Below are 56,680 nucleotides of genomic sequence, written 5' to 3'. Positions count from 1 at the left end.
ACGGCGGTGACCGCCCTGAAGGAGACCCGAGTGCAGGCCCGCATGCCGCGGCCCAGGGTCTGGCCCGCGGTCTTCGTCCAGTCGGAGACGTTCTCCGCCCACTGGCCGTAGATCCGCAGCACCAGCGGAATGCCCCGGCCCTGCCGGAGGAACAGCAGGGTGCACGCGTACTCGGGAGCGAGCAGCACCGTCGCGACGAGCGCGGACAGCTTCGATCCCGTCCAGTCGGCGGTCCCGCCCGCACGGGGTACGACATGGCGCAGGACGAGCCAGAACACCACGATCGCGGCGAGGATGAACAGGGGGACGCGTATCGGATACACGAACCAGGAGAACGCCTCGGTCCACACGTCCACGAGAAGGTCGAAGATCTCGATCATCGCAGGCGGCCCCCCGTCAGTCGTCTTCATGGCGTGACTGTCCGGCGTCGTCGCCCTTGTCCGGGCCCGGCCCGCGGTCGCGCCGGTCCTCGTACCCACCGTCGTCCTGGCGACGTGCCCGCCGGTCCCGGCGGCGGGATCGGCCCTCGCCGAGCTGGTGGGGTACGTTCGCCGAGGCCGCGGGCGGCAGCTGGGTCGCCGAGCTCGGCAGGGTGTTGCGGATCTGGGTGAGCAACTCGTTGACCGCGTGGGCCCGTTCGTGTTCCTCGCTGGAATCCGACCCGGCCACCGCCTTGACGATCTCCAGATGGGCGAGCATCGCCACCCGCTTGTCCTCCCGGAGGTCGCGGTAGAACTCCATGGCGGCCTCGGGGTCCTTGCTGAGCGCGTCGGCCATCAGGCCCATCTCACCCTCGTTGAGGATCGCGGCCGCGTTGGTGCGCTGCATGCTGCTCAGCGTGCCGGTACGGGTGATGTCCGTGGCCTCGGCGTCGGGTCGCAGGGCGCAGTCGACCTCCAGAACCTCCAGCAGTCCGTCACCGAGATGTCCGGTCCACTGCTCCCGGGCTGCCCATGACTCGAACTCCCCCACCGCGTCCAGTCCGTAGCTCCGTGCGGCGCTGTTCAGGCGCGGCACGATACGGCGCTTGAGGATCTTCGGTACGTCGAAGGGGGCCTGTTCGGCCGCCAGCCGGGCGTCGGCGATGCGCCAGGCCACCTCGACCGAGCCCTGGAATCGCAGCCCCTTGTCCGCGCTCTCGAGTTCCACGTCCAGGGTCGTGCCGAGTTCCCTCAGGTCCACGATCCAGTACTGCCCCTTGGGCCGGAACCAGCCAATGCCGGACGTGGGCACCTCTCCCCTGGGCAGAGGCTGGAGTTGATTGCCGAGCTGGACCACCGCGCACTCACCGGCTCCCGGGCGCCCCTGGTCCTCGATGTCGCGCGGGCGGGTCACCGGGAAGGGTCCGCGCACCGGCCCGTTGGTCATGGCCACACTGGCTCCTGTCGTTCGTGTCGTTGCCGCTCAGCGCAGCGCGTCCAGCTCCACAAGGGCCAGTTGCGCGGTGTAGGACGGGGTGGACGGCCCATGCGCGAGCCGTTGGAGGTGATGGTCGAGCCGACGGAAGTCACTGCCGTCCACGATCAGTTCGTCGATGAGGTCGAGCAGGGCCTCACGGCACTCGCCGTGGCGGTCGGCCTGCCGGATCCAGGACTCCAGTACGTCGAGCGCCTCCCCGGCCGTGGCGCGGTGCGCGAGAGCGGACCGCCAGAGGTCGACGACGTCCTCGTCGATCCCGGCGGCGCCGCGCCGGTCTCCGGGGCGGTCGTGGTCCGTCGCCCCGCTCCGTCCGAACAGCCACAGGACGGTGTGCCAGTTCGCGGCGTCCGGTCTGCCATCCGCGCCACGCAGGAGGCAGACCCGTAGGAACGCGGCGAGAAGCTGACCGCGGGCGGGATCGTCGGCGCCGTCGAGCCAGGTGCCCATCGCCTCCAGGACGAGCGCGGACAGCCCGCTGGTGAACGCGGCGGACAGACCCACCCTCGTCGACCAGGCCACGCCCGCGTCCTTGGTGTCCAGCAGTTCGCCGAGCCCCTGGATGCCGGCGACCGGCTGTACGGGGCTCACCGCGAGGCCCCAGGCGAGCGCGGCGGTCATGCGCCGGTACCGGTTGGAGGCCGCGCCCCAGGACTCCACCAGGCCCAGCGCGTGCCCCGCGACGGCGGGATCGCGCACCGCCACGGAGAGCGCGATCGCCGCGGCCACCCGGTCACGCTGATCGGTCGAGAGGGACCACGGCTGAAGCACCTCCTCCGCGATCTCGACGAAGCTCAGCAGGGACAGCCGGCCCACGCACACCGCCGCGCGCCGCCGGACCGCCGCGTCGGGGTCGTGCACGAGGTCGGAGAGCCAACGCAGCAACTCGAAGCCGTCGTAGTCCAGCCACATGGCGTCGATGAGTGCCGGCGCCAGACCTCGCGCGGAGAAGTCCACGACCTCCGCCGGACTGCTGCCGTAGCGGGTGTACACCGTCCCGGTGGCGGTGACGGCGCGTACCGCTTCCAGCCGTTGCGTGCGGGTGACGGCGAGGAACGGGCGCGGACGGGCCCCGTCGAGTGCCATCGCCTCGTGGACGACGTCGGCCAGCCGGTTCTCCAGGCGGGTGACCGTCGCGTAGGGGAACCCGCCGAAGAAGGCCACGGCGAGCGCCAGTTCCCGGGGCAGCTCCTGGTTCTTGAGCAGGTCCGCCGCGTCCTGCTTGATGCGTACGGCGACCTGCGCCATGCACTCGGCCACGGTCGACGATCCGTCCGCGGTCCGCGCCAGTTCGCGTGCGGTCTGCGCGATCTCCGTCGGCGTCGGCCTGGTCGCGAGCCACTCGGTCACCTCCTCGTGGCCGAGCAGGGTCTCCGTGTGCGAGCGCCGCGGCATGGGCAGCCGGTGGCGCAGGTGGCTGCGCAGCAGACGGACGCCGTCCGGACGTTCGTCCACCGACACCGTCCACGCGGCCGTGTCCGTCGGAGCGGGCGAGGCGTCGTCGACCGTCAGCACCAGGAAGGCGCCCCGGTCGGTGAGGATCTGCGACAGCTTGGACAGCGTGAAGCCGCTCAGGGGGCGGTCCGCCCGCCCCGGCCCGGTCTCCAGTACGTACGCGCAGCCGGCGGCCACGTCCTGCGCCACGAGGGCGTCCGGATCGGTGCCCGGGTGGAGGAGGCGGCACTGTCCGTCGGGCGGCGCGAGGGTGACGGCCACGGCCGTGGCGAGGAAACGCAGGCCGCTGTGGCGGGGACCGCGCAGCACGAGTACATGGTGGCGGCGCAGCGTGCTCTCCGCGTCCTGAGCGCACGGCGGACGCACATAGACCTGCTCCATCTCCATCAGCTCGGCGTCCGTGAGGCGGTACCAACTGGCGCGGCGGGCGGGGCGCCCGCCCATGTTGAGGATGAACTGGTCACCGCCCACGATCGACTCGGCCCGCACCCGGCGTTGGAAGGTCATCGACCCGGCCCCGTCGAAGCGGCCCACGTCGTTGTCCAGGTCGGAGCGCAGCCGGTGCATGTCTCCCGGCTCGAACTGTTCCTCGTCGGCACCGTCCGCGTGGTCGCCGGTCACGCCCGGCCCACGACTCGCGGGATCGTCGTCCTTCGCCTCGGTCCCGTCGGCGGTTTCCGTGGACTCCTGCGAACTCACCGAAGGTTCCACTGCTCGCCGCTGACCACGTTCTTGGCCCGCACCTTCCCGTTGAAGGTGATGCCGGGCCGGGGACGCTCGTCCGGGGAGGCGGAGTCGCCACCGTCGCGGCGAGGCGCCTGGCCGGCCCGCCGCGTCTTCGGAGGCTCGGGGCTCGGTGCGGGCCGCGCGGTGCGTGCGGCCGGAGTCAGCCAGGTGGCCACCCGTACGCCGCCCTTGACGGTCAGCTCCCCGGGTGTGAAGGCGTCCGGGTCGAGCTCGCCGTGCCCGTGTCGGACGGCGCCGTACCAGATGCTCTCCGACACCGCGAGCACGTACGGCGCACCGTTGTCGACCAGCTCGGAACGCAACTGCTCCGCGTCCAGCATCCCGTGCAACAGGTTGACGTCCGCTCCGTCGGCGTCGCCGCCGTCGGGGGTGGGCACGAGGTATCCGCCATGGACGACCAGCCGCAGTACGAGCTGAAGCGCTTCCGACGACTCCTTGTTGTGGCGCCGCAGCAGGCCGGGGAGTCGGCCGGTCACCGCTTCCACCACGGGGACCGGGGAGACATCCGGACGGAAGTCGTACCGCCCGCCGTCGCCGCGGCTGCGGAGCGCGTAGGCGTTGCTGTCGACGCCCTGCTGGCCCAGGGCCTCGGCGATCAGCCTGGTCTGTGCCGCGCGGAGTGTCGGCAGGACGCTGTCGTCACGGGAAGGCCGGGAGGAACCCTGGATGTCGATGCCGAGCATGACGTGATGAACAGGAAAAACACCGGACGTTGTCAAGCTGCTCGTCCCCCAAGGTCAAGCACCCCAGAACGACCCCGCCGTTGATGTGTGAGGCGGCGGATCCGGCACCTCGACGGGGAGAAAGCAGAGATTAACCGTGAGCCGTGCGTTTATCCAATGGATCATCAGATCATGCCCAAAGGGTGACAATCAGTAGTGACAGCAGCGTTCCGCCCGCTACCGTCGCCCACGCCAGAGCGGCCCGGAAGGCGACGAACTTCCGCTGTGCGATGACGGCGAGATCGATGGCGTGCTGCCATGCCTCGGCCCGTGCCCGCCCGTTGTCGCCGTCCGGGTCCGGCCCCGGACTCGGCTCCGGACTCGGCTCCGGGGCGCCGATCCGCCGCGCGAGCGTCGGCCAGCCGTACCGCGTCGGCCGGCTCGTCGTCGACTTCGGGGCCAGTGTGCGGAGGATGAACCACCCCGACACCGCCACCGCCACCATCACCAGATGAGCCAGCACCAGGATCAGCGCTTCCCGGACCGTGTGCGGCGGGGCCATCGTCCGCAGCGGGCCCGCCTGGGTCAGAAGTCCCGCCACGAGGACCCCCAGGCTCGCGGCCAGCAGCCCCGCCTTGGTGTCTGCCGCGGCGATCCACCCGCTCACCTGGTTGATCGCGAGCGTGACGTCCGCCCCGGGCTCGCACGCCTCCTGCATCTGCCCCCGCCCCCTCCCCGCTCCACGTAACAGGGATCACCGCGTACGGGGATCACCCGTCGTGGCCACATTCATGACCACATTAGGGGGAAACGACCATTCCTTACGCCGACTCCCGATAAGCCGCCGCCTCCTCCAGGTCCAGCCTGCGCAGAAGGGTCCGCAGCATCTCGTCGTCTATGTAGCGGGCGTCGCGCAGTTTGACGAAGACCGCGCGCTCGGCGCCGATCATCTCCCGGGACAGGCGCCGGTAGGCCTCGTCGACGGTCTCACCGGTGATCGGGTTCACCTGGCCGAGGCGTTCCCAGACCGCGTTGCGGCGCCGCTCCAGGACCGAGCGCAGACGGTCGGCCAGCGGCCCCGGGAGGGCGTTGCGCTCGTCGGAAAGGAGGTCGTCCAGGCGCCGCTCGGCGGCCCGGGAGGCTTGCGCCTGGGCGTTGGCCTCCGCGAGGGTCTCGGCCTGCGCGTCCCGGCCGGGGAGTTTCAGGAGACGGACCAGCGAGGGCAGGGTGAGGCCCTGGAGGACCAGGGTCCCGATGACCGTGGTGAAGGTCAGGAACAGGATGAGGTTGCGCTCCGGGAAGGGGGCTCCGCCGTGCACGGTCAGCGGGATCGAGAAGGCGATGGCCAGGGAGACCACGCCCCGCATGCCCGCCCAGGCGATGACGAACGGCCCCTTCCAGGTCGGGTCGTTCTCGCGTTCCCGGATCCGCGCCGACAGCCAGCGCGGCAGGAAGGTCGCCGGGTACACCCACACGAAACGGGAGACGACCACCACGAGGAACACGGCGATCGCGTACCAGGCGGCACGACCGCCCTCGTACTCCCCCAGGCCCTTGATGATCAACGGCAGTTGCAGTCCGATCAGGGCGAACACCGCGGACTCCAGGACGAACGCGACCATCTTCCAGACGGCCTCCTCCTGGAGGCGGGTCGCGAAGTCGACCTCCCACGCGCGGTGGCCGAGATAGAGCGCCACGGTCACGACCGCGAGGACGCCAGAGGCGTGCACCTGCTCGGCGGCCGCGTAGGCGACGAACGGGATCAACAGGGAGAGCGTGTTCTGCAGCAGTGCCTCCTTCATGTGGGTGCGCAGCCAGTGGATCGGCACCATGAGCACCAGCCCGAAGCCGACGCCGCCGACCGCCGCGAGCAGGAACTCGCCGATCCCGCCGACCCAGGTGGCGCCCTCGCCTACGGCCGCCGCGAGGGCCACCCGGTAGGCCGTGATCGCGGTGGCGTCGTTCACCAGGGACTCGCCCTGCAGGATCGTGGTGATCCGGGACGGCAGCCCGACCCGGCGCGCGACCGCCGTGGCCGCGACGGCGTCCGGCGGTGCCACCACCGCGCCCAGCACCAGCGCCGCGGTCAGCGGCAGCTCCGGCACGATCAGGTAGGCGGCCCAGCCGACGGCGAAGGTCGCGAAAAGGACGTATCCCACAGACAGCAGCGCCACCGGCCGCATTTGCGCGCGAAGGTCGAGATAGGAGCTGTCGGCGGCCGCCGTGTACAGCAGCGGGGGCAGCACGAGCGGCAGGACGATATGCGGGTCGAGGGTGTACCCGGGGACCCCGGGGACGTAACTGATCGCCAGCCCGGCCGCGACCAGCAGCAGCGGCGCCGGCACCGGGGTGCGCCGTGCCGCCGCCGCGACCACGGCACTGCCCGCCACCAGCAACAGCAGTGGCATCACATCCATGCTTTCCGCCCACCCTCGTCCATCGTCGGGTGCCCGCCAACTTTTTTCCGCACGGCCGTCCGCACACCCGTCGTAACCTGGCAATCATGAAACAGTGCACGCATGCCGACGAGCTGCCGCACCCGGAGCCCGAGCCGCTGAGCGACACCTGTCCGGAGTGCCTGGCCACCGGCACCCATCCGGTACAGCTGCGGCTGTGCCTGACCTGCGGCTACGTCGGCTGCTGTGACTCCTCTCCGGGACGACACGCGACGGAGCACTACAAGGACACAGGACATCCGATCATGCGGACGTTCGAGCCTGGTGAGGCATGGCGGTGGTGCTTCGTCGACCATGTCCTTGTATGACCCTCGACTGACCCCAGATCCGGACGGTTCGACCGTCTGACGTCTGGGTACGTCAACCCGGCGCGCGCTCTTCCCAATTGGGCCCGCAGACCCCCTAGCCACGGAGCGTATCCGTGTGTTTACTATGAGTGACAGCAAGGGGTTGGGGTCCCGGGGACAGGAAAGTTCAGAGCGCGGTAGCGTCACCGCTGAACCATGTACCGCGTTATCCCGGGGGGCGACCCTCGGCCCTGAGAAGCTTGTACCACCTTGGAGGTGAGGGTGTCCCAGATCGCAGGCGAGCCCGCGACCCAGGACTTCGTCGAAGTCCGGCTGCCGGCCGCGGGTGCCTACCTGTCGGTGCTGCGTACGGCCACGGCCGGTCTCGCGGCCCGTTTGGACTTCACCCTCGACGAGATCGAGGACCTGCGCATCGCGGTGGACGAGGCCTGCGCGATCCTGCTTCAGCAGGCCGTGCCCGGCTCGGTCCTCAGCTGTGTGTTCCGCCTAGTCGACGACTCACTCGAGGTCACCGTCTCGGCGCCGACCACGGACGGTCACGCCCCCGCGCGGGACACGTTCGCGTGGACGGTGCTGTCGGCCCTGGCCGGCAAGGTGTCGTCGGCCGTCGACGAGGACAAGACCGTTTCGATCAGCCTCTACAAACAGCGCGGCGCGGGACCCGGGCCGGCGTGAGGAACGGGGACGGGCCGGTGCGGGACGAAGAGCGCGGCACACGGGAGCTGCCGGCCGCCACGGACACGGGCGGTCCTAGCACAGCCCGACGCATGGCGGACGGCATCGACGGCATCCCCGAACAGGCCCGGCCGCACCCGGAGGACGACTCCTCGGAGGCGGGCCTCTCGGGCGACGGGCAGCGTGATCGGGAAGGTGCCGTGCAGAGCGAGCCTCTGGACGGACAGATCGAGGTCACCCCTGTCCGAGCCGAGGCGAGGGCTCGTGGAAGGGCGACGGGCGGAACGATGAGCGAGCACCAGCGAAACTCCGAGGACGACGCGACGGGCGCGCCGCGGGTGCAGCCCACCCGGCACGACCATCAGGACCGCAGCGGGGCGCGCGCCAGGTTCGTCGAACTGCGCGCCCTGAGGGAGGGCAGCCCGGAGTACGCCGAGCTGCGCAACCAGCTGGTCCGCATGCACCTGCCGCTCGTCGAGCACCTCGCGCGCCGCTTCCGCAACCGCGGTGAGCCGCTGGACGACCTCACCCAGGTCGCCACCATCGGCCTGATCAAGTCGGTGGACCGCTTCGACCCGGACCGCGGCGTCGAGTTCTCGACCTACGCGACACCGACGGTCGTCGGGGAGATCAAGCGGCACTTCCGCGACAAGGGCTGGGCGGTGCGGGTCCCGCGCAGACTCCAGGAGCTGCGGCTGGCCCTGACGACAGCCACGGCGGAGCTGTCCCAGCAGCACGGCCGCTCCCCCACGGTGCACGAGCTGGCCGAGAAGCTGGCCATCTCGGAGGAGGAGGTCCTGGAGGGCCTGGAGTCCGCCAACGCGTACTCCACGCTGTCCCTGGACGTCCCCGACACCGACGACGAGTCCCCGGCGGTCGCGGACACCCTGGGCTCGGAGGACGAGGCGCTGGAGGGCGTCGAGTACCGCGAGTCCCTCAAGCCGCTCCTGGAGGACCTGCCCCCGCGCGAGAAGCGGATCCTGCTGCTGCGCTTCTTCGGCAACATGACCCAGTCGCAGATCGCGCAGGAGGTCGGCATCTCGCAGATGCACGTCTCGCGATTGCTGGCCCGCACGCTGGCCCAGCTGCGGGAGAAGCTGCTGGTGGAGGAGTAGTCGGCCGCCGACCGGAACACGACAGCGGCCGGGACGGCCACTCATCGAGGGCGACGAGCTGGTTGCCGCGACTGCGACTCGTCGAGGGCGACGGTTGGTTGCCGGGACGGCCACTCGTCGGGGCGACGGTTGGTTGCCCGGACAGCCACTCGCTGGGGCGGCGGCCATCCGCCCGACCGGCTACTTGCCAGGTTCCTGCGTGCGACCCGGCCCCTTGATCCCGAGGGCCTGGGTCGTCGCCGCGTTCACGAGCAGCACCAGCGCCGCGATCGCGACCACCCCGAGCGCGATCCCCGCCGGAATGGCCACGCTGTCGGCCTGGAGCAGGTTGTAGGCCACCGGCAACGCCATGATCTGCGTGATCACGGCAGGCCCACGGCTCCAGCCGCGCCGGCCGAGCAGCCCGCGCGTGGCGAGCAGCGGCAGCAGCGCGAGCACGATCAAGGTGATGCCCCCGGTGACGGCCGACCGACGGTCGTCCGGGTCCCCGACGAAGCCCTCCACGAGCATCCAGGCACCGCCGACGACCAGAGCGAGCCCCTCCAGCGCGGTCAGCGCCGCCGCGGCGATGAGCCGACCGGGACGGGGCCCCGCCGGACCGGCGGATTCCGCTTCGGGAGTGGGGTTCTGCTCAGCGCTCACCCTTGAAGGGTAGCCCTCGGTCCGTACGGCTCGTGGCGAGGTTCACCTCGGAAGTCTTACTTGATCCCTACCTCGCCCTGTGCCCGGTACCACCAGGTAGGTACGCTGCAACTCATGCGTGCACTTCTCGTTGTCAATCCGGCGGCAACCACCACAAGCGCACGTACGCGCGATGTCCTGATCCACGCGCTTGCGAGCGAGATGAAGCTGGAGGCGGTCACCACCGAGTACCGCGGCCACGCGCGCGACCTGGGCCGGCAGGCCGCGGAGAGCTCGGACGTCGACCTGGTCGTGGCCCTCGGTGGCGACGGCACGGTCAACGAGGTCGTCAACGGCCTCCTCCATGCGGGCCCGGACCCGGAGCGCCTGCCCGGCCTCGCGGTGGTCCCCGGCGGCTCCACGAACGTCTTCGCCCGCGCGCTGGGTCTGCCCAACGACGCCGTGGAGGCCACCGGCGCCCTGCTGGACGCCCTGCGCGACGGCAGCGTACGTACGGTGGGCCTGGGGCTGACCTCGGGCACCCCGGGCACGGAGGACGAGGCCGTACCGGCGCGCTGGTTCACCTTCAACGCGGGTCTCGGCTTCGACGCCGGGGTCGTCGGCCGGGTCGAACAGCAGCGCGAGCGTGGCAGGAAGTCCACCCACGCCCTGTATGTACGTCAGGCTCTGCGCCAGTTCTTCGGCGAGGCACACCGCCGCCAGGGAACGATCACGCTGGAGCGGTCGGACGCTGACCCGGTGACCGATCTGGTGCTTTCCATAGTCTCGAACACCTCTCCGTGGACCTTCCTGGGTAATCACCCGATGTACGCGTCACCTAAGGCCTCGTTCGATAAAGGCCTCGACGTACTCGGTCTCAGCCGTATGACAACACCCGCGGTTGCCCGGTATGGCACCCAGTTGCTCACTTCGTCCCCCGAGCGGGGACCCCATGGCAAGCACGCGGTCTCCCTGCACGACATGGACCAGTTCACCTTGCATTCGAAGGTGCCGCTCCCCCTTCAGATGGACGGCGACCACCTAGGGCTCCGTACGAGCGTGACGTTCACAGGCGTACGCCGTGCACTGCGTGTGATTGTGTGAGCAGAAAGGGCTGAAGTCCTTTCACTCGAACGTTTAGGCCAGGGTCCACCCCATAGAAGTACGGCTGTGACCTAGTCGACACCGAGGAATCAAAAAAAACTTTCCGGTAGGGGTTGTATCCGCCGCTGAGGTTTGCGAGTCTCTACATGGCGATCGGGACGGCCCGCAGGACCAGCCTCCACTGATCACCAGAACCCCTCTTCAATCCACAGGACCACGTCGGCGAACCCGACGACGGCCCTTCACTTGTTGAGGGATTCGTGAAAGCGTTCACATTCACAAGCAACCCGCACGTAATACCAAGGAGAGGTAGCAGCCATGGACTGGCGTCACAACGCCGTTTGCCGCGAGGAAGACCCCGAGCTCTTCTTCCCCATCGGCAACACCGGTCCTGCGCTGCTGCAGATCGAGGAAGCCAAGGCCGTCTGCCGTCGCTGCCCGGTTATGGAGCAGTGTCTGCAGTGGGCGCTCGAGTCCGGCCAGGACTCCGGCGTCTGGGGTGGTCTCAGCGAGGACGAGCGCCGCGCCATGAAGCGCCGCGCCGCCCGCAACCGGGCCCGTCAGGCCTCCGCCTGACAACACCCGCCCCGCTAACAGCCTGAGCTTGGCGGCGCGTACAGCGAGTACGCATCTCCCGCCCCCGAGCCGCAGCGCGCAGTACCCCCGATGCGCAGCAACCGCTGGCAACGAGCATGACGAGCCCCGGACCCCTGAACGGTCCGGGGCTCCTTGCTGTGCTTCCGGGGCCCGGCGCGTCCGTACGGCGCTACTTGCTCGCCCGCACCGGGATGTCCAGGATCACCCGGGTTCCGCGCTCCGGTGCCGGGACCATGTCGAAGGTGCCGCCCAACTCGCCCTCCACCAGCGTCCGTACGATCTGCAGGCCGAGGTTGCCGGCGGTGTGCGGGGCGAAGCCCGCGGGCAGGCCGACACCGTCGTCCTGCACGGTGACCAGCAGGCGGGCCTCGTTGGCGGTGCCGCTGCGGACGGCCGAGACCTCGACGGTGCCGGTCTCCCCCTCGCGGAAGCCGTGTTCGAGGGCGTTCTGGAGGATCTCGGTCAGGACCATCGACAAGGGGGTGGCGACCTCCGCGTCCAGGATGCCGAAGCGGCCGGTACGCCGGCCGGTCACCTTGCCCGGGGAGATCTCCGCCACCATCGCGAGGACCCGGTCGGCGATCTCGTCGAACTCCACGCGCTCGTCCAGGTTCTGGGACAGCGTCTCGTGCACGATCGCGATCGAACCGACCCGACGGACCGCCTCTTCGAGCGCTTCGCGGCCGCGGTCGGACTCGATGCGTCGGGCCTGGAGCCGCAGCAGCGCGGCCACCGTCTGGAGGTTGTTCTTCACCCGGTGATGGATCTCCCGGATGGTCGCGTCCTTGGTGATCAACTCACGCTCGCGGCGGCGCAGTTCGGTGACATCACGGAGCAGGACCAGCGAACCGATGCGCGTGCCCTTGGGCTTGAGAGGGATCGCGCGGAACTGGATCACGCCGTCGTCGGACTCGATCTCGAACTCCCGCGGTGCCCAGCCGCTGGCGACCTTGGCGAGTGCCTCGTCCACCGGCCCGTGGGTCGGGGCGAGTTCGGCGGTGGTCTTGCCGAGGTGGTGACCGACCAGGTCGGAGGCGAGACCGAGGCGGTGGTAGGCGGACAGCGCGTTCGGCGAGGCGTACTGGACGAGGCCGTCCGCGTCGAGGCGGATCAGTCCGTCGCCCACGCGGGGCGAGGCGTCCATGTCGACCAGCTGGTTCGCGAAGGGGAAGGCGCCGGCCGCGATCATCTGCGCGAGGTCCGAGGCGCTCTGGAGATACGTCAGCTCCAGACGGCTCGGGGTGCGCACGGTCAGAAGGTTGGTGTTGCGTGCGATGACCCCGAGGACGCGCCCGTCCCGTCGCACCGGGATGGACTCGATCCGGACGGGGACCTCTTCGCGCCACTCCGGATCGCCCTCGCGGACGATCCTGCCCTCGTCGAGGGCGACGTCCAGCATCGGTCGGCGGCCGCGCGGGACGAGGTGGCCGACCATGTCGTCCTGGTACGAGGTCGGGCCGGTGTTGGGCCGCATCTGGGCGACCGAGACATAGCGCGTGCCGTCGCGGGTGGGGACCCACAGGACCAGATCGGCGAAGGAGAGGTCGGAGAGCAACTGCCACTCCGAGACCAGCAGGTGGAGCCACTCGAGGTCGGAGTCGTCGAGGGCCGTGTGCTGGCGTACGAGTTCGTTCATGGAGGGCACGTGTGCGAGCGTACCTGGCGGTACGGACATGTCCCGAAAGGAGCCGTCACAGGCCCCGGAAACACCCGCGGGCCGCGGCGCCTGGGAGGGACCCTCAACCCTCCCGGCACCGCAGCCCGGAGCAGATCGGCCGTGGGGTGTGCGGTCCCGGTCGGCCGAAGGATGAGGATCCGGGGCAGTCAGGGCAGAGAGCTCCGGTTCCTCGGTCCCGTCCTCCTGTGCGGGGAGGACGGAAGTCTGTTCGTCTTCAGTTATCCCTACGCATTGTGGACTAGACCACTACGTGTGTCCATGCGTTGGAGGCTGTTTGTTGTTGGGACTTTTCCTTGGCGCGTCCCGCCGGTCGTCATTAGTCGGACGTCCTGGCAATCACCACGCAGCCTAACGCGTGTGGGTTCATGTGCGGGGCCAGATGGCCATGGCAATTCCCACCAACGCCTCCAACTCGGCACGGCTCGCGCCGTCGCGCGCCTGCTGGGACATGCCCTGGATCATCGCACCGGCGTGCCGGGCGAGGGCGGCGGCGTCTGTGCCGGCCGGCAGGGTGCCCGCGGCGATGTCGGCCCTGACGCGACTCTCGAACGCGGCGATGTTGGCGTTGCGCCGCTCACGCAGGGACTCCTCCACCTCGCGGGTCGTGCAGTTGGTGGCCGCGTGGATGACGAGGCAGCCGAACGGATGGGCGGGGTCGGTGTACTCGACGGCGGCCTCGCGCAGGGTGCGCTCGACGGCGGCGCGGGCTGTGGGCTCCTCCGCGAGGGCACGGTCACCGAAGGAGCCGTACTTGGCGCCGTACTCCCGGACGACCTCCTCGAACAGCGAGCGCTTGTCGCCGAAGGCCGCGTAGAGGCTCGGGGCGCCGATGTCCATCACGCGGGTGAGGTCGGAGACGGACGTGGCCTCGTAGCCGTGCTCCCAGAAGGCCAGGAGCGCCTTCTCCAGCGCGGTCTCGCGATCGAAGGAGCGGGGGCGACCACGCGGCTTCGATGCCCGTCCGACCTGCGTCTTCGTGCCCTCGCCGCTCACCATGGGGTGAATTGTATAGCGGGTGCTAGAGAAATGCCCGACGAGTGTTGTACGGTTTTTCTGTAGCGACCGCTAGGGAAATGCGAAGGGGGCGCCGACATGGGTGTGCTTGCGGGCAGGACGGCTCTGGTCACCGGGGCGAGCAGGGGTATCGGGCGGGGGATCGCCGAGCGGCTGGGGCGCGAGGGCGCCCGGGTCGCGGTGCACTACGGCAGGAACGAGACGGCGGCGAAGGAGACGGTCGACGCCATCGAGGCGGCGGGCGGCTCGGCCTTCGCACTCGGGGTCGAACTGGGACTGCCGGGTGACTCGCAGGCCCTGTGGGAGGAGTTCGACCGGCACGCGGACGGGCTGGACATTCTGGTGAACAACGCCGGCATCGGGAACACCCGGCCGATCCAGGAGATCGCGGAGGAGGAGTACGACCGGGTCTTCGCGGTCAATGTGAAGGCGCCGTTCTTCCTCGTCAAGCACGGCATGAGCCGCCTGCGCGACGGCGGGCGGGTCATCAATGTCTCGTCGGGCCTGTCCCGGACCGCGGCGATGCCGGACAACATGGCGTACGCGATGACGAAGGGCGCACTGGACGTCCTCTCCCGCGACCTGTCCAAGGTGCTGGGCCCCCGGAACATCACGGTGAACTCGGTGGCGCCGGGGATCATCGCCACCGACAACACGTACGAGTTGCTGCACAGGAGCGAGGACTCCTGGGCGGAGGCGGCGGCGATATCGGCACTGGGCAGAGTGGGCGAGACGGCCGACGTCGCGGAGGTGGTGGCGTTCCTGGCGTCGGACGGCGGTCGATGGGTCACGGGCAGCTGGGTGGATGCGACGGGGGGTTCACTGACCTAGCCCGGCGCGGGGCTTTGCGGGACGCCGCCCTCCTGGTGCGGGGCCTGCGGGCCGCCTCCCATCGCCCTGGGCCGGAGGGACCGACTCTGTTAGATTGGTCTAAACCACACAGGCCCCTCCCGGGTCCCCGTCGAGTCCCCTCTGTTCAGACCGTCTCTTCAGATCGGCAGGCCCAGCGTGGAAGTTGTCATCGTCCCGGACGCCAAGGCGGGCGGCGAGCTCATCGCCGAGGCCATGGCACAGCTGCTTGGGAGCAAGCCCAACGCCCTGCTCGGCGTGGCCACCGGTTCGACACCGCTGCCCATCTACGAGGCGCTGGCGGCGAAGGCCAGGGCCGGCGCCGTGGATGCCTCGCGGGCCCGGATCGCACAGCTCGACGAGTACGTGGGGCTGCCCGCCGAGCATCCGGAGTCGTACCGTTCCGTGCTGCGGCGCGAGGTGCTGGAGCCGCTCGGGATCGGGATGGGCGCGTTCATGGGGCCCGATGGCACCGCGGAGGACGTGCAGGGGGCGTGCGAGGCGTACGACAGGGCGCTGGCCGAGGCCGGAGGGGTGGACCTCCAACTGCTGGGGATCGGGACCGACGGTCACATCGGGTTCAACGAGCCGTGCTCGTCGCTGGCTTCCCGGACCCGGATCAAGACGCTGACCGAGCAGACGCGGGTGGACAACGCGCGCTTCTTCGACGGTGACATAGAGCAGGTGCCGCACCACGTGATCACCCAGGGCATCGGGACGATCCTGGAGGCACGGCACCTGGTGCTCCTCGCGACCGGCGAGGGCAAGGCCGACGCGGTCGCGGCGACCGTGGAGGGGCCGGTCGCGGCGGTGTGCCCCGCCTCGGCACTCCAGCTCCATCCGCACGCCACGGTCGTGGTCGACGACGCCGCCGCGTCCAAGCTGAAGCTGGCGGACTACTTCCGGTACACGTTCGCCAACAAGCCGGACTGGCAGGGAATTTAGGCAGACTCGGAGGTCCGGAACCCGGTCCCGCACGTCACGGGCCTTCGGTTTCGTCGGCTCCCTCGGACTCTCAGCCCGCGGCTCGCTCGGGCCAGGGGTTTCTCAGGCCACGGCCTCCCAGGCCAGGGGCTCTCAGAGCACCGCACGTTCCTCGTCCTCGGTCGGGTCGTTCTGAGCGGTCCGGTCGGCCACCCACAGCGGCATCAGCCAGTGGAAGACCAGGACGGCGATGGAGACGGGCCCCATGTAGGCCCGGGGTGCGTCACCGTCGGCGGCACCCGCCGCGAGGATGCCTGCGACGGGCAGGGCCGGCAGCAGCGCGGTGATCCGGTGGGCCCGGGCCAGAACCCTGCTGCTTTCGGCCGACTGCAACTCCTCCAGAGCACGTTCGCGCAGCTCCAGGAGGCCACGGGTGGCGTTGACCGCTACGTCACGCTGCGTCTCACTGCGTCTCGCCGCATCCCCCTACACCCCTGCGGCGACCTCCGCCGCCGCTCGGCCGCAGACGCGGGCCGCGCCGTGGGTGGCGATGTGGAGGGCGCCTCGGGGGGCGGCCTGAGGCAGGCCCATCTCGACCACGATCGTGTCGGGGCGGGCGGCCAGCAGGGTGTCGAGGGCCGCGGCCATCCAGGGATGACGGTGTTCGTCGCGGACGACGGCCACGATGCGGCGTGCGCCCGCCGCTTCCAGGGCGGCCGGGCCGGCGTGCTCGTCGGTGAAGGTGCCGGTCTCCGTGCCGGGGAACAGGCGGGTCAGCTCCGCGGCCACGCCCCAGGGGGTCTCGTCACCCACGGCGATGTTGGCCACCGGGGTCAGCGCGGCGACGAACGGAGGCTCGGTGAGCGGGATGAAGTTCTCGGCGCCGGTGACGCGCAGGGCGCGGCGGGCGGCGCGGAGACCGACATCGTCGACGGCGTCTACGGCGGCCTTCGCGGAGACCGGAGAAGCCGGAGAGATTTGGGAGGTCGGGGAGCCTTGGGAGGAAGGAGGAGAGGGGAAAGCCAGAGAGGCCGGGGAGGTCCGGAAAGCTTGGGAGGCCGGGGAGACCGGGGAGGGATCCGTCTCGTTCCTCCGTCCGCTCGTCGATGCCGCCCAGCGGGCCAGGGTCCGGACGCGATCCGCCGCGTCCGCCAGGCGTTCCTCGGCGAGTTCGCCGGAGCGGACGGCGGTGACGAGGGCGTCGCGGAGACGGCGTACCGTCTCGTCGTCGGCCAGGCCGCCGCCCACGCAGATGGCGTCGGCACCGGCCGCGAGGGCGAGGACACTGCCGCGTTCGATGCCGTAGGTGCCGGCGATGGCCCGCATCTCCATGCCGTCGGTGACGATCAGGCCGTCGTAGCCGAGTTCGCCGCGCAGCAGGTCGGTGAGGACCCGGCGGGACAAGGTGGCGGGACGTTCCGGGTCCAGGGCGGGGACCAGGATGTGCGCGGTCATCACCGCCCGGGTGCCGGCGGCGATCGCCGCGCGGAACGGGGTGAGTTCACGGTCGTGCAGCACGGCGGCGTCCGCGTCGATGCGGGGCAGCGCGTGATGGGAGTCGATCGCCGTGTCGCCGTGGCCCGGGAAGTGCTTGGTGCAGGCGGCGACTCCGGCTGACTGGAGGCCGGTGACATAGGCGGCGGTGTGCCGGGCGACCAGGTCGGGTGCGGCGCCGAAGGAGCGCACGCCGATCACCGGGTTGCCCGGGTTCGAGTTCACGTCGGCCGAGGGCGCCCAGTTGAAGTTCACGCCGCAGGCCGCGAGGCGGCGGCCGAGTTCGAGAGCCACCTCCCGGGTCAGTTCCACGTCGTCCACCGCGCCCAGCGCGTGGTTGCCGGGGAAGCTGGAGCCCGTGCGCACCTCCAGGCGGGTCACGTCTCCGCCCTCCTCGTCGATCGCGACCAGGACGTCGTCGCGTTCGGCGCGCAACTGCGCGGTGAGAGCTGCCAGTTGATCGAGGGAGGCGATGTTGCGGCCGAACAGGCCGACCGAGGCGAGACCCTCGCCGAGGCGGCGCAGCAGCCAGTCGGGGGCTGTGGTGCCCGTGAAGCCGGGCTGGAGGACGGTGAGGGCGTCTCGCGTCAGGGTGTCGGTACCGGCGAATGTCGTCATCGGGCGTTATCCCTTCACGGCGCCCGCGGTCAGACCCGCGGCCATCTTGCGCTGGACGAGGAGGAAGAGGACCACGATCGGCACGGCCATCATGGTGGATCCGGCCATCATCGGGGCGTATTCGGTGCCGTGCTTGGTGGTGAAGTTGCCGAGCCAGACGGTCGCGGTCTGGTTCTTCTGGCTGAGCAGCATGAGGGCGTACAGGTACTCGTTCCAGGCCTGGATGAAGCCGTAGACCGAGGTGGCGACCATGCCGGGGGCCAGGAGCGGGAAGACCACCCGGACGAACGCGCCGGTGCGGGAGCAGCCGTCGACCATCGCCGCCTCCTCCAGTTCCCGGGGGATGTTGACGATGAAGCCGCGCAGCGTCCACACCGTGAAGGGGAGGATCAAAGTCAGGTAGGTGATGATCAGGCCGGAGAGCTTGTCGTACTGGTCCAGGTCGTTGAGCAGCAGGAACACCGGGATGATCATGGCGACCAGCGGAACCATCTGGACCGCGAGGATGCCCACGATCACGATCTTGCGGCCGCGGAAGGCGAACCGGGAGATGGCGAGGGCGGCCAGCATGCCGACGACCATGCCGATCACGACCACGGCGAGCGACACGATCAGGCTGCGACCGACCGGGCCCCAGAAGTCCGCGATGTCGAGCGCGCGGCTGAAGTTGGACAGGGTCAGCCCCGTCGGCAGCAGGCTCGGGTCCGGGTCGATGGCGTCCTTGGCCGGCTTGAACGCGGTGTTCAGCATCCAGTAGACGGGGAAGCCCGCGGTGGCGAAGACGAGGAGGCCGAGGAGGTTCCAGCCGGCCTTCGACTTCCGGCGCACGGGAGTCGGCCCGGTAGTCGTCAGCGTGCTCATTCGACCTCTCCGATCTTCAGCATCTGGCGCATGTAGACGGCGACGACACCGAGCAGCAACAGCACGGTGAGCAGGGCGATCGCCGAGCCCTGGGCGTAGTCGTTGACCACGAAGGCGCGGTCGTACGAATAGGTGGTGAGGAGTTGGAACTCGGCCTCCGGGTGGCCGTTGCGCATCACGAAGACCTGCGGGAAGACGCCCATGTCCCAGATGACCGACAGGGTCGTGAGCATCACGATGATCGGCTTGAGGATGGGCAGGGTGACATGGCGGAAGACGCCCCAGGCGCCCGCGCCGTCCAGCGAGGCCGCCTCCTCCAGTTCCTTCGGGACCTGGGTGAGACCCGCGCTCAACGTGATCACCACGAAGGGGATGGCCCCCCAGACGACCAGCAGCATGATCACGGCCAGGCCCTGCGGCCCGCTGGCGAACCAGTTGTGGCCGATCATCTCCACTCCGGGGAGCTTGCTGAGCAGCGCGTTGAGGATGCCGTAGTCCGCGTCGAACAGCCATTTGAAAACCGTGGTGGCGACAATGATCGGCATGCCCCAGCTGGCCACGAGCGCGATGTTGACCAGCGTCTTCACCCAGCCGGAGACCCGCTGGAGCAGCAGGGCGATCAGCATGCCGACGACCATGGTGAAGATGACACAGCCGGCCGCGAAGACGACCGTGCGGACGACGACGGCCCAGAACTCGCCGTCCGCCAGCACCTTGCTGAAGTTGTCGAACCCGACCGACTCGGCCGGCTGGAAACCCCACAGCTGGGACTGCCCGAACTTCTGGAAGGAGAGGGTGACCATGCGGACCAGCGGATAGCCGAAGACCAGCGCCAGGATCAGCAGGCAGGGGGCGAGCAGCAGCCAGGGGGTCCCCGCTCCGCCGGTGGTCCGCCCTCTGGGTGGCTTCTTCGCCACGGTCGGCGGTGGCGGTGCCTGCCGCGGCGGCACCTTGGCAGGGGTGGTCGTGTCGGCACTCATCCGTGCGCTCCTCAGCGGTCCCTCAGGTCGTACGAAGGCGAAGTCCCGCACGCTCGCGCGAGGACCGGGCCCGCGGAGCCGTACGAGAGGTGGGGCCCCGCCGGTAGCAACGGGGCCCCACGGTGGTCACTTGGTATTGATGACCTTGTCGATCGCGGCGTCCGCTTCCTTCGCGGCGGCCTCGACCGACTTCTTGCCGGTGCCGATGTTCTGCAGCATGGTCTGCAGGATCTGGGCCTTCTCGACCTGGCCCCAGCCCGGCGCCATCGGGACGAACCAGTTGGACTCGGCCGCGGTGGCCGGAACCGCCGTCGCCGGGTCCTTCTTGAGCGTGGCGAGGTCGGTCTTGTTGTTGGGCAGGTTGCCCTTGGCGATCAGGCCCTTCTGGCCGGCGGGACCGGTGAACGCGTTGATCCACTCGGCGGCGACGGCCTGCGCCTTCGACTTCACCGGGACGGCGAGGTCCGAACCGCCCAGGAAGACGGGGAGGTTCTTGCCGGACGGGCCGGGCATCACGAAGTTCTCGAGGTTGCCCTTGAGCTTGCCGGTCTTGTCGTTCTTCGGGTCCTCGGAGGTCGCGCCCTCCCAGGCCGCGCCGAAGATCATGCCGGACTTGCCCTGGCCGTAGACGATGTAGCGGTCGGACTCGTCCTTGGTCTTGTCGCCGTGCATGTACTTGTCGACGACGTTCTTGAACTCGGTGAGGCCCTTGACGGACTCGGGCGAGGAGAGGTTGGCCTTCCACTGGTCGCCCGACTCGACGGCGATGGAGCCGCCGGCGTCGTAGACGAAGGACATGGCCGCGTACCAGTCACGGGTGGGCTGGTACCAGGCGCTGAACTTGTCGCCCTCCTTCTTCTGGACCTTGTCCAGGGCGGCGGTCAGCTCGTCGTACGTCTTGGGGGCGGACTTGACGCCCGCCGAGGCGAACAGGTCCTTGCGCCAGTTGGCGACGCGGCCGCCGGCGTAGTAGGGAACGCCGTACGTCTTGTCGTCGTAGGTGACCGAGGCCTTGAGGCCGTCCAGCCAGGCTGAGGAGTTGTCGAACTTCGCCGTGTCGAGGGGGGCGAAGGCGCCCCTGACCATGTAGCCGAGCATTTCGGTGTTGCCCATCTCGACGACGTCGGGGGCCTTGTCGGTGGCGAGGACAGCGTCGAGCTTGGTGTTCTTGTCGGGCCAGCCGTAGTACTCGTGGTTGATCTTGATGCCGGGGTGCGCCTTCGTGACCGCGGCGTCGGCGGCCTTGACCAGCTGCGGCCAGTTGTTCTGCGCGTCGACGGTGAGCCAGACGGTCAGCTCCTTGGCGTCCGCGCCGTTCTCGCCCGAGCCCCCGTTGCCGCTGTCGTCCCCGCATGCCGCGATGGAGACCATCATGCCCGCGATACCGATCGCGGCTATCAGCTTGCGCTTCACGCCACCCTCCTCAGGGATGTCACAAACCCCCCTGCTCCCACGTAGCCCATGGGGCCAGGACCTGGACCAGTGGTGTAGACCAGTGGGCAGAGCTTGGCTCAGACCAATAGGGCTGTCAAGGGTGTACGAGTCCGCTCTCACCAGCCGTTATGTGACCTACATATGCAGGAACCTTTAAGTAAGAAGCCCTCGAAAATCGCCGCCCTGAGCGGGCGAATCGGGTAGACCACTTCACGTACCCCGATCCCGCCTGGTGGACTAGACCAGCGGGGTCCGTGACGGTATACAGAAGGGATCACGGAAGGTGCGGAGAACGTGCGCACGCGGCCGTGCCACGATGTGGGCCACCAGGAGCCGGGAAGGCGGAGCATGAGCACCGACGTCAGCAGTGCGGAGAACGAGGGTGGGGCTATCGTCCGTACCGCGCGCGTGCCCAAGTACTACCGCCTGAAGAAGCACCTGCTCGACATGACGGAGACGCAGTCGCCCGGCACGCCCGTGCCGCCCGAGCGCACGCTGGCCGCCGAGTTCGACACCTCGCGCACCACGGTGCGCCAGGCCCTTCAGGAACTGGTCGTCGAGGGGCGCCTGGAGCGCATCCAGGGCAAGGGCACGTTCGTCGCCAAGCCGAAGGTCTCGCAGGCGCTCCAACTCACCTCGTACACCGAGGACATGCGGGCCCAGGGCCTCGAACCCACCTCTCAGCTGCTGGACATCGGCTACATCACCGCCGACGACCGGCTCGCCGGTCTGCTCGACATCACGGCCGGCGGGCGGGTGCTGCGCATCGAGCGCCTGCGTATGGCCAACGGCGAGCCGATGGCCATCGAGACGACCCACCTGAGCGCGAAGCGCTTCCCGGCCCTGCGCAGGTCCCTCGTCAAGTACACGTCCCTCTACACCGCGCTCGCCGAGGTGTACGACGTCCACCTCGCCGAGGCCGAGGAGACCATCGAGACCTCGCTGGCCACCCCGCGCGAGGCCGGCCTGCTCGGCACCGACGTGGGTCTGCCGATGCTGATGCTGTCCCGGCACTCGCTGGACCGGACGGAGCAGCCGGTGGAGTGGGTGCGTTCCGTCTATCGCGGGGACCGCTACAAGTTCGTGGCGCGGCTGAAGCGCCCGCAGGACTGACGCCACGGCAGTACACGCGGTGGAGCGCGACCGCCCCTCGGCGTCAACCGCCCCTCGGCGGCAACCGAACCTCGGCGGGGACCCCTACGGACGACCGCTGTTGACGGTCCACACGGAACCGACACGTACCGGTATGCGGACGAGGGGTTCCGTATCCGCGACACCGTGACCTAGATTGCCTGCGCATTACACAGGTGATCACAGGTGATCAGCGAGGGGACGGAGTCACCCGATGTCGAACGATCCGGAAGTGAGCAGAACGGTGGTGACACCCACTCGGGTCGCCATCGCCGTCTGCCTCGTCGCGCCCTTCGTGGCGATGCTGTGGGTGGGGTCGTACGCCAAGACCGACCCCGCGTTCATCGGCATCCCGTTCTTCTACTGGTACCAGATGGCGTGGGTGCTGGTCTCCACGGTGCTGACGGTGATCGCCTACAAGCTGTGGCAGCGTGACCAGCGCGCCCGCTCGACTCGGCAGGGCGGTGCGTCGAAGTGAACGACGGCGTGAACGGCGTCGCACTCGCCGTCTTCATCTTCTTCTTCCTGGCCGTCACGGTCCTGGGCTTCCTCGCCGCGCGCTGGCGCAGGGCCGACGACGAGCACAGCCTCGACGAGTGGGGCCTGGGCGGACGGTCCTTCGGCACCTGGGTCACCTGGTTCCTGCTCGGCGGTGACCTGTACACGGCGTATACCTTCGTGGCCGTCCCGGCGGCTATCTACGCGGCGGGCGCGGCCGGCTTCTTCGCGGTGCCGTACACGATCCTGGTGTACCCGCTGATCTTCCTCTTCCTGCCCCGTCTGTGGTCGGTGTCCCACAAGCACGGATACGTGACCACGTCGGACTTCGTGCGCGGCCGCTTCGGCTCGAAGGGGCTCTCGCTGGCGGTGGCCGTGACCGGCATCCTCGCCACGATGCCGTACATCGCGCTCCAACTGGTCGGCATCCAGGCGGTGCTGGACGTGATGGGCGTCGGCGGCGGCGAGGACACCAACTGGTTCGTCAAGGACCTGCCGCTGCTGATCGCGTTCGGTGTGCTGGCGGCGTACACCTACTCGTCGGGCCTGCGCGCCCCCGCCCTCATCGCCTTCGTCAAGGACACGCTGATCTACATCGTCATCGCGGTGGCGATCATCTACATCCCGATCAAGCTGGGCGGCTTCGACGACGTCTTCGCCAAGGCCGGTGACGCGTTCGCGCAGGTGAACCCGGCGACGGACAAGCCACGCGGCGCCCTGGTCCCGGCCGAGGCCGGCCAATGGACGTACGCCACGCTCGCGTTGGGCTCCGCGCTGGCGCTCTTCATGTACCCGCACTCGATCACGGCGACGCTGTCCTCGCGCAGCCGTGAGGTGATCCGCCGCAACACCACGATCCTGCCGCTGTACTCGCTGATGCTGGGCCTGCTCGCGCTGCTGGGCTTCATGGCGATCGCGGCCGGGGTCAAGGTCACCAACGCCCAGTTGGCGATCCCGCAGCTCTTCGAGGACATGTTCCCGGACTGGTTCGCGGGCGTGGCCTTCGCGGCGATCGGCATCGGCGCACTGGTCCCGGCGGCGATCATGTCGATCGCGGCGGCGAACCTCTTCACCCGCAACATCTACAAGGACTTCATCAAGCCGGACGCGACACCGAAGGAGGAGACGCGGGTCTCCAAGCTGGTCTCGCTGCTCGTGAAGGTGGGCGCCCTGGCCTTCGTCCTGACCATGGACAAGACGGTCGCGATCAACTTCCAGCTCCTCGGCGGCATCTGGATCCTGCAGACCTTCCCGGCCCTGGTCGGCGGCCTGTTCACCCGCTGGTTCCACCGCTGGGCGCTGCTCGCCGGCTGGGCGGTCGGCATGGTGTACGGCACGGCCGCCGCGTACGGGGTGGCCTCGCCGACGCAGAAGCACTTCGGCGGCTCGGCGAAGGAGATCCCCGGCATCGGGGAGATCGGCTACATCGGTCTGACGGCGTTCGTCCTGAACGTCGTCGTCACGGTGGTCCTCACCTTTGTCCTGAAGGCCCTCAAGGCCCCGGACGGCATCGACGAGACCTCCCCGCAGGACTACACGGCCGACGCCGGCGACCCGGGCGTCGAGACGGAACTGCCGTCGGCCACGGCGGGATCCGCGCACTGACCCCACGCCGGGCGACCAGGGAAAGGGCCGCCGCGGTCCCCGCCGGGGGCTGCGGCGGCCCTTTCCCGTACGGCGGGATCGGTCAGCGCCTCCTGCTGCGCACCAACTGCCAGACGGCACAGAGGGCGCTGGTGGCGGCGGCCAGCGCCTGAACCGGCCGGGGAGTCATCACGGCCGCGACCAGGGTGCCGGCGGTGATCAGCAGGAAGAGGTACGGCAGGGCGTTGCGCCGGCACCGTGGCGGGGTGCGGCCCGAGGGCGGGGTGTCCGAGATCCCGGGGTCCGGGTCGGGGGCGTGGAACATGGCAGGGCTCATTTCGGCCGTCGACACATCGACAAAGAGGGGGCGCTCTCCGGGAGTCCGGGGCGGCATCCTCAACGTAGCGGCGGACCGAGGGCATACGGGGGGTTCGGCGGGGTTGCCGGGTTGCCACTCACGGTCGAGGCACCGGCAACCCGCCCTTGTCACCGGCAGGGGCGTGTGTCGTCGTCCGAGCCGTTCAGCGCGCGCCAGTCGGAGAGGCTTCCGGGGCCTGCGACCGCGCAGATCCGGCGCAGCGCAGGCATCGGGTCGAGGTCCCAACGGCGTAGGGTGCCGTCCTCGTTGGCGCTGAGCACGGCCAGGCCGTCCGGCGTGAACACGGCACCGCGCACCTCGCCCGCCGGGCCGCGCAGAGCGGCGTACGTCTGCCAGGATCCGTCGCCCTCGCGCTCCCAGACCCGTACCGAACCGTCCCGTGAGGCGCTGACCAGACGCCGGCCGTCCGCCGAGAAGGCGACCCTCAGGACGGGGGCGGTGTGGCCGTAGAGCCGGGCGACGGTCTTTCTGGTCCGGGTGTCCCAGATCTCGACGACGTGATCCCGGCCGGACGAGGCGAGCAGCCGACCGGTCGGGTCGAAGGCGACGTCGAAGACGGAGTCGGTGCTGACGCGGGGAGAGTGGCGCAGGACCTTCAGGCCGGGCCAGGTGCGGAGGGTGACGGTGTTGTCCTGGCCGCTGGAGGCGAGGAGGCCGCGGCCTTCGGGGGCGAGGGCGATGCCCCAGGCGTTCTCCGCCGTGCGGGAGTGCACCACGCGCCGGCTGTTCAGGTCCCACACGCGCAGGGTGTCGTCCCAGCCGCCGGTGACGAGGCGGGTGCCGGTGCGGTCGAAGACCGCGGCGAGGACCTCGCGGCCGGACCGGGGCAGCTCGGTGAGCAGCTTGCCGGTGTCCGTGTTCCAGACGGTGGTCGTGTGGTCCATGCTCGTCACGGCGAGGAGGGTGCCGTCCGGGTTGTAGGCGAGGTCGGTGATGTCCCTCTCCGCCGCCCGGAAGGTGAGCCGTGGCCTGCGGGCGCGGTCGTCCCAGACCAGGACGTCGCCGTTGTCGTCGCCGGTGGCGTAGCCGCCGCGGGGCGAGCGGGCCAGGGCGGTCAGCGCCCCGAGTCCGGTGCGTACCGGGCTGTCGGCCAGCCGCCAGACGCGCAGGGCGCGGTCCTCTCCGCCGGTGACCACGGTCGAGCCGTCCGGTGACAGGGCGACCGCGTTGACCGGGCCCGCGTGTCCGGTCAGGGCGAGCGGCACGGCGTCCGGGCGGCTCAGGTCGCGGACCTGCGCGGTGTTGTCCTGCGAACCGCTGACCAGGGTGCCGTCGCGGCCGAGGGTCACATCCATGACGGAGTCGCCGTGTGTCCCGTACTTCTCCACCAGCCGGTCGGTGCGGACGTCCCAGACACGGACGGTGCCGTCGAAACTGCCGCCGACCAGTTTCCGGCCGTCCGGGGTGAAGGCGAGGGCGCGGACGGACCGCGTGGGGTGGTGACGGAGTCGGTCCCTTTCCTCGCCGGTGCGCGTGTCCCAGAGCACGACGCTGCGGAACGACTGGTCGTCACCCGACTTGTCACTACCGCCGCCCATGGCGAGGGTTCGGCCGTCGGGACTGAAGGCGACGGCCCGGATCGGGCCGGGCGCGTCCTGTCCACCTGGCTTCGCCGTCCAGTCGAGGCGTCCCTCGGGCATGCGCCACACCCGGATCGTGCCATCGCCGCCCGCGGCGGCCAGACGGGTACCGGCCGGGTTGAAGGCAACGCTCGTGTCGGAGTCCGCGTCGGCGCGGTTCCCCTTGCCCTTGAGCAGCAACCGTGGCCGTTCCAGTCCCGCGAACAGCCATACAGAGCCGTCGTCGTAGCCGGCCACGTACCGTCGACCGTCCCGGCTGTAGGCAATGGAGTCGACCTGGCCGCTGCTGTCCTCTGGACACGGCCAGGACGCCACATGGGCGCCACCGGGATCCTGTCGGGGGCGCCACCGATAGATCCGTCCGTCGCCTCCACCCCAGGCAACTGTGCCCTTCTCCGCCCAGGTCACGGCGGAGACCGGGGTACGAGCATCAAGAGTCCGGGCGCTCCACAGCGAAGCAGAGCTGCTCAGGAGGGCACTGCGGATGTCGGGCGACTCATCGGCCTGATATGCAGCCGCGGCAAGCCGCCCGGCCGCGACGGTGTCGCTCTGTCCCGTGGACAACGACTGGAGAGCCCATGCCTTGGCGCGAGACGTCCGCTCCTGTGTCTCGACCGTCTGCCACTTCGTGTTCGTGACGATGGCGACGGCGACCAGGACGACCAAGGTGATCCCCAGCACCAGCAACTGAATCACCAACCTCCTCCGCCGCACCCTCCGCCGCTCCCGCTCCCGACTCACCGCGAGGAACTCCCGAGGCAGTGGCCCCAGTTCGTCCTCGTGCTCCTCCGCCCAGCGGACGGCGTCGGCCAGTTGGCCACCCGTCAGCAGGAGAGCGTGGTCGCGCCGGGCGTCCTGCCACTGAACAGCCGCTTCGGACAGTCCGCGGCCGACCTTGCCCATCAGCTGGTCGTGGGTGATCCACAGCCTGACCCGCGGCCAGGACGCGAGCAGCGCCTCGTGAGCGACCTGGACGGTGGCCTCGCCGTCCGGTTCCGCGTCGATGGTCAGCAGGCGTTCCCGTACGAAGGCTTCCAGGACCGCGGCGACTTCGGCCTCGTCGCCCGGCAGGAGGTCGAGCAGCCGGGCGCGGCTGATCCGCCGCCGGGTGATGTCGTGCAGGTCGTCGCGACGGCCGAGGCGTACGAAGGCGTGCTCGGCGATGCGCCGGCCACGGGTGCCGAGCCCCTGGTAGGTGTGGTCGGCGGAGAGGGCGAGGGCCCGGCGGATACCACCGGACTTGCGGTAGGCGGCCGTGGTGAGCCGGTTGCCCTCGCGGTGCATCCAGGTGACCCTCAGCGCGTGGGAGAGCAGGGGCAGTGTGCCCGGAGCGCAGCCCTCCTCGTCGGCCCAGGGGTCGGACAGCGCGCCCAGTTCGTGCAGCAGGACCTCGACCAGGGCGTCGTCGACGACCAGACCCGCCGCCTCGGCCGGTTCGGTGATCGCCTCGCGCAGTTCCGACTCGGTCATGGGTTCGAGAAGAAAGGGGGTCGCGCGCAGGGCGGCGGTGAGCCCGGGGTGGGTCAGGCAGCGGCCGTAGAAGTCGGCGCGCAGGCCGAGCACCACATGGACGACGGGTTCGCCGGCGGTGTCGCACAGCTTGGGCAGGTCGCAGAGCAGGTCGAAGAAGGTGCGCCGCTGCTCGGGGTCCTGGCACTGCGCGAAGGCCTCCTCGAACTGGTCGACGAGGATGAGCGTCCGGTACGGCCGTTCGGCGGGCCGGTCCCCCGGTGGGCCCGCCTCGCCCAGCAGGTCGGCGCAGTCCCGGGCGGACGAGCGTACGGCGTCGAGGGTGCGGTCGGGGTCGGTGCCCAGCCGGGTGGTGATCGCCTGCGCCAGCCGGTCCAGGGGCCGGTCGCCCGGGGTCAGTTCGACGACCGGCCAGTCCTGTGAACCCGGCAGTCGGCCGGCCGAGAGGGCGCCCATGAGTCCGGCCTTCAGCAGCGAGGTCTTGCCGGCACCCGATGGGGCCACGACGACGTAGGGGCCCTGGGCGGGCGCGCGCCGGTCGAGGCCTTCGAGCAGGGCGCCGATCGCGGCACCGCGGCCCCGGTAGAGGTGGGCCCAGGCGGCGGTGTAGGCGGCGAGGCCGCGGAAGGGGCAGTCGCCTTCGGGGCCGCGTGGGGCGGGGAGTCTGCGACCGCTGCGCACGACCTCCCGTTCGTGGAGGGCCAGGAGGCGGCCCTGCGCGGCGAAGAACGTGTCGAGGGCCTGGGCGAGCGTGGCGCTGCCCGGTGCTCTGCCGTTCTCGATTCGGCTGATGTGGGCCTTGTCGTAGCGGACCTTCGCGCTCAGTGCGCCCTGGGTCAGTCCGGCCTGCTCGCGGAGCCGGCGCACTTCGGCGCCATAGCCGACGGAACCGCGGGCCGCGGCGGCTCCGGGGCCGGATTCGGGCCCCGGTTCGGGTCCGGATTCGGGTGCAGGTCCGGGTCCGGATTCGGGTCCGGGTCCGGGTGCAGGTCCGGGTCCGGATTCGGGTCCGGGTCCGGGTGCAGGTCCGGGTCCGGATTCGGGTCCGGATTCGGGTCCGGATTCGGGTGCAGGTCCGGGTCCGGATTCGGGTCCGGGTCCGGGTGTCTCCGTGTCGTCCCCCTCATCGCCCCCGGCGTTCCCGCCTGTTGCCGATTGCCCACCGCTTCGGCAACCGGCAACCCCCTCTTCCGCACCGTCGAACCCTGGCCGCACCTGCTACACCTGTCATCACGCCGTCGCATTCCGGAGTCGACAACTTACCCGGAGTGACGGCGCGTTCAGCGGGCGCGTGTGACGTGCGACGACGCGGGTTGTGCGCCGCTGTTCCGTTTCCCCGTCCACCACCTCACCGGAGGTCTCCGTGCACCGTCATGCCCTGCGCTGCCTGATCGCGGCCGCCCTGCTCGCCGCCCCCGCCCTCGCCGACTCCCCCGCGGCCGCGGCGGCCACAGCCGCTTCGCCCGCCGTGCGGACCGCCGCCGCGCCCAGCCCCGTACGCCAGGCCATCGTGGACCGCGCGAACCGCGCGCTGACCACCGCGCATCTCTACAAGGAGACCCGCAACGGCCCCGTCCGGCTGAGCAAGCCGGGCGACTCTCGCAACGACAACTTCCTCGGCGGCGGGAACTTCAACGAGTACAACGGCTTCAACGGCGACGCGTGGTGCGGGTACTTCGCGAACGCGATGTGGGCCAACTCGGCTGCGGCTCCCGACAATCACAAGTCGTCCCGGGCCTGGGAGACCGGCGTGGGCGGCCGGTTCCACGCCTACCGTCCCGGGCAGCCGCCACAGCGCGGGGACGTGATCGTGTGGCACAACCACGACAGCCGTGCCCCCCGGGGCCATGTCGCGGTCGTCGTGGCGGTCGGCGGCAGTGACGGCCGGTCGGTCACCACCATCGAGGGCAACGCGGGCCGCGGCTCCGACAGCATCACGATGAAGACGTACCGCTGGGTGGGCGCCCAGGGACCGAAGCTGCCGGGCCGCAACAACAGCACGCTGAAGGTACGGGGCTTCGCCTCCCGCAGTTGATCCGCACCCAAGGGCCGCCGGAGGAAATCCGGCGGCCCTTGGCCGCACCCCTGGTGCACACTCCCGGCATGGACCTCGTGATCCGGCAAGCAGCCCCCGACGAATACGACACCCTCGGCGAGATCACCGCCCGGGCCTACCTCCTGGACGACCTCCTCCTCTTCGGCGAGAGCGACTGGTACCTCGGTGAACTGAAGGACGTGGCCAAGCGCGCCGCCGCCGCGGACGTACTGGTGGCCACCCAGGGCGAACAACTCCTCGGCGGCGTCACCTTCGTACCGTCCGGCGGACCCATGGCCGACATCGCCCGCACCGGAGAGGCCGAGATACGGATGCTCGCGGTCGCCCGGGAGGCGCGCGGACGCGGAGCCGGCGAGGCGCTCGTGCGGGCCTGCGTCGACCGGGCGAGGGCCACGGACGGCTGCGTCCGGATCGTCCTGTCGACCCAGCACACGATGGGCTCCGCCCACCGCATCTACGAACGTCTGGGCTTCGTCCGGCTCCCCGAGCGCGACTGGAACCCGATCCCGGACCTCGACGACCTCACGCTGCTCGCTTACGAGTTGACGCTGTGAGTTGACACTCTGCCACGCTCAGAAGTCGGGCGCGACACAACATATGGGGGTGCTGTCGCCACCCGGCACAAGATGTATGCTCGTGCTCGCTGTCGCCGCAGGGGAATCCGGTGCAAATCCGGAACTGTCCCGCAACGGTGTACTCATGCGTGCAAATGCCCGCATGAGAGTCAGTCCGAGGACCTGCCGACAGTGCGCCCGGCCATCAGGCCCGGGTGCCCAAACGTCCGGGCCTCGTGGAATGGGCCGGTGGACGCGACGCCGTGTGCGCTCGTGTGCTGCCCCCTGCCCGCTGTGAGGCCCCCTGCCGAGCGAGGGAGAGCCCCCACGTGACCATCGCGCCAGCCGATCCGGTATCAGCGACAGCTCCGGTGGAATCCGACGGCCCCGGAACCGCGTTGCTACGGATCCTTGCCGAGCTGACCGCCGACCTCCCCGACGCCGAACCCGGCCGGGTCGCCGCCGCCGCGCTGCGTGGCCGGTCCGCGCGGGCGGACGAGTCGGAGCTGCGCGAGCTGGCCACCGAGGCGGCCGCCGGTCTCATCTCCGAGGACCCCGTCTACTCGCGGCTGGCCGCCCGTCTGCTCACGATCAGCATCCGCGCCGAGGCCGCCTCCCAGGGCGTCACGTCCTTCACCGGCTCGGTCGCCGTCGGACACCGGGAAGGCCTGATCGCCGACCGTACGGCCGAGTTCGTACGCCTCCACGCCGACCGCCTCGACACGCTGATCGACACTCAGGCGGACGACCGCTTCGGCTACTTCGGGCTGCGCACCCTGCACAGCCGCTACCTCCTGCGGCACCCGATCACCCGCCGTGTGATCGAGACGCCCCAGCACTTCATGCTGCGGGTGGCGTCCGGCCTCGCCGAGGACGACACCCACCGCTCCGTCGACGAGGTCGCCGCGCTCTACGGGCTCATGAGCCGCCTCGACTACCTCCCGTCCTCCCCCACCCTCTTCAACTCCGGCACCCGGCACCCCCAGATGTCGTCCTGCTACCTCCTCGACTCCCCCAAGGACGAGCTGGACTCCATCTACGACCGCTACCACCAGGTGGCCCGGCTCTCGAAGCACGCGGGCGGCATCGGCATCGCGTACTCCCGCATCCGCTCCCGGGGTTCGCTGATCCGCGGCACGAACGGGCACTCCAACGGCATCGTCCCGTTCCTGAAGACCCTCGACGCGTCGGTCGCCGCCGTGAACCAGGGCGGCCGGCGCAAGGGCGCCGCCGCGGTCTACCTGGAGACCTGGCACTCCGACATCGAGGAGTTCCTGGAGCTGCGCGACAACACCGGCGAGGACGCCCGCCGTACGCACAACCTGAACCTCGCGCACTGGATCCCGGACGAGTTCATGCGGCGTGTGAACGCCGACGCGCGGTGGTCGCTGTTCTCCCCCTCCGACGTTCCCGAGCTGGTCGACCTGTGGGGCGAGGAGTTCGACGCCGCCTACCGCAGGGCGGAGGAGAACGGCCTCGCGAAGAAGACCATCCCCGCCCGTGATCTGTACGGCCGCATGATGCGCACCCTCGCCCAGACCGGCAACGGCTGGATGACCTTCAAGGACGCCGCCAACCGCACCGCCAACCAGACGGCCGAGCCGGGCCAGGTGGTCCACTCCTCCAACCTCTGCACGGAGATCCTGGAGGTCACGGACGACGGGGAGACGGCGGTCTGCAATCTGGGCTCGGTCAATCTCGGCGCCTTCGTCAGGAACGGGGACATCGACTGGGAGCGCCTGGACGAGACCGTCCGCACCGCCGTGACCTTCCTCGACCGGGTCGTCGACATCAACTTCTACCCGACCGAGCAGGCGGGCCGCTCGAACGCCAAGTGGCGTCCGGTGGGCCTCGGTGCGATGGGTCTGCAGGACGTCTTCTTCCGGCTGCGCCTGCCCTTCGACTCGCCCGAGGCCAAGGCGCTCTCCACCCGTATCGCCGAGCGCGTCATGCTCGCCGCGTACGAGGCCTCCGCCGACCTCGCCGAGCGGAGCGGCCCGCTGCCGGCCTGGGAGAAGACCCGTACCGCCAGGGGTGTCCTGCACCCCGACCACTACGACGCCGAGCTCGCCTGGCCGGAGCGCTGGGCGGCCCTGCGCGCCCGGATCGCCGCCACCGGCCTGCGCAACTCCCTGCTGCTCGCCATCGCGCCCACCGCCACCATCGCGTCGATCGCCGGCGTGTACGAGTGCATCGAGCCGCAGGTCTCCAACCTGTTCAAGCGGGAGACCCTGTCGGGTGAGTTCCTCCAGGTCAACTCGTACCTGGTGAACGACCTGAAGCGGCTCGGCGTCTGGGACGCGCGTACCCGGGAGGCGCTGCGCGAGGCGAGCGGCTCGGTGCAGGACTTCACCTGGATCCCCGAGGACGTACGGGCCCTGTACCGCACGGCCTGGGAGATCCCGCAGCGCGGCCTGATCGACATGGCCGCCGCCCGGACCCCGTTCCTGGACCAGTCCCAGTCCCTGAACCTGTTCCTGGAGACGCCGACCATCGGCAAGCTCTCCTCGATGTACGCGTACGCCTGGAAGTCGGGCCTGAAGACGACGTACTACCTGCGCTCGCGCCCGGCGACCCGTATCGCCCGCGCCGCCCGGGCCCAAGCCCCGATTCCCGTCCAGCAGCCGGCCCCTGAAGACGCGGTCGCCTGCTCCCTGGAAAACCCCGAGTCCTGCGAGGCCTGCCAGTAATGAGCCCCACCCGTGACCAGAACCTGCTCGACCCGGGATTCGAGCTGACCCTCCGCCCCATGCGCTACCCCGACTTCTACGAGCGCTACCGGGACGCCATCAAGAACACCTGGACCGTCGAGGAGGTGGACCTCCATTCGGACGTCACCGACCTCGCGAAGATGACGCCGGCCGAGCAGCACCTGATCGGCCGCCTGGTCGCGTTCTTCGCGACGGGCGACTCGATCGTCGCGAACAACCTGGTGCTGACCCTCTACAAGCACATCAACTCCCCCGAGGCGCGCCTGTATCTCTCCCGGCAGCTCTTCGAGGAAGCGGTCCACGTCCAGTTCTATCTGACCCTGCTGGACACCTACCTCCCCGACCCGGAGGACAGGGCCGCCGCCTTCGACGCGGTGGAGAACATCCCGTCCATCCGCGAGAAGGCCGGGTTCTGCTTCAAGTGGATCAACGAGGTCGAGAAGCTGGACCGGCTGGAGACCCAGGCCGACCGCCGCCGCTTCGTCCTCAACCTCATCTGCTTCGCCGCGTGCATCGAGGGCCTGTTCTTCTACGGCGCCTTCGCGTACGTCTACTGGTTCCGCAGCCGGGGTCTGCTGCACGGCCTGGCCACCGGCACCAACTGGGTCTTCCGTGACGAGACGATGCACATGAGCTTCGCCTTCGACGTGGTGGACACCGTCCGCAAGGAGGAGCCGGAGCTGTTCGACGACCGGCTTCAGCAGGAGGTCACCGACATGCTGACGGAGGCCGTCGAGGCCGAGCTGCAGTTCGCGCGCGACCTGTGCGGTGACGGCCTCCCGGGCATGAACACCGACTCGATGCGGCAGTACCTGGAGTGCGTCGCCGACCAGCGCCTGACGCGCCTCGGCTTCGCCCCGGTGTACGGCTCCGAGAACCCCTTCTCCTTCATGGAGCTGCAGGGGGTTCAGGAGTTGACCAACTTCTTCGAGCGGCGCCCGTCGGCGTACCAGGTCGCGGTGGGCGGCACCGTGGACCTGGACGAGGACTTCTGATCCTCGGACGCCTCACGGTCCTTCTGGGCCTCCCTGATCTGGCGGTCGATGCGCCTGTCGCGCAGGATCCCGACCACTGACGGGAGGGCCAGGAGGACGAGGATTCCGAGGGCGGTGAGCATTCCGATCAGTCCTTCTGTCTGTGCGCTAGTCATGACACCACTGTCACGCCGGAGACTCCTTACCAACAGTGGCAGGACTGCCGCACACCATCGATTTACTGCCACTTCCGAGGCATACTGGAAACATGCTGCGCAACGTGGCCGCCGTCCTGCTCGACGGCGTGCACCCCTTCGAACTCGGCGTCGTCTGCGAGGTCTTCGGCATCGACCGGAGCGACGAGGGCCTGCCCACCTACGACTTCGCGGTCGTCTCGGCGGAGGGCCCCTCCCTGGCCACGCACGTCGGCGGCCTCACCGTCTCCACGCCGTACGGCCTCGACCGGCTGGAGGAGGCCGATCTGATCGCCGTGCCGGCCGGGAGCGACTACGTCACCCGGACCTATCCGCCCGAGCTCCTCGACGCCCTGGTGCGGGCCGTGGAGCGGGGCGCCCGGGTGCTCAGCGTCTGCTCGGGCGTGTTCGTGCTGGGCGCCGCCGGGCTGCTGGAGGGACGGCGGTGCAGTGCGCACTGGCGGCAGGCGGCGGAGCTCGCGGCGCGCAATCCGGGGGCGTTCGTCGAACCGGACGTGCTGTACGTCGACGCCGACCCGGTGATCACCTCGGCCGGTACCGCCGCCGGGATCGACGCCTGTCTGCACATCGTGCGCAAGGAGCAGGGCCCCGAGGTCGCCAACAAGATCGCCCGGCGGATGGTCGTACCGCCGCACCGGGAGGGCGGGCAGACCCAGTACATCGAGCGCCCGTTGCCGCGGTCGCAGTGCGACACCGTCGGCGAGGTGCTCGTGTGGATGGAGCGGCACCTCGACGAGGAGGTCACCGTCGAGCAGCTCGCCGAGCGCGCGCACATGTCACCGCGCACCTTCGCCCGTCGCTTCCAGCAGGAGACGGGGACGACCCCCTACCGCTGGATCCTGCGACAACGCGTACTGCTGGCCCAGCGGTTGCTGGAGGGGACGGACGAGACGGTGGACGCGATCGCCGGTCGCACAGGGTTCGGCAACGCGGCCGCGCTGCGCCACCAGTTCGTCCGGGCGGTGGGGACCACTCCGAACGCCTACCGGCGCACGTTCAAAGGCCCGGAGACCGCCACCGAAGCGGGCGCCGAATCCGGTACGGACGCCGCCTGACCCCTCAGCGGGCGCCCCGTCGCCTCTTCCCGTCCCCCGTCTCACCCCGTCACCGCGGCACCGCCTTCAGCAGCAGCCGCTTCGGCCGCAGTGTGATGCCCACCCGGGTCGACTCGTCGGCCTCCGGGAGTCGTTCGAAGCGCCACCGGGGGATCACGGTCGCCAGGATGATGCCGAGTTCGGCCACCGAGAAATGGTCGGCGGGGCATTTGCGGTTGCCCGCGCTGAAGGGACCCATCGCGTACTTCGGCACCTCCTTGGAGTGCCCCGGAAGCCAGCGGTCGGGGTCGAAGTCGAGGTGCTGCTCGTACGAGCGCGGGTCGCGCTGGAGAGCGAGCGGGCTGTACACGATGTCCGCCCCGGCCGGAATGCGATACTCGCCGAGCTGGGTTTCGGCCATGGCCCTCCGCGTCAGAATCCAGACAGCGGGGCGTATGCGCAGCGCCTCGGTGACGACATTGTTCGTGTGGGTGAGCTTCCGGAGATCGCCGAATGTGATCGCGCGGTCGCCCACGACCGTTTTCACCTCTTCGCTCACCCGGTCCGCCTGTTCCGGATGCTCCGCCAGCAACTGCAAGATCCACATCAACTGGGACCCCACGGTTTCGCTGCCCGGGGTGAGTATCGCTATGACCTGATCGTGAACCTCCCGGTAGTTGACCGGTTCACCTTTATCGTCCTTCGCCTCCAGCAAGGCGGTGAGCAAATCGTCGGGCTTCTCGGTGGCGGCCCGGCGTTCCGCGATGACCTCGTCGGCCAGCAGATGTAATTCGGCCAAGGCCCGGTCGAATTCCCGGTGCGAGGGCAGCGGGAGCCGGTAGAAGGGGCCGAAGGAGAGGATCATCCGCCGGTACATACCGCCGAACACGGTGGCGAGGGCGGTGCTCAGCCGCTCGGCCAGCTCGTCGATGTGCTCGATCTGCAGGAAGCACCGGGCCGTCATGCGCACGCCCACCCGGAACGCCTCCGCCGTGACATCGACGGTGTCCCCCGCCTGCCAGCGCGCGGCGAAGGCGAGCGATTCCTCGACCATGACCCGCTCGTACTCGTGGATCACGTCCTTGCGGAACGACGGCTGTATGGTCTGCCGCTGGCGCCGGTGCAGCGACCCGTTGCTGGTCGCGACCCCCTTGCCCAGCAGCACGTCCAGGGTGTCCCAGAGCGGTCCGCCTATCTCGTAGCCGGGGCTCGTCAGCATGTCGCCGACGAGGTGCGGCGCGGTGACGGCGTACACCGTCTTCGGTCCCAGCCGCAGCCGGACCAGGTCGCCGTCGTCGCGCAGCCGGGCGAGGAAGCCCAGTGGGTCGCGGACCAGCTTCAAGCCGTGGCCGAGGCCGAGGACACCTCCGCCCGCGAGGGGTGCCTCACACGGCTCCGGAGCCGAAGTGGCCTCGGGCTCAACGGACTCGACGGTCATAACTCACCTGCCGCTTCGTTGGTGACGTACGGGGGTGTGGACCGGTCGTCCCAGCTGTCGACCCGGTACCGGCCGGACTCGTGGTGGAACCAGTAGACGGTGCTGAACCAGTTCCGCATATTGCTGACACAGGCCTCGACGGCGGCACTCAATTCCTTTCCGTGCACGGTACCGTCGGCCAGTTCGTCGGAGAGAATCAAGGCGTCCCGTTCGGCGACGAGGAATTCCGTTACGCATTCCTCCACGCGCCGCCGAACTTCACCTATCGCTTCTTCCAGGGTCAGCCCCTCGTGCTTTATGAGACTGATCCCGAGATTGTGCACCTCGTCGCCCGCCAATTCCTTGGGCATTGAGCAGAGGTCGTTGTACCAGGCGGCGAATTCCTGGCTCAGAAGTGCCGCCCGCCGATATGCCGGGTGATTTCGGATCCGCGCCGGAAGTTCACGGCCCGCGCTCGGCTCCAGCAGATCGGTCCAGATCCAGTGCGCGAAGGTGAGGCGGCGCAGCTCCAGGTATTCCTCGACCGTCGGGACGATCCCCTCGGTGCGGTTGCGGAATTCCCGGTCGTACGCCTCGATCACCTCGTGGAAGTGGCGGGCGAAGCGGGCGTTCCACGACCGGGGCAGGAACGAGTACAACCGCACCACACTGTCGGCGAACCCGGCGACCAGGGGATCCTCGTGGTGCAGATGGGCCCGGGGGGAGTCGAGGGCCCGGTGCAACCGGAACCTGAGCTGCCGCCAGGCGGCCGTGCGGCCGTGCACGATGTCGCGGTCGTGACGGTCGTCCCAGACGAAGAACCACGCGCTGTAGTCCGCTATCGCCTGGAGGACCTCGTCGGGGGCGCCCAGGTAGTAGCCCGCCATGAGGTCGGTGTAGCACAGGCCGTCGGCATATTCCCTCACCTTGTCCGCCGGCATGAGCCGTTTTTCCATCAGCCAGGTTCGGGTCTTCTCTTGGAGCCTGGGCCAATACGGGTGCAGTTGCCTGGGAAACGCTGCCTCGATCACCGGGAGAGAGAGTGACGGTGGAACCGCGATCGCCGTCGGTGTCGATGTGGTGCTGTGTGGGAAAGCAGGCACGAACAAACCCCTTCCAGCCGCCAGTTGACGCACGCCCCTCCCGCTGTACCGGGCGTGCGCCGTTGCGTATCCCCGCACCTGCCATTCAGCACCACAACTGACCGCTCTGGGAACGGATTTGCTCCATTCACTACCCCACAGTGCTGAGATTCCCCCCTTGCGTGACTGCTTAGGGATCACTAGAGGAGCACCGGCGATCGAACGTGCGACGGACGGACGTACGGCGCCTGTTCGGAAGGAATCCTCTGAACAGGCGCCGTACGGAAGGGAGTTGTGAGGCCCAGGGGGCGTGAAGGCCGCGTCAGTCGTTGGCGACCACGGGGTAGCGGGGCTCGTTCTCGGCCATCTGCCGCAGCGCGTCCTTGCGTTCACGCTTGGAGAGCCGGTCGATGTAGAGGTAGCCGTACAGGTGATCGGTCTCGTGCTGCAAACACCGAGCGAAGTAGCCGGTGCCGCGCACCTTGATCGGGTTGCCCTTCTCGTCCTGACCGGTCACCTCGGCGTAGTCCGGGCGGGCCAGCGGCGCGTACGCGGTCGGCACCGACAGACAGCCCTCGTTGCTGTCGTCCAGCCGGCGCTTGTCGGCGGGCAGGTCGACGACCTTGGGGTTGCACACCACCCCGACATGCCGCTTGCCCTCGTCGTCCACGCAGTCGTACACGAAGACCTTCAGGTCGACACCGATCTGGTTGGCGGCCAGACCCACGCCCTCGGCGGTGCGCTGCGAGGCGAACATGTCCGCGACCAGCTGGTCCAGCTCCGCGCCGAACTCGGTGACGTCCTTGCACTCCTTGTGCAGCACAGGGTTCCCGACCACCGTGATCGGCCGCGAGCCGCCACGCTCACGCCAGGCGCTCTCGCGCTCCTCCGTGTCCTCGGTGTCGTTGACGAAGCCCTCGTCGTCCACGGGGAGCACTCCCGCGTGCTGCTGATCGATGTCCTGCTGCGCCATGACCGACGTATGCCTTCCTGCAAGCCTGGGAAATTCTGCGAGTACAGCCTAAACGCAGCCCCGAAGCGCAGGATCCGATCAGCAGACCTCTTCCAGATCCCGCCAGGCCCTGGAATCGGGACTGTCCGCGACCCACCCGTCCAGCAGTCCCCGAACCAGCGAAGCCGGCGCGGCCACCCCGCACTCCCGCTCCGGCACCCACAGTTGTCCGTCGGTCCGGTGCTGAAGCGGCCCGGGATGCCCCGGCTCACTGTGATCATGCGGGTCGAGATGCTCGCCGTCGCCCTCGTCGGACGGCATCCGTGACTCGGAGCACATCCGGCACAGCAGCCGTACGGATGACGACCAGTCCTCCGCCGCGAACCCCGCGTCCGCGGCCAGCTGCTCCAGCGCGTCCCGGTCGGTCTCGCTCGCGGCCTCCAGCAGCACCACCCAGGTGGGCACCGGCGACGGCGCCCACAGCTCGATCTCGTCGAACACCGGGTAGGCGTGCCCGGCCGTGGTGGTCCGCTCCCCGTGCGGCACCCCGTCGTGCAGGACGACCTCGCCCCAGCGCCGCCCGGACGACGGCAGCGGAATGGACAGCACCTCGATGCGGGCGGGATCCAGCCGCCGCCCCCAGACCACCTCGGCCTCCCCTTCCGGGGACAGGCGTACGGCCGCGCTGCCGAGGTCCATGCCGAGCGGTTCGCCGTTCGCCGTGGCGCCGCCGGGCACCCGCAGCCCGTACGCCTGCCAGGCCCGCCGCGCCAGCGGCCAGTCCTGGAGGGCGGTGGCGGCGATGCCGACGTTCCACCAGTCGGGCGCCCCGGTCTCCCGGTCGAGCAGGGCCACGGCACGCAGTCCCGCCGCCCGGGCCTGCTCCCAGTCGTGCCGGAACTTGTGGAGGAGGGCGAGATTGAACCAGGACTCCGACAGCCAGGGCTCCAGATCGGCGGCCCGCGTCAGCAGTGCGCCCGCGTCCTCGTACCGACCGTCGCCGATCAGCGTGAACGCCCGGTCTGTGGCCTGCCGCCAGGAGGCGGAGGGCCGGTGCCGTCCCTTGCCGAAGATCCTCACGATTCCCGCCTGCCAGTTCCGTTCAGTGGGCTGGCTGTGCCCCCGGACACCCTCTCCATCGCATCCAACCACGTGCGGCTGGAAGGACGCTCATTACCCATGGGTTACCCAGCCTGGGCGGGGGTCAGACAGTCCCTTGTCAGGACTCTGGCCAGCGCCTCGACCACCTCGGGCGCGTACTCCCCGGCACCGCCCAGGCGCAGCTCCTCCAGTGCCGTCAGGGGCCCGCCGGGCCCGGCGTCGCGTGCCTTCTCCTCGTACGCGTTGACGGCTCGCACGATCCGCGCGGCGAGCGGCTGCTCCGCGCAGGGGTCGGCCTGCCGCTCCACGACCGCCGCCACCTGCGCGTTCACCCCGGTCTGCCGGACCACGGCGCCGCCAAGGAGGGCGATGCGCCGCTGTTCCGACTGGGGCAGCGCGGCGGTGGCACCGGCCGGCACGGGGTCGACGAGGCTCAACTGCCCGATGTCGTGCATGAGGGCCGCGTACTCCAGAACGGTGAGTTCGGGCCCGGACAGCCCGAGGTCCCGGCCGACCGCGAGGCTGAGCGCGGCGACCCGGCGGGCATGCCCGGCGGGGGTGTACCCGGCGATCTCGGTGGCCCGGGCGAGGGAGGCGATGGTCTGCCGGTAGATGGCCCGAACGGCGGTGTAGCGCCGCAGGGACAGCTGGGTGAGCAGCAGCGGCAGCGAGAACACGGGCACCGCCCACAGTCCGACGACGGCCACCGCGAGGGCCATCACCGCCCCCGTCGCACAGACGGCGGACCCGATCCCGAGCAGCGCCCGCAACTCGTCCCACAGCAACGGACCGAAGGGCCAGCGGGTGCGGGAGTGGGCCAGCGCGGCGGCGAGCACGGCGTCGCACAGTGCGGTGAGCGAGAGCAGCGCGAGCACCAGCAGGGCGTACCCCGGGCCGCCCCACTTACCGAACGCCCCCCGGCTGTAAAGGGGTTGGAAGCACACGGCGGCGAACCCGACGGTGAGCAGCCGCCGGGCCAGATGGTCCAGGGTCGGACCGTGTCCCCGCGCGATGTGCGGCACGCTGCCGAGGAGGGCCGCGGCGAGCACGACGCTGACGACCTGGAGGGCTCCGTGCCGCGTCGGCTGCCCTGCGTCCGCCCCGAGCAGGGCGTACGCCAACGCCCCCGCGGCCGCCAGCGGGGCGGCCTCCCTGCCCTGGGCACCGGTCCACCGGGTCAGCTCGCCGACGGTGACCAGCACTCCGAAGGCGAGGGCGACACCGCGTTCCTCCAGGCCGGTCCAGAGGGTGACGGCGAGGGAGACGGAGGCGAGGAGGGCGGCGGAGGTGTGGACGAGGGCGAGGAGAAGGGGAGGCCGACGGCAGTTCATCGGGGTGCTCCCGGCAGGCGGGCGGCCGAAGGGCGGGGCCGGGGCGGGTGTGCCGCCTCGTCGGCGGTGACGGCCGGGTACCAGCCTCCCGCGCTCTCGGCCTCGCTCGGGCGGGGGTATCCCCATCGGCCCAGTGCCCGCACGAGGGCCGTCACCATCCGGGGGTCGAACTGGGTTCCGGCACAGCGCTCCAGTTCCTTCAGCGCCGCGCGCAGGGGCCGCGCCCGACGGTAGGACCGGGTGGACGTCATCGCGTCGAACGCGTCCGCGACCGCCACCACTCGTGCGGACTCCGGGATCTGACCGCCCGCCAGTCCGTAGGGGTATCCGCTTCCGTCCAGCCGCTCGTGGTGGTGCAGCACGGCCGCCCGGGCCTCCCCGAGGAAGGAGATCCCCCGCACCATCTCGTGCCCGTACTCGGGATGCAGCTCGATCACCCGCCGCTCCTCGGCGGTCAGCGGGCCGTCCTTGCGCAGCAGCCGCGTGGGCACGCCCAGCTTCCCCACGTCGTGCAGGATCCCGGCGAACCGCAGCACCTCGACGCGCTCTTCGGGCATGCCCAGTTCGCGGGCGATCATCATCGAGGCCTGCCCGACCCGCTCGCTGTGCCCGCGCGTGTAGCCGTCCTTGATGTCGACGGCCTGCACGAGCGCCCGGATCGTCGCCTGGTGGGCGGCCCGCTCCCGGTGGTACTGCGCGAACACCCACCAGGACACGCACATCGGCAGCAGCACCAGCAGCGCGGCGACGGGCCCGTACGGGCTGCGCCACAGCACGGCCATCATCAGCCCGGCGAGCCCGTGCACGGCGAGCGGCGCGAGGGAGCGCAGAAACAGCCCCCGGCAGGCCCGTCGTACCGGAACGCGTTCGGCGAGGACCAGGATTCCCGCGTCCAGCACGCTCAGCGCCAGGCAGAACGCGAGCACCGCGGCGCCGGCCGGGGCGAGCGCGTACGGGAAGTCGGGAGCGTCGACGGCGTCCTGTCCGCCGAGCGCCCCGTGCACCCGCGCGGCCGTCCACACGCCGACGCCGAGCTGGGCCGCCCGCCACACCCGCCGCAGCCATCGCGACCGCTGCTCGACGGAGGACAGCAGTGCCCCCGGCAGCGCGACCAGTGCGGCGGCGGCCGGGGGCAGCAGGAAAGCGCCGGCGAGCAGGACCGGGTGGAACGTTCCGGCGAACCGCCATCGGGCGGCCGCCCGCTCGCAGCCGGCGTACAGCGCGGCGAGCAGGGCGACCGCCCACCAGGGTGTCCGCACGGTCGGCAGCGGGGCCAGACAGATCAGCGCCAGGACGACGACACAGGCGACGTACGCCCGTGCCCGTGCCGGTACCGCGTCCATCGCGCCCCTCCCCGGCCATGCCTGCTCCGGGTCCGGAGCCTAGGACGGCGGGAGGGGGAGGCGTGGGCTCATCACCCGCGGATTAGCACGTTCGGGTGATGACCGGCCGTTCTGCGCGTGTCGCCGACCCGATCGGGCCGCGCGGGCGGGAGTTCAGGACTCCTGCGGGGACGCGGTGACGTCGTGCTCGGGCACGGTCTGCCCGGAGCGGATCAGATCGAGCCGCCCCAGGACCTTGGAGCGCAGGTCGGTCGGCACGTCGTCATGGCCGCAGCACCGCTTGACCAGCTTCTTCACGGCCTCTTCCAGGCCGTACTTCTCCAGGCACGGCGAGCACTCCGTGAAGTGCTGCTTGAACTTGTCGCGGTCGACGTCCGGCATCTCACTGTCGAGGAACTCATAGAGATGATCGAGTACCTCACTGCAGTCCGTCTCGTGCGGCTCTCCGCAGCTCATGAGCCCGAGCCTTTCGCTTCGTTCGACTCTCCGGCACCCGCCGGGACCAGCCCGCGCTCACGGGCGTAGTCCTCCAGCATGCCGCGCAGTTGACGGCGGCCCCGGTGCAGGCGGGACATCACCGTACCGATGGGTGTCCCCATGATGTCCGCGATCTCCTTGTACGCAAAGCCCTCGACGTCCGCGAGATAGACGGCGATGCGGAATTCCTCGGGGATCGTCTGAAGTGCTTCCTTCACGTCCGAGTCGGGCAGATGGTCGAGCGCCTGCGACTCGGCTGAGCGCAGACCTGTCGACATGTGCGACTCGGCGCGGGCAAGCTGCCAGTCCTCGATCTCCTCGGCCGCGGAGCGCTGGGGTTCGCGCTGCTTCTTGCGGTACGAGTTGATGAAGGTGTTGGTGAGGATCCGGTACAGCCAGGCCTTGAGGTTGGTGCCCTCACGGAACTGGTGGAAGGACGCGTACGCCTTGGCATACGTCTCCTGCACCAGGTCCTCGGCGTCTGCCGGGTTGCGCGTCATGCGCAGCGCGGCCGAGTACATCTGGTCGAGGAACTCGAGCGCGTCCCGCTCGAAGCGCGCACTGCGCTCCGCGGCCGACTCCGCGCCCGTGCTGCCCTGGCCCTCGGGCTGCTCCGCCTGGCCGTGATCGGTCCCTGCGTCGGTACCGGTGACCGGACCCACCTCCTCAAGATTCCGGACGCGACCGAGACCGGTCCCGCCAGAATCGGAGGATAGACGACGATCCGGTCCGCCCGCCGCCCGGATAGGGGCGGTCTTCGCCGCATGCAGCACCGTCCAGTCCAGGTCGGCGCGGGCGCTGCGGCTCGGGCAGGTGGTCGAACCCATGCGGCGGACTTCCTCTCCTACGACGTCGGTGCCTGTGCTCAGCACTTCTGTCCGCCACAACGCCGGGCCCGGCCCGCAACATTCCCGAGCCATTACGCCAGTGACGCGGCCCACGAGAGAACACCGTCGGTGATGAGCCTCACTGCCTGCTCCTGGGTGATCTCCGCCCGCTTCGGCACCGCGAAGCCGTGATCGCCGTGCGGAATCTCGACCAGTTCGTACGCCCCTTCGGGGAACTCCGCCGGCTTCCCGAACGGGTCGTTCCCCCCTTGCACTACGAGGGTGGGCACCCCGGCACCGAGCAGTTCCCCGGCGCGGGACTTCTCGGGCTTGCCCGGAGGGTGCAGCGGGAAGCTGAGGGCGAGCACGGCGTGCGCGCCCAGCTCGGTGGCGGTACGGCAGGCGACGCGGGCCCCGGCGCTGCGTCCGCCGGAGATCACCGGCAGTCCGGGCTCGGCGAGTGCGGGCCAGACGCCCTGCCATCCCACGTCCAGCGTCCTGGGCGCGGGCGCCAGCTTCTTCCCGGCCACCCGCCAGGGCTGTTCGACGAGGGCCACGGTCACGCCGTGCTCCGGGAGGGCCTCGGCGAGTGCCCGCAGGTCACGTGTCTCGATGCCGCCTCCGGCGCCGTGGCTGACGGCCAGCACCAGCCGTGCCTTCCTCGCCTGGTGCCAGGTGATGCGGGCGGCACCGGCATCGGTTTCGACGATCTCTGTCACGATCTCTGTCACGTCAGAAGAGTGTGCCCTCTTCGGGCCCCTCCAGCTCCTTCAGCAGCTCCGGTCCGTTGTTGCGGACATTGCTGACCGCGGTGGTCACCGGGTACGCCCGCATCAGCCCCTCGCGCGGCGGCGCGAGCAGCGGGCGCAGGTCGTGAGGGTCCGTGCGGGACGGGTCCAGCCAGGCGTCCCAGCGGTCCGGGGTCAGCATCAGCGGCATCCGGGGGTGGATCTCCGCCAGCGAGTGCGGCCCCGGCTCGGGTGCCACCGCGAGGGGGCTCGTCTCGGCCTCCGTGGTGATCACGGAGCAGGTCACCCACCAGGCCCCCGGGTGGTCGTCGGGCAGCGTCTTGTCCCGCCAGAACTCGTACAGCCCGGCCATCGCGAACACGGACCCGTCGGCGGGGAGCACGAAGTAGGGCTGCTTGCGCGGCCGCTTCTTCTTCCCCTCGACCTCCAGATCCCGCTCCTGCGCTCCGGTGACCCACTCGTAGTAGCCGTCGGCGGGGATGACGCAGCGGCGGGCGGCGAAGGCGCGCCGGTACGACGGCTTCTCGTGGACGGTCTCCGCGCGCGCGTTGATCATCCGGGCCGCGCCCTCGGGGGTCTTGGACCAGCTCGGCACCAGCCCCCACTTCAGCTTCCGCAGCTGCCGAACCGGTCGCGGGTCGTCCGTGTCCTTGAGAGGGCGGTCGAGGACCGCGTAGACCTCTTTGGTCGGGGCCACGTTGTAGTCGGGGGCCAGGGTCTCCTCGGGCTCCCACTTCTCGATCTCGAAGACTCCCGCGAGATCCTCGGGGCCACGACTCGCCGCATACCGTCCGCACATACGTTCCACCTTGATGCTCTTGTGCCCCACTCACCGGGCCACGTCCAAGAGTGGCAGACCCCTGCCGAGCGCGGTCGAGGCGAACCAGTGCCGCGGGCCGTGCGGCGACCACTTCGTCACCCAGGGTCCTCACCACTTTACGTAAGGCGGACGAGCGTGATCGCGGAGTTGATCGCGCGTGGTGATCATGATTGGCTCGGCCGGTGAAGCTTCTGTTGACGGCGAGTGGTCTGCGCAACGAGACGCAGCGCATCGCGCTCCGGTCCATGCTGGGCAGGCCGTTCACATCGGCGAGGCTCGTCTACATCCCCACCGCGTCCGTCGCCGAGCCCGGCGATCACGGATGGGTCGTCGAGGATCTGAGCCGCCTGTACGGTCTCGGCTGGCGGGAGCTCGACATTCTGGAACTCAACGGTCTGCCCCGGGGGATGGTCCTGGACCGGCTCTCGCGCGCCGACGTCATCTACGTCCAGGGCGGCAACCACTACCACCTCGCACGCAGCATCAGCGGCAACGGCTTGGCCGACGCGTTCCTCGACATGCTGCGGGACCGGGTCTACGTGGGCGTGAGCGCCGGGTCGATGATCTTCAGTCGGCATCTCACCGAACACTCCGCCGACGTCATCGGCGACACCGCAGACCTGCACGCGCTCGACGCGACGACGGTTCAGTCGCCGTTCGGCCTCTTCGACTGGTACCTCAAGCCCCACCTGTACTCGCCGAACTTCCCGGAGCGGAACGACGCTTGGGCCGATCGCATCGTCGAGCGGGCCGATTTCCCGATCTACTTCATCGACGACGAGACGGCCGTCCGCGTCCGCGACGGGGAGGTGGATGTCGTCACCGAGGGCCGGTGGCGCTTCCACCCCTGACCCGCCGGGAATACGGCCCGGCGGCCCTCTCCTCGGCGGACCTGCTGGTCCACCAGCGGCGCGGAAGGTACATCCGGCACGAACTGGACGTCACCACTGTGGCCCGCCTGGGCAGCGATTTCCTCGAGAGCATCCTCAGATGACGTCCGCGGTGACACCGGCGGGCAGTCGCCCGTCCCAAGACGGGTTTCGTGAGGCGTTCTCAGGTGACTCCAAGTCAGCACACAGCCGGCACCGGTAGATCAGGAGCCCCGGATCACTCCGGGGCTCCAATGCCGTGACCTGCACATTTACCTGTCAGGAACGATCGCTGTCAGCTCGGCGTCTCAGATACCGCCCGCACATACGTGCCACACTGCCAGGCCCACCCGCCGCCCGCCGCCCGCCCACCACACCGCGACGATCACTCCCCGACGATTGCGCCACGCGCCAACCCCCTGACCGACACCCACGGGAGCCACCGCCGACCATGCACACCACCGCATCCGAATCGCTCGCCTCCCTCTGGGACGAGATCTTCGGCAGCCAGCCCGACCCCGACCTGTGGGTGGTGCTCGCGACCCTGGCCGCCTCGCTCGCCGTGGTCATCCCGCACCCGCTGTGGCGCATAGCGCGCAACGCCATCACCATCGCGCACGAGGGCGGCCACGGCCTGATCGCGCTGCTCACCGGCCGCACCCTCACCGGCATACGTCTGCACTCGGACACCAGCGGGCTGACCGTCAGTCGCGGCAAGCCGCACGGCCTCGGCATGATCCTCACGGCCGCGGCGGGCTACACCGCTCCCCCGCTGCTCGGCCTCGGCGGCGCCGCGCTGCTCGCCAGCGGCCACATCACGGCCCTGCTGTGGCTGGCGACCGCCCTGCTGATCGCGATGCTCGTGATGATCCGCAACGCCTACGGCGCCCTCACCCTGCTCCTCACCGGCGGTACGTTCGTGGTGGTGTCCTGGCTGACCGGTCCCCAGGTACAGGCCGCGTTCGCGTACGCGGTGGTCTGGTTCCTGCTGATCGGCGGGGTGCGCCCGGCCTTCGAACTCCAGGCGAAGCGGGCGCGCGGCGGCGCGGGCGACTCGGACGCGGACCAACTGTCCCGGCTGACGCATGTGCCGGCGGGGTTGTGGCTGTTTCTGTTCCACGCGGTTTCGCTGTGCTCGCTGATGGGTGGGGGGCGCTGGCTGCTGGAGCTGTGACGCGGCCCCGAACGCGGCGCGGCAGGGGCGCGGCAGGCGCGCGGGGCAGCGACCATACGCGGCTCCGTCCCGTGGGTGCGACCAGCCACAACGCTCCCGCACCCGACCGACCGCCTGCTTATAGAGTGGCCCCATGGCCCCGAACCCCGCAGACACCGCCCTCTGGCCCGCCCCACACGCGAGCGGCGCCGTCGATGCCACGGTCCACGTGCCCGGGTCCAAGTCGGTCACCAACCGCGCCCTGGTGCTCGCGGCCATCGCCTCGGAACCGGGCTGGCTGCGCCGTCCCCTCCGTTCCCGCGACACCCTGCTGATGGCCGGCGCGCTGCGCACCATGGGCGTCGGCATCGAGGAGGGCGTGGGTCCCGACGGCACCGGCGAGACCTGGCGGGTGCTCCCGGCCGGCCTGCGCGGCCCGGCCACGGTCGACGTCGGCAACGCCGGCACGGTGATGCGCTTCCTGCCGCCGGTCGCCGCGCTCGCCGACGGCCCCATCCGCTTCGACGGCGACCCGAGGTCGTACGAACGTCCCCTGCACGGCGTGATCGACGCGCTGCGGGTCCTCGGCGCCCGTATCGACGACGAGGGCCGCGGCGCGTTGCCGCTGACCGTGCACGGCGGGGGCGCCCTGGACGGCGGCCCGGTGGAGATCGACGCGTCCTCGTCGTCCCAGTTCGTGAGCGCTCTTCTGCTGTCCGCCCCGCGCTTCAACCAGGGCGTGGAGGTCCGTCACACCGGTTCCACGCTGCCTTCCATGCCGCACATCCGGATGACCGTCGACATGCTGCGCGCGGTCGGCGCCCAGGTGGACACCCCGGAGTCGGGTGGCGAGCCGAACGTCTGGCGGGTCACCCCGGGTGCTCTGCTGGGCCGTGACCTGACCATCGAGCCGGACCTCTCCAATGCCCAGCCGTTCCTGGCGGCGGCCCTGGTGACCGGCGGCAAGGTCGTGATCCCGGACTGGCCGGCCCGCACCACCCAGCCCGGCGACCGGCTGCGCGAGATCTTCACCGAAATGGGCGGTACCTGCGAACTGACCGAGTACGGCCTGGAGTTCACCGGATCGGGTGCGATTCACGGCATCGATGTCGACCTGGGCGAGGTCGGCGAGCTGACCCCGGGCATCGCGGCGGCCGCGGCCCTCGCGGACTCCCCCTCCACCCTCCGGGGCGTGGCCCATCTCCGTCTGCACGAGACGGACCGGCTGGCCGCGCTCACCAAGGAGATCAACGAACTCGGCGGTGACGTCACCGAGACCGCCGACGGTCTGCACATCCGCCCGCGCCGACTGCACGGCGGGATCTTCCACACGTACGAGGACCACCGCATGGCGACGGCCGGCGCGATCATCGGCCTGCTGGTCGAGGGGGTGCAGATCGAGAACGTGGCGACGACGGCGAAGACGCTGCCCGACTTCCCCGACCTGTGGACCGGGATGCTCGGGGCATAGGGGCTTCGCATGCGTCGCTACGGCAAGCACACCGACGAGGACGACATCCGCTCCCGTCCGAACCGCAAGGGCAACCGGCCCCGGACGCATATCCGGCCCAAGCACGAGGACGCCGTCGAGGGCATGGTCCTCACCGTCGACCGCGGCCGGCTGACCTGCCTCGTCGACGGCCGGATCGTTATGGCGATGAAAGCCCGCGAACTGGGCCGCAAGGCCGCAGTGGTCGGCGACCGCGTCGCCATCATCGGTGACCTGACCGGCAAGAAGGACACCCTCGCGCGCATCGTCCGCATCGAGGAGCGCACATCGGTCCTGCGGCGCACGGCCGACGACGACGATCCCTACGAGCGGGTGATCGTCGCCAACGCCGACCAACTGGCGATCGTCACGGCCCTTGCCGACCCGGAGCCCCGCCCGCGCCTCATCGACCGCTGTCTGGTGGCCGCGTTCGACGCCGGTCTCGAGCCGTTGCTGGTGATGACGAAGTCGGACCTGGCGCCGCCCGACAAACTCCTCGAGCTGTACGGCGACCTCGACATCCCCTACGTCGTCACCAGCCGCGGGGAACTGGAGAACGGCGACGCGGCGCGGCGGGTCCGCGAGGAACTCGACGGCAGGATCACGGCGTTCATCGGGCACTCGGGCGTGGGCAAGACGACCCTGGTGAACGCGTTGGTCCCGGAGGACCGGCGCCGCCTCACCGGCCATGTGAACGCGGTGACGGGCCGCGGCCGTCACACCACCACCTCGGCGCTCGCGCTGCCGTTGTCGGACGACGACGGCTGGGTGATCGACACCCCGGGCCTGCGGTCGTTCGGCCTGCACCATGTGGACCCGTCCCGGGTGATCAACGCCTTCCCCGACCTGGAGCCCGGCACCGAGGGCTGCCCGCGCGCGTGCAGTCACGACGAGCCGGACTGCGCTCTGGACCAGTGGGTGGCGGACGGCCACGCGGACCCGGCCCGCCTGTACTCACTGCGCCGGCTGCTGTCCACGAGGGAGCGCACGGAAGGCGACTGACCTGGGCGTTGTTTGTCTTCCCGGGTGTCCGGTAAGGGCATAATCGCACCGAGCCGGATCCAAGCCAGACCAAAGCCAGACGAAGCGGTCCACGAACGCTGGAGAACGTGGACATACGGGAGGACAGCACATGGCGTGGCTGCTGGTCATCGTGGCCGGGTTCCTGGAGACCGGATTCGCCGTCTGTCTGAAGCTGTCGCACGGCTTCACCAGACTCTGGCCGACGGTCGCGTTCTGCGTCTTCGCACTCGGCAGCTTCGGGCTGCTGACCCTGGCCCTGAGAAAGCTCGACGTGGGCCCGGCGTACGCGGTGTGGACGGGCATCGGCGCGGCGGGCACGGCGATCTACGGCATGATCTTCCTCGGCGACCTGGTGTCGACGTTGAAGATCGTCTCGATCAGCCTGGTGATCACGGGCGTGATCGGACTGCAGTTGTCGGGATCGGCGCACTGAGACTGCCGCCGCAGGGCATGTGCCGCCGCAGAGAGACAGACTCCGCACGGAGCCAACCGTCCTACGGAGACAACCGTCGTACGGAGAGACAGCCCCTCCACCCCCGCCGGACCCGGCGCTACGGCGTCAACTGGCGTGGCAGCGCCCTCCGTACGAGATCCGCCACTCCGCCCTCGCCCGGCGGCGCGGCCGCACAGGACAGCGCGAGCCGGACGACGAGTTCGCAGGAGCGGGCCAGATCGGCGGCCTCCGACCTGGGCGTGCCGGGCCCGGCGAGCACGGTGACGGCCCGGTCACGGACGAGGGCCACGAAGTCACCGGGTGACGGCAGCGGGCCGTCCGCCCGGCGCTGCGCCGGTACCGCCGAGGAGGACGGCACGGCCTTCAACGTCGGGGAGGGCAGCCGCTCGCTCCAGCAGCCGGTGAGCATGGCCCGTACGAGCGCGTTCTCCTGGGCGGTGGAGGCCGTCCACTCAGCGGTCACCGTCAGCCGCCGCAGGGCGTCGCCGTGTCCGGTCAGCGCCCGCTCGACTCCGGTGAGATAACCGTCCGCCTCTCGGCGCACGAGCGCGCGAGCCAGGCCCTCCTTGCTGCCGAACTCGTTGTACAGGGTCTGCCGGGACACTCCGGCCGCCGCGGCCACGTCGACCATCCGCACCGCGGACCACGGTCGGCGCGCCAGCGCCTCGTAAGCGGCGTCCAGCAGGGATTCCCGCGCTGCAGGCATCATCGCCTCCCGGGGGCGATCGGCTCTGCGCCCAGATTTGACGCGCACAGAGTCACTGTCAAGGGTTCGCGAGGGCGCGCGGGGGCGCTCGGCCGGCTCGCACAAGCTGCCGTCCCCGGGCGGCCCGGCCACGAAGCCCCCCTGTAGCCGGTACCCACCTCGGCAGATACCGTTCCTACATGCCCGATTACCACGACGACCTCCGTCTCGCCCACGTTCTCGCGGACGCGGCGGACGCGGCCACCATGGAGCGCTTCAAGGCTCTCGACCTCAAGGTCGAGACGAAGCCGGACATGACCCCGGTCAGCGAAGCGGACAAGTCCGCGGAGGAACTCATCCGCGGTCAGCTCCAACGCGCCCGGCCCCGCGACGCGGTCCTCGGCGAGGAGTACGGCATCGAGGGCACCGGCCCACGCCGCTGGGTCATCGATCCGATCGACGGCACGAAGAACTACGTACGGGGAGTGCCCGTCTGGGCCACCCTCATCTCCCTGACGGAGGCGGCGGAGGGCGGTTACCAGCCCGTCGTCGGCCTGGTCTCCGCTCCCGCACTCGGCCGCCGCTGGTGGGCCGCCAAGGGGCACGGGGCCTTCTCCGGGCGCAGCCTCACCGCCGCCTCCCGACTGAGCGTCTCCCGCGTCTCGAAGCTCTCCGACGCCTCCTTCGCGTACTCCTCGCTCACCGGCTGGGAGGACCAGGGCCGCCTGGGCGGCTTCCTGGACCTGACCCGCGAGGTGTGGCGCACACGCGCGTACGGCGACTTCTGGCCCTACATGATGGTCGCCGAGGGCTCGGTGGACCTGTGCGCCGAACCGGAGCTCTCCCTCTGGGACATGGCCGCGAACGCGATCATCGTGACGGAGGCCGGCGGCACCTTCACCGGTCTCGACGGCCGCCCGGGCCCGCACAGCGGCAACGCGGCGGCCTCCAACGGGCTGCTGCACGACGAGTTCCTGGGGTATCTCAACGAGCGCTACTGACCTGCGCCGGGCACCGTCGGCGCGGAGCAACGGGCGCCGCCGACAGGCACAGATGAGCGCGCGCGCCCTCAATTGACCGCACGCGCCCTCTTGTTGACCTCCGCTTTACCTGCCACTCTGAGAGCACCCTCATTTGTGAACTTGTGAACCGCTGAACGAACTCGGCGGTTCTTGGAGGTGACTCGGAACCCATGCTGGTCCGCGACGCCATGAGCACGGTGGTTCTCACCATCGGCCCCGCCCACACCCTCCGCAGAGCGGCCGCCCTGATGTCCGCGCGCCGCGTCGGTGCCGCGATCGTCCTCGACCCCGACGCCGGCGGCATCGGGATCCTGACCGAACGCGACATCCTCAACTCCGTGGGGCTCGGCCAGAGCCCGGACACGGAACACGTCCACGCCCACACCACCGCCGACGTCGTCTTCGCCGCCCCGGCCTGGACCCTGGAGGAGGCGGCCCGCGCCATGGCGCACGGCGGCTTCCGTCACCTGATCGTCCTCGACCGCGACGGGCCTGTCGGCATCGTCTCGGTGCGCGACATCATTCGCTGCTGGGTCCCGGCCCGACAGCACGCACCTGCCTGACCACGCGCACGGGCCGGCCCCTTCCGGAGAGTCCGGCCCGTCCGCTCACGACAAGGGGTCCAGTCTCGATCTCACTGGATCTCACTGGATCTCACTCAATCCCACTCGATCCCACTCGATCCCGTAGTAGACAATGTCTAAGTCGAGTATTTTTCCAAAGTCACACCCATTCGGAACCTGGTCTCCCTAGCTGCTAGGCTGTTCCGTATGAGTGACCTTCTGGAACGACTGCGCGGCCGCGGATGGCGGATGACCGCGCAGCGGCGCGTCGTGGCCGAGGTCCTCGACGGCGAACACGTCCACCTGACGGCCGACGAGGTCCACTCCCGGGCTGTCGTCAAGCTGCCCGAGATCTCCCGGGCGACCGTCTACAACACGCTGGGCGAGCTGGTCTCCCTGGGCGAGGTGCTCGAGGTCGCCACCGACAAGCGCGCCAAGCGGTACGACCCGAACGCGCACCAGCCGCACCACCACCTCGTCTGCGCCCAGTGCGGCGCCATCCGGGACGTCCACCCCACCGGCAACCCGCTGGCCGACCTCCCCGACGCGGAGCGCTTCGGCTTCACGGTCTCGGACGTCGAGGTGACGTACCGGGGCGTATGCCCGAACTGCGCGGCGGCCTAGCCTCTCCGGCGACGCGGCCCTCCCTCTTCGAAAGCCCCGGCACCCATGGGTGCCGGGGCTTTCTGTCGTGTACCCCCTTCAGCACCCTTCCCGTATCTGACGGGTCGTCATATCGTCGTGCGGCACGCCCCCACCCCGTACCGAACTCCGCGAGGAGCAATCGTGGGAGACCCGCACCCAAAACTCCACGCCACCGAACTGACCCGCACCTTCGGCCGCGCACCCCGCGCCGTCGAGGCCCTCGGCCCCCTCGATGTCACCGTCGCCCCCGGCGAGTTCGTCTGCCTGGTCGGCCCCTCCGGCTGCGGGAAGTCCACCCTGCTGCGCATCGCCGCGGGCCTGCTCCGCCCGAGCACCGGCCGCCTGGAGATCCGCACGTCCAGCGCCCGCCCGGCCGCCATGATCTTCCAGGACTACGGCATCTACGACTGGAAGACGGTCCGCGCGAACGTCCGCTTCGGCCTCGACGTCCAGCGCGCCCCGCGCCGCGCGGCGAACGCACGCGCCGACGAGTGGCTGACCCGCATGGGCCTCGCCGACTTCGCGCGCGCCTACCCGGCGACCCTCTCCGGCGGAATGCGTCAGCGCGTGGCGATCGCCCGCGCGCTCGCCGTCGAACCCGAACTCCTCCTCATGGACGAGCCGTTCGCCGCCCTCGACGCCCAACTCCGCATGATCCTCCAGGAGGAGCTGCTGGAGCTCACCCAATCCACCCGCACCACCACCCTCTTCGTCACCCACAGCCTGGAGGAGGCGATCGTCCTCGGCGACCGTGTCCTGGTGATGTCCGCCCGCCCGGGCAGGATCATCGCCGAACACCGCCCGCCCTTCCCGCGCCCGCGCACCGGCGACATCCGCTCCACACCCGGGTTCACGGCCCTCAGGAGCGAGCTGTGGGACCTCCTCCGGAAGGAAGCGGTGCCGACGTGACGACGATCACTCCCCGCCGGGACTCGCTCGTCGTCCGCCGCCCCGGCCCCCGGGAACTCCACCCCGTACGCGCCCACCGTCGCCGCCGTGCCCTGGAACTGTCACTCGCCGCGGCCGTCCCGCTCCTCCTGGTCCTCCTCTGGCAACTGGCCGCCACCCAGGCCTGGATCGACGACCGCGTCTACCCGGCCCCGTCCACGATCCTCGCCGACGGCTGGGACCGGGCGGCGGCCGGTGACCTGTGGCCGGACGTGTGGGCGACACTGAAACGCGTCCTGGCCGGCTACGCGATCGGCACCACGGCGGGATACGCGCTCGGCCTGCTGATGGGCTCCCTCCCCCTGGTCCGAGCCGCCCTGGAACCCCTCCTGGACGCCCTGTACGTCGTACCGAAACTGGCCCTGCTCCCGATCTTCCTGAACATGTTCGGCCTGGGCGAGGGGCCCCAGGTGGCCCTGGTGGCGGCCACGGTCTTCTTCTTCGTGTGGATATCGACGATGTCGGCGGTGATCGCGGTCCCGGCCGGCCACCGCGACGCGGGCCGGGTCTTCGGCGCCTCCCCGTGGCAGATGTTCCGCCACGTACTGCTGCCGGCGTCGTTGCCGCAGGTCCTCGTGGGCGCCCGGATAGCGGCCGGGGTGGCGGTCCTGGTGATCGTCGCCTCGGAACAGATCGCCGCCACGAACGGTCTGGGCCATCTGATCTTCGACTCCCGCGCGCTGTTCCAGAACGACGTGATGTTCGTCGGCATCGTCTGCGTCGCCGCGCTGGGGGTGCTCTTCTCCGAACTGATCCGGCTGGTGGGCAGGTTGCTCACTCCATGGGCACCGAGGGACCGAGGACGGGGGCAGTCATGAGGGAACCCATGAAGCGGCACAAGAGGGGGCGTGTGTACGGTGCCGTGGTCGCCGTCGGCGTACTGCTGGCGTCCTCGGCCTGCTCGTCGCCGTCGGCCGACCGCGCGGAGCCGAAGGCGGACCTGATGACGCGCACGGTCCGCCCGGTGGCCGGCTGCGGCGACACCTCCTGGACGGACCCGGCGGACCGCTCACCGACCCGCGCGCCGGCCCGTTGTCGCCCCGGCGCCCCCGCCCCACAACCACTCCCCGAGCCCCGGAAGCTGACGATCGCGACGGGGACCTTGAGCGCCGAGTACGTGGCACCACTTCAAGTCGCCCTCGACAAGGGCGAGTTCAAGAAGGACGGCCTGGACGTCACGCTGAAGGTCCTGCCGACACCGGACGCGCTCCCGCTGCTGGCCAAGGGGGACATCGACGCGCTGTGGGCGGCCCCGGAGGCGGCGGTCATGAACGGCGTCCGGGGCGGCTTCGACATCAGGTGGGTGGCGGGGAATTTCTCCCCCGACCCGAAGTCGAAGAGCGGCCTGTGGGTGCGCTTGAGGGACGGTGAGAGCGCGGACGCGGTGGCGATGGCGGGACGTCGTATGGGCACGATGATCGGCAAGGGTTCGGTGATCGCGTACCCGATGGAGAAGGCACTGGAGGCTCACGACGGTGGCCTCGACCGCATCCAGTACCAACAGCTGGGCTCGGCCGACGTGCTCACGGCCCTGCGGAACGGAGGCGTCGACTCGGCCTGGCTCCTCGACCCCGTCTGGCGCCGCGTCGACGGTGAACCGGGCTACGCCTTCCTCGGCGGCCAGCCCCTGGGCGAGCCCCTCGGCGGCATGCTCTACGGCCCTAGCCTGCTGAAAGACGACGTGGACGCGGGGGTGGCTCTCCTCCGCGCGTACATCCGCACGGTCAACACGTACTTCGCGGCGGACTACAAGAAGAACGAGACCTTCGTCGCCTACCTGGCCAAGCTCCTGAAATCAGACGAGGAGATCCTCCGCTCCACCCCGCCCCTCCACATGGACTGGGAGATCCGCACCGGCACCACCGACCGCCTCCAGTCGGCGTACCGCGCCCAGGGCGTGACAGAAGGCGACGCACTCCCCGAATCGAAAACCGTGAACAGAGCTCTGTACGAGGAAGCAGTGGGCCACCACCCCTGACGACCCAGACAAAAACCGAGGGCCGGAACCCTTTCGGATTCCGGCCCTCGGCCTTCAGTAGCGGGGACAGGATTTGAACCTGCGACCTCTGGGTTATGAGCCCAGCGAGCTACCGAGCTGCTCCACCCCGCGTCGATGAATGGAACACTACGTCAAGGACACGCACAGAGGCAAATCCATTCCCCCCACCCATCAACGCAGGTCAGCCACCACCCCGACCGGCACCCAACGACGAGACCGCCCAGCCCGAACAGGGGCGCTGGGACGCAGCCCCAGCGGTCACACAGCGGGCCGGACGGGACCAGGGGCACAGCCCCACGGGGAGGCGAGGGCAGGGGACGCAGCCTTCGCCGGGCCCCAGGGACGGCACCCCCGCGAGGAGGCGAGAGCAGGGGACGCAGTCCCCGCCAGGCCCCAGGGACAGCACCCCGGCGAGGGGTGCAAGGGACGCAGTCCCGCCAGGACACAAGGGACGGCGGGTCCGCCAGCGATGCAGGGGGCCGAGCCCCCGCGAGATGTCCAGGGACCGAGCCCCGCGAGGGGTGCAGGGGACGCAGG

General features: G+C 70.1%; 54 protein-coding genes, 1 tRNA gene and 1 riboswitch (1 of these 56 only partly in view). Of the genes, 27 read left to right on the top strand and 28 right to left on the bottom strand.

The genetic code is table 11. The annotated features are described in order from the left end of the window. The 6 genes from AB0H86_RS17430 to AB0H86_RS17405 all read right to left on the bottom strand — a co-directional run. Window positions 1–410: the 5' portion of a hypothetical protein gene (locus AB0H86_RS17430; RefSeq protein WP_362438429.1), read on the bottom strand. 196 nt of this gene lie to the left of the window's left edge; 410 of the gene's 606 nt are visible here — the first part of the coding sequence; the start codon lies at window positions 408–410; its stop codon lies beyond the left edge, outside the window. Next, complete coding sequence (locus AB0H86_RS17425; protein WP_362438426.1) at window positions 397–1,368, bottom strand: hypothetical protein; 972 nt, start codon at window positions 1,366–1,368, stop codon at window positions 397–399. Before AB0H86_RS17425 ends, AB0H86_RS17430 begins: the two co-directional genes overlap by 14 nt. A 36-nt stretch (window positions 1,369–1,404) precedes the next feature. Beyond that, window positions 1,405–3,570: a hypothetical protein gene (locus AB0H86_RS17420; RefSeq protein ID WP_362438423.1), complete on the bottom strand. Its 2,166-nt coding sequence runs from the start codon at window positions 3,568–3,570 to the stop codon at window positions 1,405–1,407. Continuing rightward, window positions 3,567–4,301 (bottom strand): hypothetical protein, encoded by a 735-nt coding sequence (locus AB0H86_RS17415; RefSeq protein WP_362438421.1) that lies wholly within the window; start codon window positions 4,299–4,301, stop codon window positions 3,567–3,569. The genes AB0H86_RS17420 and AB0H86_RS17415 overlap by 4 nt, the downstream gene beginning before the upstream one ends. Window positions 4,302–4,470: 169 nt before the next feature. Beyond that, window positions 4,471–4,998, bottom strand: coding sequence for a hypothetical protein (locus tag AB0H86_RS17410; protein ID WP_362438418.1), 528 nt, complete (start codon window positions 4,996–4,998; stop codon window positions 4,471–4,473). 103 nt (window positions 4,999–5,101) lie between these two features. Next, complete coding sequence (locus tag AB0H86_RS17405; protein ID WP_362438415.1) at window positions 5,102–6,697, bottom strand: Na+/H+ antiporter; 1,596 nt, start codon at window positions 6,695–6,697, stop codon at window positions 5,102–5,104. A gap of 86 nt (window positions 6,698–6,783) precedes the next feature. Here AB0H86_RS17405 and AB0H86_RS17400 point away from each other — a divergent pair, with 86 nt between their 5' ends. From AB0H86_RS17400 to AB0H86_RS17390, 3 genes are all read left to right on the top strand, one after another. Beyond that, window positions 6,784–7,044, top strand: coding sequence for a UBP-type zinc finger domain-containing protein (locus AB0H86_RS17400; protein WP_362438412.1), 261 nt, complete (start codon window positions 6,784–6,786; stop codon window positions 7,042–7,044). Between the two features lie 261 nt (window positions 7,045–7,305). Next, a complete protein-coding gene (locus AB0H86_RS17395) occupies window positions 7,306–7,719 on the top strand; it encodes an anti-sigma regulatory factor (RefSeq protein ID WP_019058277.1) in 414 nt (137 codons plus the stop codon). Window positions 7,720–7,736: 17 nt separating this feature from the next. Beyond that, a complete protein-coding gene (locus tag AB0H86_RS17390) occupies window positions 7,737–8,834 on the top strand; it encodes an RNA polymerase sigma factor SigF (RefSeq protein ID WP_362438409.1) in 1,098 nt (365 codons plus the stop codon). Window positions 8,835–9,014: 180 nt separating this feature from the next. Here AB0H86_RS17390 and AB0H86_RS17385 read toward each other — a convergent pair whose 3' ends face one another. Next, a complete protein-coding gene (locus AB0H86_RS17385) occupies window positions 9,015–9,476 on the bottom strand; it encodes a hypothetical protein (RefSeq protein WP_362438406.1) in 462 nt (153 codons plus the stop codon). A 114-nt stretch (window positions 9,477–9,590) separates the two neighbouring features. Between AB0H86_RS17385 and AB0H86_RS17380 the strand changes: the two genes are divergently transcribed. Together AB0H86_RS17380 and AB0H86_RS17375 are read left to right on the top strand one after the other, a co-directional pair. Then, the gene (locus tag AB0H86_RS17380) at window positions 9,591–10,559 is read left to right on the top strand and encodes a diacylglycerol kinase family protein (RefSeq protein WP_362438403.1); all 969 of its coding nucleotides are present in this window, start codon (window positions 9,591–9,593) and stop codon (window positions 10,557–10,559) included. Window positions 10,560–10,877: 318 nt separating this feature from the next. Beyond that, window positions 10,878–11,135 carry a WhiB family transcriptional regulator gene (locus AB0H86_RS17375; protein ID WP_016639615.1) on the top strand — a complete coding sequence of 86 codons (258 nt, stop codon included), beginning with the start codon at window positions 10,878–10,880 and terminating at the stop codon, window positions 11,133–11,135. Window positions 11,136–11,325: 190 nt separating this feature from the next. Here the strand turns inward: AB0H86_RS17375 and AB0H86_RS17370 are convergent, their stop codons facing one another. After that, on the bottom strand, window positions 11,326–12,792 hold the full coding sequence (locus tag AB0H86_RS17370) for a PAS domain-containing sensor histidine kinase (protein WP_362438587.1): 1,467 nt from the start codon (window positions 12,790–12,792) through the stop codon (window positions 11,326–11,328). Window positions 12,793–13,197: 405 nt separating this feature from the next. Then, entirely contained in the window at window positions 13,198–13,830 is a 633-nt protein-coding gene (locus AB0H86_RS17365) for a TetR/AcrR family transcriptional regulator (RefSeq protein WP_362438400.1), read from the bottom strand. Window positions 13,831–13,926: 96 nt separating this feature from the next. Between AB0H86_RS17365 and AB0H86_RS17360 the strand changes: the two genes are divergently transcribed. Together AB0H86_RS17360 and nagB are read left to right on the top strand one after the other, a co-directional pair. Beyond that, window positions 13,927–14,679 (top strand): SDR family oxidoreductase, encoded by a 753-nt coding sequence (locus tag AB0H86_RS17360; protein ID WP_362438397.1) that lies wholly within the window; start codon window positions 13,927–13,929, stop codon window positions 14,677–14,679. Between the two features lie 177 nt (window positions 14,680–14,856). Next, complete coding sequence (nagB, locus tag AB0H86_RS17355; protein WP_362438394.1) at window positions 14,857–15,642, top strand: glucosamine-6-phosphate deaminase; 786 nt, start codon at window positions 14,857–14,859, stop codon at window positions 15,640–15,642. A 132-nt stretch (window positions 15,643–15,774) separates the two neighbouring features. On the opposite strand, the gene AB0H86_RS17350 is transcribed toward nagB, so the two are convergent. From AB0H86_RS17350 to AB0H86_RS17330, 5 genes are all read right to left on the bottom strand, one after another. Further along, a complete protein-coding gene (locus AB0H86_RS17350; protein WP_362438391.1) occupies window positions 15,775–16,014 on the bottom strand; it encodes a hypothetical protein in 240 nt (79 codons plus the stop codon). A 93-nt stretch (window positions 16,015–16,107) separates the two neighbouring features. Beyond that, window positions 16,108–17,733 (bottom strand): glycoside hydrolase family 3 protein, encoded by a 1,626-nt coding sequence (locus AB0H86_RS17345; RefSeq protein WP_362438388.1) that lies wholly within the window; start codon window positions 17,731–17,733, stop codon window positions 16,108–16,110. 6 nt (window positions 17,734–17,739) lie between these two features. Further along, window positions 17,740–18,594: a carbohydrate ABC transporter permease gene (locus AB0H86_RS17340; RefSeq protein ID WP_362438385.1), complete on the bottom strand. Its 855-nt coding sequence runs from the start codon at window positions 18,592–18,594 to the stop codon at window positions 17,740–17,742. After that, entirely contained in the window at window positions 18,591–19,574 is a 984-nt protein-coding gene (locus AB0H86_RS17335) for a sugar ABC transporter permease (protein ID WP_362438382.1), read from the bottom strand. Before AB0H86_RS17335 ends, AB0H86_RS17340 begins: the two co-directional genes overlap by 4 nt. A 126-nt stretch (window positions 19,575–19,700) precedes the next feature. Continuing rightward, window positions 19,701–20,987 carry an extracellular solute-binding protein gene (locus AB0H86_RS17330; RefSeq protein WP_362438379.1) on the bottom strand — a complete coding sequence of 429 codons (1,287 nt, stop codon included), beginning with the start codon at window positions 20,985–20,987 and terminating at the stop codon, window positions 19,701–19,703. Between the two features lie 369 nt (window positions 20,988–21,356). Here AB0H86_RS17330 and AB0H86_RS17325 point away from each other — a divergent pair, with 369 nt between their 5' ends. From AB0H86_RS17325 to mctP, 3 genes are all read left to right on the top strand, one after another. Continuing rightward, window positions 21,357–22,121: a GntR family transcriptional regulator gene (locus AB0H86_RS17325; protein ID WP_362438376.1), complete on the top strand. Its 765-nt coding sequence runs from the start codon at window positions 21,357–21,359 to the stop codon at window positions 22,119–22,121. 232 nt (window positions 22,122–22,353) lie between these two features. Continuing rightward, window positions 22,354–22,617 (top strand): DUF3311 domain-containing protein, encoded by a 264-nt coding sequence (locus AB0H86_RS17320; RefSeq protein ID WP_362438373.1) that lies wholly within the window; start codon window positions 22,354–22,356, stop codon window positions 22,615–22,617. Beyond that, on the top strand, window positions 22,614–24,242 hold the full coding sequence (gene mctP, locus AB0H86_RS17315) for a monocarboxylate uptake permease MctP (RefSeq protein WP_362438370.1): 1,629 nt from the start codon (window positions 22,614–22,616) through the stop codon (window positions 24,240–24,242). The genes AB0H86_RS17320 and mctP overlap by 4 nt, the downstream gene beginning before the upstream one ends. 82 nt (window positions 24,243–24,324) lie before the next feature. On the opposite strand, the gene AB0H86_RS17310 is transcribed toward mctP, so the two are convergent. Then, complete coding sequence (locus tag AB0H86_RS17310; RefSeq protein ID WP_362438367.1) at window positions 24,325–24,546, bottom strand: hypothetical protein; 222 nt, start codon at window positions 24,544–24,546, stop codon at window positions 24,325–24,327. A gap of 161 nt (window positions 24,547–24,707) precedes the next feature. After that, a complete protein-coding gene (locus AB0H86_RS17305; protein WP_362438364.1) occupies window positions 24,708–28,517 on the bottom strand; it encodes a helix-turn-helix domain-containing protein in 3,810 nt (1,269 codons plus the stop codon). 496 nt (window positions 28,518–29,013) lie between these two features. Here AB0H86_RS17305 and AB0H86_RS17300 point away from each other — a divergent pair, with 496 nt between their 5' ends. The 5 genes from AB0H86_RS17300 to AB0H86_RS17280 all read left to right on the top strand — a co-directional run bounded on the left by AB0H86_RS17300 (window position 29,014) and on the right by AB0H86_RS17280 (window position 35,215). Beyond that, window positions 29,014–29,685, top strand: a complete 672-nt coding sequence (locus AB0H86_RS17300) for a CHAP domain-containing protein (RefSeq protein ID WP_362438362.1) — start codon at window positions 29,014–29,016, stop codon at window positions 29,683–29,685. A gap of 68 nt (window positions 29,686–29,753) precedes the next feature. After that, window positions 29,754–30,260: a GNAT family N-acetyltransferase gene (locus tag AB0H86_RS17295; RefSeq protein ID WP_362438359.1), complete on the top strand. Its 507-nt coding sequence runs from the start codon at window positions 29,754–29,756 to the stop codon at window positions 30,258–30,260. 59 nt (window positions 30,261–30,319) lie between these two features. Continuing rightward, a riboswitch (cobalamin riboswitch) is annotated at window positions 30,320–30,466 on the top strand. Window positions 30,467–30,589: 123 nt separating this feature from the next. Continuing rightward, on the top strand, window positions 30,590–32,950 hold the full coding sequence (locus AB0H86_RS17290; protein WP_362438356.1) for a ribonucleoside-diphosphate reductase subunit alpha: 2,361 nt from the start codon (window positions 30,590–30,592) through the stop codon (window positions 32,948–32,950). Continuing rightward, window positions 32,950–33,966: a ribonucleotide-diphosphate reductase subunit beta gene (locus AB0H86_RS17285; RefSeq protein WP_362438353.1), complete on the top strand. Its 1,017-nt coding sequence runs from the start codon at window positions 32,950–32,952 to the stop codon at window positions 33,964–33,966. The genes AB0H86_RS17290 and AB0H86_RS17285 overlap by 1 nt, the downstream gene beginning before the upstream one ends. Window positions 33,967–34,213: 247 nt before the next feature. Next, the gene (locus AB0H86_RS17280; protein WP_362438350.1) at window positions 34,214–35,215 is read left to right on the top strand and encodes a helix-turn-helix domain-containing protein; all 1,002 of its coding nucleotides are present in this window, start codon (window positions 34,214–34,216) and stop codon (window positions 35,213–35,215) included. 49 nt (window positions 35,216–35,264) lie between these two features. Here AB0H86_RS17280 and AB0H86_RS17275 read toward each other — a convergent pair whose 3' ends face one another. The 10 genes from AB0H86_RS17275 to AB0H86_RS17230 all read right to left on the bottom strand — a co-directional run bounded on the left by AB0H86_RS17275 (window position 35,265) and on the right by AB0H86_RS17230 (window position 45,272). After that, window positions 35,265–36,632, bottom strand: a complete 1,368-nt coding sequence (locus AB0H86_RS17275) for a cytochrome P450 (RefSeq protein ID WP_362438347.1) — start codon at window positions 36,630–36,632, stop codon at window positions 35,265–35,267. Next, on the bottom strand, window positions 36,629–37,714 hold the full coding sequence (gene cyc1 / locus AB0H86_RS17270; protein ID WP_362438584.1) for an epi-isozizaene synthase: 1,086 nt from the start codon (window positions 37,712–37,714) through the stop codon (window positions 36,629–36,631). The genes AB0H86_RS17275 and cyc1 overlap by 4 nt, the downstream gene beginning before the upstream one ends. Before the next feature lie 301 nt (window positions 37,715–38,015). After that, window positions 38,016–38,666, bottom strand: a complete 651-nt coding sequence (gene def, locus AB0H86_RS17265; RefSeq protein WP_362438344.1) for a peptide deformylase — start codon at window positions 38,664–38,666, stop codon at window positions 38,016–38,018. Window positions 38,667–38,744: 78 nt separating this feature from the next. Further along, complete coding sequence (locus tag AB0H86_RS17260; RefSeq protein WP_362438341.1) at window positions 38,745–39,725, bottom strand: hypothetical protein; 981 nt, start codon at window positions 39,723–39,725, stop codon at window positions 38,745–38,747. Window positions 39,726–39,829: 104 nt separating this feature from the next. Next, a complete protein-coding gene (locus AB0H86_RS17255; protein WP_362438338.1) occupies window positions 39,830–41,077 on the bottom strand; it encodes a metal-dependent phosphohydrolase in 1,248 nt (415 codons plus the stop codon). Beyond that, window positions 41,074–42,420, bottom strand: a complete 1,347-nt coding sequence (locus tag AB0H86_RS17250) for an HD-GYP domain-containing protein (protein WP_362438335.1) — start codon at window positions 42,418–42,420, stop codon at window positions 41,074–41,076. The genes AB0H86_RS17255 and AB0H86_RS17250 overlap by 4 nt, the downstream gene beginning before the upstream one ends. Window positions 42,421–42,573: 153 nt before the next feature. After that, the gene (gene rsrA, locus AB0H86_RS17245) at window positions 42,574–42,876 is read right to left on the bottom strand and encodes a mycothiol system anti-sigma-R factor (protein WP_362438332.1); all 303 of its coding nucleotides are present in this window, start codon (window positions 42,874–42,876) and stop codon (window positions 42,574–42,576) included. Beyond that, window positions 42,873–43,559: an RNA polymerase sigma factor SigR gene (sigR, locus tag AB0H86_RS17240; protein WP_362438329.1), complete on the bottom strand. Its 687-nt coding sequence runs from the start codon at window positions 43,557–43,559 to the stop codon at window positions 42,873–42,875. Before sigR ends, rsrA begins: the two co-directional genes overlap by 4 nt. A gap of 257 nt (window positions 43,560–43,816) precedes the next feature. Continuing rightward, a complete protein-coding gene (locus AB0H86_RS17235) occupies window positions 43,817–44,446 on the bottom strand; it encodes an alpha/beta family hydrolase (RefSeq protein ID WP_362438581.1) in 630 nt (209 codons plus the stop codon). A 10-nt stretch (window positions 44,447–44,456) separates the two neighbouring features. Beyond that, window positions 44,457–45,272, bottom strand: coding sequence for an SOS response-associated peptidase (locus tag AB0H86_RS17230; RefSeq protein WP_362438326.1), 816 nt, complete (start codon window positions 45,270–45,272; stop codon window positions 44,457–44,459). A gap of 203 nt (window positions 45,273–45,475) precedes the next feature. On the opposite strand from AB0H86_RS17230, the gene AB0H86_RS17225 reads away from it, so the two are divergent. The 6 genes from AB0H86_RS17225 (at window position 45,476) to AB0H86_RS17200 (ending at window position 50,260) form a co-directional block, all read left to right on the top strand. Then, entirely contained in the window at window positions 45,476–46,144 is a 669-nt protein-coding gene (locus AB0H86_RS17225) for a Type 1 glutamine amidotransferase-like domain-containing protein (protein ID WP_362438323.1), read from the top strand. Continuing rightward, window positions 46,126–46,287 carry a hypothetical protein gene (locus AB0H86_RS17220; protein ID WP_362438598.1) on the top strand — a complete coding sequence of 54 codons (162 nt, stop codon included), beginning with the start codon at window positions 46,126–46,128 and terminating at the stop codon, window positions 46,285–46,287. Before AB0H86_RS17225 ends, AB0H86_RS17220 begins: the two co-directional genes overlap by 19 nt. A gap of 326 nt (window positions 46,288–46,613) precedes the next feature. Next, window positions 46,614–47,336 carry a M50 family metallopeptidase gene (locus AB0H86_RS17215; RefSeq protein WP_362438320.1) on the top strand — a complete coding sequence of 241 codons (723 nt, stop codon included), beginning with the start codon at window positions 46,614–46,616 and terminating at the stop codon, window positions 47,334–47,336. 133 nt (window positions 47,337–47,469) lie between these two features. After that, window positions 47,470–48,786: a 3-phosphoshikimate 1-carboxyvinyltransferase gene (aroA, locus tag AB0H86_RS17210; RefSeq protein ID WP_362438318.1), complete on the top strand. Its 1,317-nt coding sequence runs from the start codon at window positions 47,470–47,472 to the stop codon at window positions 48,784–48,786. 9 nt (window positions 48,787–48,795) lie between these two features. Further along, entirely contained in the window at window positions 48,796–49,806 is a 1,011-nt protein-coding gene (gene rsgA, locus AB0H86_RS17205) for a ribosome small subunit-dependent GTPase A (protein ID WP_362438315.1), read from the top strand. A 130-nt stretch (window positions 49,807–49,936) separates the two neighbouring features. After that, entirely contained in the window at window positions 49,937–50,260 is a 324-nt protein-coding gene (locus AB0H86_RS17200; RefSeq protein WP_362438312.1) for a multidrug efflux SMR transporter, read from the top strand. A 118-nt stretch (window positions 50,261–50,378) separates the two neighbouring features. Here AB0H86_RS17200 and AB0H86_RS17195 read toward each other — a convergent pair whose 3' ends face one another. Further along, complete coding sequence (locus tag AB0H86_RS17195; RefSeq protein WP_362438309.1) at window positions 50,379–50,990, bottom strand: helix-turn-helix domain-containing protein; 612 nt, start codon at window positions 50,988–50,990, stop codon at window positions 50,379–50,381. Between the two features lie 176 nt (window positions 50,991–51,166). On the opposite strand from AB0H86_RS17195, the gene hisN reads away from it, so the two are divergent. The 6 genes from hisN to AB0H86_RS17165 all read left to right on the top strand — a co-directional run bounded on the left by hisN (window position 51,167) and on the right by AB0H86_RS17165 (window position 56,122). After that, complete coding sequence (gene hisN / locus AB0H86_RS17190) at window positions 51,167–51,967, top strand: histidinol-phosphatase (RefSeq protein WP_362438306.1); 801 nt, start codon at window positions 51,167–51,169, stop codon at window positions 51,965–51,967. Between the two features lie 191 nt (window positions 51,968–52,158). After that, entirely contained in the window at window positions 52,159–52,551 is a 393-nt protein-coding gene (locus tag AB0H86_RS17185; protein WP_362438304.1) for a CBS domain-containing protein, read from the top strand. Window positions 52,552–52,758: 207 nt separating this feature from the next. Continuing rightward, window positions 52,759–53,175, top strand: a complete 417-nt coding sequence (locus AB0H86_RS17180) for a Fur family transcriptional regulator (protein WP_362438301.1) — start codon at window positions 52,759–52,761, stop codon at window positions 53,173–53,175. Window positions 53,176–53,337: 162 nt separating this feature from the next. Beyond that, window positions 53,338–54,105, top strand: a complete 768-nt coding sequence (locus AB0H86_RS17175) for an ABC transporter ATP-binding protein (protein ID WP_362438299.1) — start codon at window positions 53,338–53,340, stop codon at window positions 54,103–54,105. Then, complete coding sequence (locus AB0H86_RS17170) at window positions 54,102–54,962, top strand: ABC transporter permease (RefSeq protein ID WP_362438296.1); 861 nt, start codon at window positions 54,102–54,104, stop codon at window positions 54,960–54,962. The genes AB0H86_RS17175 and AB0H86_RS17170 overlap by 4 nt, the downstream gene beginning before the upstream one ends. Continuing rightward, the gene (locus AB0H86_RS17165; RefSeq protein ID WP_362438293.1) at window positions 54,959–56,122 is read left to right on the top strand and encodes an ABC transporter substrate-binding protein; all 1,164 of its coding nucleotides are present in this window, start codon (window positions 54,959–54,961) and stop codon (window positions 56,120–56,122) included. Before AB0H86_RS17170 ends, AB0H86_RS17165 begins: the two co-directional genes overlap by 4 nt. A 58-nt stretch (window positions 56,123–56,180) precedes the next feature. Here AB0H86_RS17165 and AB0H86_RS17160 read toward each other — a convergent pair. Beyond that, window positions 56,181–56,254, bottom strand: a tRNA-Met gene (locus AB0H86_RS17160). Window positions 56,255–56,680: the final 426 nt, after the last annotated feature.

Source organism: Streptomyces sp. NPDC050997, assembly GCF_040660135.1.
Taxonomy (GTDB): Bacteria; Actinomycetota; Actinomycetes; order Streptomycetales; family Streptomycetaceae; genus Streptomyces.
The sequence above is the reverse complement of the archived record's forward strand: the minus strand, read 5'-3'. Positions and strand labels throughout refer to the sequence as shown.

Coding starts and splice junctions, on each gene's coding strand:
- AB0H86_RS17425 (WP_362438426.1), bottom strand. CDS start 1,368: ATGACCAACGGGCCGGTGCGCGGACCCTTCCCGGTGACCCGCCCGCGC.
- AB0H86_RS17415 (WP_362438421.1), bottom strand. CDS start 4,301: ATGCTCGGCATCGACATCCAGGGTTCCTCCCGGCCTTCCCGTGACGAC.
- AB0H86_RS17410 (WP_362438418.1), bottom strand. CDS start 4,998: ATGCAGGAGGCGTGCGAGCCCGGGGCGGACGTCACGCTCGCGATCAAC.
- AB0H86_RS17405 (WP_362438415.1), bottom strand. CDS start 6,697: ATGGATGTGATGCCACTGCTGTTGCTGGTGGCGGGCAGTGCCGTGGTC.
- AB0H86_RS17400 (WP_362438412.1), top strand. CDS start 6,784: ATGAAACAGTGCACGCATGCCGACGAGCTGCCGCACCCGGAGCCCGAG.
- AB0H86_RS17380 (WP_362438403.1), top strand. CDS start 9,591: ATGCGTGCACTTCTCGTTGTCAATCCGGCGGCAACCACCACAAGCGCA.
- AB0H86_RS17375 (WP_016639615.1), top strand. CDS start 10,878: ATGGACTGGCGTCACAACGCCGTTTGCCGCGAGGAAGACCCCGAGCTC.
- AB0H86_RS17370 (WP_362438587.1), bottom strand. CDS start 12,792: ATGAACGAACTCGTACGCCAGCACACGGCCCTCGACGACTCCGACCTC.
- AB0H86_RS17365 (WP_362438400.1), bottom strand. CDS start 13,830: ATGGTGAGCGGCGAGGGCACGAAGACGCAGGTCGGACGGGCATCGAAG.
- AB0H86_RS17360 (WP_362438397.1), top strand. CDS start 13,927: ATGGGTGTGCTTGCGGGCAGGACGGCTCTGGTCACCGGGGCGAGCAGG.
- AB0H86_RS17345 (WP_362438388.1), bottom strand. CDS start 17,733: ATGACGACATTCGCCGGTACCGACACCCTGACGCGAGACGCCCTCACC.
- AB0H86_RS17340 (WP_362438385.1), bottom strand. CDS start 18,594: ATGAGCACGCTGACGACTACCGGGCCGACTCCCGTGCGCCGGAAGTCG.
- AB0H86_RS17335 (WP_362438382.1), bottom strand. CDS start 19,574: ATGAGTGCCGACACGACCACCCCTGCCAAGGTGCCGCCGCGGCAGGCA.
- AB0H86_RS17325 (WP_362438376.1), top strand. CDS start 21,357: ATGAGCACCGACGTCAGCAGTGCGGAGAACGAGGGTGGGGCTATCGTC.
- AB0H86_RS17320 (WP_362438373.1), top strand. CDS start 22,354: ATGTCGAACGATCCGGAAGTGAGCAGAACGGTGGTGACACCCACTCGG.
- AB0H86_RS17310 (WP_362438367.1), bottom strand. CDS start 24,546: ATGTTCCACGCCCCCGACCCGGACCCCGGGATCTCGGACACCCCGCCC.
- AB0H86_RS17295 (WP_362438359.1), top strand. CDS start 29,754: ATGGACCTCGTGATCCGGCAAGCAGCCCCCGACGAATACGACACCCTC.
- AB0H86_RS17285 (WP_362438353.1), top strand. CDS start 32,950: ATGAGCCCCACCCGTGACCAGAACCTGCTCGACCCGGGATTCGAGCTG.
- AB0H86_RS17280 (WP_362438350.1), top strand. CDS start 34,214: ATGCTGCGCAACGTGGCCGCCGTCCTGCTCGACGGCGTGCACCCCTTC.
- AB0H86_RS17275 (WP_362438347.1), bottom strand. CDS start 36,632: ATGACCGTCGAGTCCGTTGAGCCCGAGGCCACTTCGGCTCCGGAGCCG.
- def (WP_362438344.1), bottom strand. CDS start 38,666: ATGGCGCAGCAGGACATCGATCAGCAGCACGCGGGAGTGCTCCCCGTG.
- AB0H86_RS17255 (WP_362438338.1), bottom strand. CDS start 41,077: ATGAACTGCCGTCGGCCTCCCCTTCTCCTCGCCCTCGTCCACACCTCC.
- AB0H86_RS17250 (WP_362438335.1), bottom strand. CDS start 42,420: ATGGACGCGGTACCGGCACGGGCACGGGCGTACGTCGCCTGTGTCGTC.
- rsrA (WP_362438332.1), bottom strand. CDS start 42,876: ATGAGCTGCGGAGAGCCGCACGAGACGGACTGCAGTGAGGTACTCGAT.
- AB0H86_RS17230 (WP_362438326.1), bottom strand. CDS start 45,272: ATGTGCGGACGGTATGCGGCGAGTCGTGGCCCCGAGGATCTCGCGGGA.
- AB0H86_RS17215 (WP_362438320.1), top strand. CDS start 46,614: ATGCACACCACCGCATCCGAATCGCTCGCCTCCCTCTGGGACGAGATC.
- aroA (WP_362438318.1), top strand. CDS start 47,470: ATGGCCCCGAACCCCGCAGACACCGCCCTCTGGCCCGCCCCACACGCG.
- rsgA (WP_362438315.1), top strand. CDS start 48,796: ATGCGTCGCTACGGCAAGCACACCGACGAGGACGACATCCGCTCCCGT.
- AB0H86_RS17200 (WP_362438312.1), top strand. CDS start 49,937: ATGGCGTGGCTGCTGGTCATCGTGGCCGGGTTCCTGGAGACCGGATTC.
- AB0H86_RS17195 (WP_362438309.1), bottom strand. CDS start 50,990: ATGATGCCTGCAGCGCGGGAATCCCTGCTGGACGCCGCTTACGAGGCG.
- hisN (WP_362438306.1), top strand. CDS start 51,167: ATGCCCGATTACCACGACGACCTCCGTCTCGCCCACGTTCTCGCGGAC.
- AB0H86_RS17185 (WP_362438304.1), top strand. CDS start 52,159: ATGCTGGTCCGCGACGCCATGAGCACGGTGGTTCTCACCATCGGCCCC.
- AB0H86_RS17180 (WP_362438301.1), top strand. CDS start 52,759: ATGAGTGACCTTCTGGAACGACTGCGCGGCCGCGGATGGCGGATGACC.
- AB0H86_RS17165 (WP_362438293.1), top strand. CDS start 54,959: ATGAGGGAACCCATGAAGCGGCACAAGAGGGGGCGTGTGTACGGTGCC.